Here is a 57671-nt window from a genome sequence, read left to right as displayed (position 1 = left end):
GGTGGGCTGTGGAACAGCGGTAGTTCTTCGACTGCTCGGCGATCGAACGATCCCGAGTGGGCACCTGGGTGCCGTCCACGATGAGCACAGTGTCCCTCGTGAACCGTTCACGCGGCTGAAGGGCGACCTTCGGGCCGAGATGGCCGATGATCCGGTCGGCCGCCGACGTGGAGACGCCGAACAGCGGGGCGAGCCGGCACATCGCTGGATTCGTGCGCCAGTAGACCGCGACCAGGAGGACGCGCTCCTCCAGCGGCAGACCTCAGGGCCGTCCACTCCACGGCTCGCCTGCGATCTTGCGGCGCGCCGTGACCATGAGCGTGCCGAAGCTGGGGGCAGCGCGGTGAACGAGGCTGTCCAGGAAGGCTCCGGCGCCGTGACTGCACCAGCCACTCCACGATCATGTCGGGGTCGTGCACTGGGCTCCGTGTCCGCGCTACGTTCACGGGATGCAGCAGCCTCAGGAACAGGTCCCCGCACTCCTTGACGGCCCGGCCGTCGACGTCTCCGACGCCCATGAACTGCTCCTCGGCTACCTGGGGTGGTACAGAGAGGCCCTGATGCGAAAGCTCGCCGAACTCTCCGACGACCAGCTCCGAACGCCCGTCGAACCGCTCGGTTGGTCGCCAATCGGGCTGGTCCAGCATCTCGGCTGGGTCGAACGACGATGGCTGCGGTGGGGATTCGGCGCAGAGGACGTCCTCGCCTATCCACCCGGTGGAGACGCCGAGGAGTGGACGGTCGCCGCCGATGCCTCCACCGCACAGGTCATCGCTACCTACCAAGCGGAGGTAACCATCGCGAACACCCACACAAAAACTGCCGTGTTGAGTGACAAGGCATGCCTCGGGGGCCGCTTCAAGACACCCGACCAAGCACCCTCGTTGGGGCGGATCCTCTTCCACCTGCTTCAGGAGTACGCCCGCCATGTCGGGCACCTCGATGTCGCGCGTGAACTCATCGACGGCGTGACCGGCGAGTGAAGCGGCCGGTTCAGCCTCCGAGGCGGTGTGCGAGGTGGAGAAGATCTGCTAGGTGCAGTACCCGTCCGTCGAAGCCTGGGAGGGGGACATGAAGTGGCTGGGTCCAGCGGGCGGGGATTGTGTCCAGCCCGTAGTACGCCCCTGCGAGGCCCCCGGTGACCGCAGCGACGGTGTCCGTATCCCCGCCGAGGTCGATCGCCGCGCGTATGGCGTCTTCGAAGCTGGTGGTGGTGCGCAGGGCCCAGACGGCGGAGCCCAGGCAGGGCCAGACGGCACCGTTGAACTCGGTTGCCTGATCAGGGTGCCAGTCGGGCGAGAGGACGGTGGCGTACCGGCTGCGGTGGTCGGGGTGGACATGAGCCAGGATGTCCGGGAGCGCGGTGAGGGGGTCGGTGTCCTCGAACGTGACGCGGATGAGTTCGTGGAAGATCGCGGCCCCTTCCCAGGCTGCGCGGTCACCGTGGGTGAGAGCAGAGATGCGGCGCGCGGCGTCCATGGTGGCTTCTCGGCCGGCGGCCGCGAAGTGGACTGCGGAGGTCGATGCACGCATCAAGGAGCCGTTTCCGGCCGCTCGTTGGTTGACTTGGAAATGGATCGCGGCGGCGAGGTCCCAGGGCATGCCGTTGGTCAGGACGTCTTCGGTCTGCAGGCCGATGTCCTTGGGGTCTGAGGCTGCCCACCGCCGGAACCGGTCGAAGATGTCCGGAAGATCCAGTCCGCCCCGCTCCAGCAGCGACTCCGCGACCAGCACGGCCATCTGCGTGTCGTCAGTGGCCTCGCCGGGGTCCCAGCCACCGCCTCCGCGCATCTCGCCACCGGCACCAGGTGCGGGAAACCGTGCGGAGAACGCTCCCTGGGGACCAAACTCGAAGGGGCCGCCCAAGGCGTCACCCACCGCTGAGCCGACGACCACGCCAGCGGCCTGCTGAATCCGCTTCATTCACGCAGGTTATCTGTGCCGCGCTGACGGCCGCACGGCCCTGTTCCTTCTTTGGTTCCCTGAGCCATCGGCGGCGAGCGCCTCTCGTCTGCAGAGGTGCGCCACCTGAGACACACGCACACGTCACATAACGCCGTCGAGGACCGGGCCGTGCGGCGAGTTGGTCTCTTCGCCGGCCACCACCGTAGGCGCATGAGCGCGGAGCGTATTTCTACTCCAGCAGCTTTTCCCCGGTGCAGTAACTTGCCAACGCCCCCTGGAAAAAGACCAGCTGCTGCAGATCAAGGCAACCGGAGGATCATCCATGCCCCGAGAGGCGCCGTACCTCGCAGTAGCCGACGTGGTGCGCGCGCGGATTCTCTCCGGAGAGTGGGAGATCGGGGAGCGCCTGCCGTCCCGAGCGCGGCTCGCCGTGGAGTACGGGGTCGGACGCAACGTCGTACAAAGGGTCATGGACCGTTTGATCATCGAGGGTCTCCTCGAAGGCCGTGCCGGCTCGGGCACCTACGTGCGCAGGCCGCGAGAGCGCCTCCGGCTGGTCCGCTCGCGGCACCGCGAACGCCGGGAGGGCTCTCTTCGTTGGCAGGACAGGAGGGAGCGGGGCAGGGCCGACTCCTGGGATTCGCACAGTCGGGTGCGAGTCCCAGCTCCCGAGCCAATCGCCGAGCGGCTCACCATCAGTCCGGGGGACCTCTGTGTCTGTACACATTACGAGTTCCTCGCCGACGGGCAGCCTGTCCAGCTGTCCGAATCCTGGGAGCCGATGGCTATCACGGATGGAACGCCGATCGTGCTGCCCGAGATGGGTCCCCTGGCGGGTAAGGGTGTGGTCGAGCGCATGCGTTCCATTGGCGTGGTCATCTCGACTGTGGTCGAGGTGCCGCGCCCGGCTCGTGCCACCCAGGTGCAGGCGAACCTCTTGGGGATCAGCATGGGAGACCTCGTGCTGCAGATCGAGCGGACCATTATCGACACGGACGGACGTCCGGTGGAAACGGCCGACATGGTCATTCCGGACATGTGCCGGGAAGTGGTCTACGAGTTCGGAGTCGACCATCCGTAGTCGTCGAATCCATGAGAGAGACATCGAAAATTCGACGGCAGGGTATTCCATGGAAAAATTCTCCAGGCTTGGCCTCTTGCATGATCGGGACTTCGGTCGATTGTTTGCCGCCACTGCGCTGGGTCAGTCAGGTGACCGCGTCGTCTTTCTGGCCCTGCCTCTGGTTGCCATCGTGGCATTGCATGCCGACGAGTTCCAGGTGGGCTTACTGACCGCGATGACTGCGGCAGGATCGCTTCTGGTCGGGTTGCCGGCGGGTGCATGGGTGGATCGCATGCGGAAGCGATCGGTGATGATCGGCACCGATCTCGCTCGCGCGCTGTTCCTTTTGACGGTTCCGGTGGCATGGTGGGCGGGCCTTCTCGCCATCTGGTGGCTGTATGCGGTCGCCTTGGTTCATGGAGTGTTGACTGTCTTCTTCGATGTTGCGTACGTCAGCTATCTCCCACACTTGGTGGGACGGGGAAATCTCGTGGAAGGGAACTCGAAACTGTCGGCCGTACGCTCAGTGGCCAGTATCGGCGGACCGGCGGTGGCGGGGCCGCTGGTCGGCCTGGTTGGAGCACCTGCAACGCTTTTGGTGAGTTCGGCTGGGATGGCTATGTCGGGGCTGCTCGCGATTACCATCAGGAAACGCGAAGAGAAGCCCGAGCCGGGCGAACATCCTCAATTGGCTGGCGAGATCAAGGAGGGGCTCAAGTTCGTCGTCAATTACCCCACCCTCCGTGCAATCATGCTGGGTGATGCGGTTTTCAACCTCTTCCTGGTCATGTATCAGACCATGTTGCTGGTCTTTTTGGAGCGGGAGATCGGTCTCCAGCCCTTTGGTATCGGCCTCATTCTCTCAGGGATGGGTTGCGGTGCCTTGTTGGGTGCACTCTTGGCAACGAGGGTCTCCACGCGGGTCGGGCAAGGGCGGATCATCTGGCTGGCGTCGGTGGTGACGTGTCCGTTGACCGCGCTCATGCCGGTGGCCCGAGCGGGTTGGAGCGTGTACGTGGCTGCGATAGGACTCGCGGCTCTGTCATTGGGGGGAGTCGTCCGTGTGGTGGCCCAGTCAAGCTTCCAGCAGGCCCTGACGCCGGATCGGCTTCTGGGTCGGGTGAGCGCAACAGCTCGGTTTGTTTCCTGGGGTGGCATTCCTCTCGGTGGGCTCATGGGTGGAGCCTCGGGCTCTGTGTTCGGAGCGGTGGGCACTTTGTGGATTGGTGCGGCGGGTATGACACTGAGTTTCCTTCCGAACTTCCTGTCACCGCTTCGGACCATGCGCACGACGCCCACGGAGAACGCCCCCGGATTCGCGCATTGAGGTGTCGCTGATGGCTGACAAACAGGTACGTACGACCTGTAGGGCCAAGCGTCTTCACTCAGAAAGGAAGTGGGTGCCGGGGAGCTCCCGGATCTGATCGAGGCGGTGACGGAGTCCCTCAATCCTGAGGAGTGCGACCGGATGAGCCCGTACGGGGTGGTGATCGACGGCACGGCCGGAATCGACAGGGGGCGAAGAGCGTGCCGGCGATCGTTCCAAGCGTGTGGTCCTTGCTGGACCATGCCATCGCCTGATGCGGCGGGCGCGGGTGTCCTGCGGGCGACGTCGGCCTGTCCCGTCGAACCGTCGCAGTGCCGTCCGGTTGGAAGGAAGGATGAGGGCCTATGCAGACTGACTCCGCGATGCACGAATGGCGGATCGAACCTCGGGAGTACGCCAGGCAGGAGGCCAGGCGCGGCAGGAGGCACGCCTACTCAAGCCTTGACCCGGCGTGCACCGCGCTGATCGTGATCGACATGGTGCCGTTCTTCGTCGAGGCGAGCCCGTACGTGCGCGGCATCGTGCCGAACATCGGCCGCCTCGCCGACGCGCTGCGCACCGCCGGTGGGCTGGTCGCCTGGGTACTGCCGGCGAACGTGGCGCCGCTCGGGAGAGTGAGCGGCGAGTTCTACGGACCGGTCGTCAGCCAGACGTTCGCGGCGACCGGCGGTGAGGGGCCTCCACGTTCGCGTGTGTGGCACGCCTTCGACGTCCGCCCGGATGACCTGGTGGCGGAAAAGACCGCGTACAGCGCCTTCTTCCCCGGCCGATGCGTGCTGCCGGAGCTGCTGGCGGAGCGCGAGATCGACACCGTCGTCATCACCGGCGCGCTCACGAACGTCTGCTGCGAGTCCTCGGCCCGCGACGCGGCCACCACTGGCCTGCGCGTGCTGATGGTGGCCGACGCCAATGCGGCCCGGCGCGACCAGGACCACAACGCCACCCTGCACACGATCTACCGGTCGTTCGGCGACGTCCGGACCACGAACGAGGTCCTGAACCTGCTCGGCCGGCCGAGCGTCCTCGACAGCGGCGACGCCGCACACGGTGTGTGCGAAACGAGCACCTGACGGTCGCTGTACGGGGGTGGTTTGTGACGAGTGGGCTGCAGCCTCCCTCGTCAAACGTTACCGCCGTCGCTGCGCATCAACTCGCCGTTCCACATGTGAAGGTGGTTAACCGTTATGCCGCGGTGGTGCGAGGAGACAGCGAATGATGCCGGGGTCCGGAAGTACCCGTGCCGGTCCTGCGGTCAGCGGCTGACCTGAGCCGTCAGCTTGCGGTTGGCCGCCCGTTGGCAACGGAGTGACGGCCTGGTCCATCCCTCGACCGCGTTCACGTGACGCGCAGGCCGCGGTCCCAACTGCGCGCCCTTCAGGGACGCGGACGGCGAGCAGAACATCCTCGACTACGACCTCGGTGACGGCAAGGTCGACAAGTTGGTGCCACTGCGCGGCGACGTGGCGTACGCCAAGGCTGTGGACGTCAACGGTGACGGCAAGAAGGACGTCGTCATGGGCGGCGAGTCGCGCGGTCTGTGGGCCTACGACGGCCTGTCGTGGACGGCTGGCCGGCCGAAGCTGCTGTGGCAGGCGACCCTGCCCGGCGGCGTGCACGGCATCGAACTCACCGACGCCGACGGCGACGGCAAGTCCGAGATCCTGGTGGCGGCCGACACGGCCGCGGTGCTCGTCGACCGCACCACCGGCAAGATCCGCACCACGATCGACGCCGACGGCCAGTACGTGCACACCGTCACCGGCGCCGACCTCGACGGCGACGGCAAGTCCGAGATCATCGTGCCGACCGACCAGGTCCGCGCCTACACCGCCGACGGCACACCGACGTGGTCGTACGCCGCCCCCGAAGCGGACGTCGTCTTTTCGGACGCCGTGGTCAGCGACGGCCGCGTGCACGTGGAGTACAACACCCGGAACTCGATCAACGTCACGGCCCCGGCGATCGACGGTGTCGCGCTGAACGCGGCCACCGGCGAACTGCTGTGGCAGGCCCACCCGAAGAGCCCGGTCGACGGCGTGCCGCTCCGCGCGGCGGTGCTGCGGGGCGGCATCTTCGCCTCGCCGGAGAGTCCGTACGCCGACGGCCACGCGGTCGTCTACTCCTGGGTCGGCCGCGACACCACCAAGCCGGCCGCCACCTGGCCGCTGTTCACGGAGATCCGCGACGCCCGCACCGGCGAGGTGCTGCACTCAAGCGAGGGCGGCACCTTCCTGCTGCACGGCAACTACTTCACCGACGAGGGCGCCCTGTACTCCGTGGGCTACTCGGCGCTGCACTCCTGGACGGCCGCCGGTGACGGCAAGATGTACATGAACGCGGTCGTCAAGAGCGGCGCGATGGCCACCGGTCCCGTCGGACGTCCGCTGTTCGTGGCGGGCTCGCAGACCGGCAACTTCCTGTACGACGGGTCTGTCCTCACGGCCGGCACGAACTACCCCTCCTCGCTGGCGGCCTTCGCCCCGCTGGGCGCCCAGCGCAACGTGGCGGCCGACCTGGACGGCGACGGCGTCGACGAGCTGATCGGCCTCAACGAGGACGAGCACGGCTACGACCGGGTGGCGCACCTCTCCGGGGGAGGCCTGTACCTGCCGAACGACCTCATCCACTACACCGCGGTGGGGAAGCTGAGCGCCTCCTGATCCTCGGGGCCCCCTGTTCGGGCCCCTGCGGGAACCGATGACGATGCCCGGCACCTCGCTCAGGTGCCGGGCATCCGGCGAGGCTGCCGCGGGTCCGGATCGCCGCGGCCGGGGCGTCAGTCACGAGGTCCATGCGCATGTGGTCGGCGATCACCCAGCCGGCCAGACGTCGCGATGCGAGGCCGACGGCGGTCGCCGGGTAGCAGAACTTCCCGCCCTCAATGAGCAGATAGTCGACGTCGCCGATGTACTTCGTGTCCGGAGCCGTGCCAGTGAAGTCGCGTTCAGGCCCGGGGCTTTGGCCGCGGCCGGGTCGGCGACGAGGCGCCGACCCGGGCACTCCCTCGCACGCCGGGGCCGCCCGCCTGCGGCGCGTATCAGTCCTGTCGCAACGCGGCGAGGCCCTTCTGCATGTCCTCGGTGTTCATGACCGGCTGGATCTCGATCTCCGCACCCAAACCCTCGAAGAGGGGCTCGCCGATGGAGGGAAGGAGCGAACTGTCCTCCATGTCGAAGACGAACGTACAGGCCCGCTTTCCCTCGCTGGGACCGAAGTAGGCCGCCTCCGGCTTCAGCCGTTCCATGAGCGACTGCATAATCTTCGGCAGGCTGCCGTTCTTGACCGCTTCGTTCGCGAGCTGGGTGTCCAGCTGGGCTCGCAGCATGACTCTCATGGATCGGCTCCCTCTGTCACGCCAGGGCCGGCGCGGGTCCGTCCGCGCTCGCTGGTGCCGGCGGCGTCCCGCTCAGCGTCACCGGCAGTGGTCGAGCCAGCCAACATCTCGTGCACCATCCGGGTTGCCGCAGCGTCCCCGTCCCCGAGGGCGTCGCTGACCTCCTCGTCCGCCTGCGGGAGGGCCTGGACGTCCTGGCCGACGACGCACCCCTGGCCGCCCGCATTGCCGCCGCATGGCGTGCACGAGCACCGGGGTCGGCGCGGTCGCCGCGCCCACGGCCTAGGCCGACGACCAGCCGGTGCGCTCTTCCGCTTCGGCGTCATCGCCGGACCGAATCGCACCGATCGGAAGGGCGTCGAGGCCGGACCTCGATCTCTGGAGTCAGTTAGCGCTCACATCGGCGGCTCGCAAGGAGCTGAAGTCCTCTCCCGCATCGCTACACAGCCCGTGAGCGCAGAGAAGGGGAGCGAACGTGCGAGGCGCACGCAAGGGGCCCGAACTCCTCCTGGTCTGACGCCGGCTCATCATGCGCGCGAGCACTGTCGTCGTACGACGCCCTCCGTCGCCGTACGACCTTTGGCGGCGGACTTCTGTCTGTCGCCAGTGTGTGGGCACCGGCACCTGTCTGCGATCGGAGCACCTGCATGAAGTTCCTCCGTGGAGTGCGCCCCGTATGTGACTGTCGATCAACCCGGCCCCCGCACGACCAGGGGCCCGAGCCGTTGGGACTGCCCGCGCGGGTTCCGGTATCGCGCTCACCCGGGGGCCCTGCTTTTCGCCGAATGTTTGAGAGAAGTGCACTCAGGTCTTGTCCATGAAGGTTGTGAGCGTTAACAATCAGGAGGTCGCCCACGCCCTCCGCGCAGGACAGAGAGACCGCATCGTGACGCCTCACGCCTCTTCCGGCCCCGTCGAACGGCACCATCCCGACGCCTGCACGGTCGGTGTGGATTTCGGCACTCTTTCCGGGCGCGCCGTTGTGGTCAGGGTCCGCGACGGCGCCGGACTCGGCTCGGCGGTCCACGACTACCGCCACGCCGTCATCGAGGACCGCCTCCCGCTCACCGGTGTTCCACTGCCCCCGACTGGGTGTTGCAGTACCCCGAGGACTGGCGCGACGTGCTGCGCACCGCCCTCCCGGCGGCGGTCGAGTCCGCCGGGGTCAACCCGCCCCACCGTGGACCGTTCATTCGGGGCACCGAGGCCGCCAAGCCACCGGAGCACGCCGTCATCTGCGAGGCGGTCGCGGAGACGGCCCCGCACACCATCGCCCTGAGCGCGGTGGAACCCCCGCGACACCTGCTGGACCGCCACTTCACCCGCAAACACGGCCCAGACGCCTACTACGGCGCCCGGCATCCGTCTGACCGCCGCGGTGGGCGGCCCGCAGCGCCCACCGCCGCAAGGGCCCACGGGAGCCCGAGCGCTGACGACCCGAGAGGCCACGCGTACTGCCCCGCCCACCGAGAGCACGACGCCCCAGCACCGTCCACCTCAAGGAGAGCCGCCTTGCGCCCCCGCAACACCACCAGAAAGCCCGGTGTCATCACCGGCGGCCTGCTCGCCACTTCATTGGCAGCCGGCCTTCTCACCCAGACCCCGGCGGCGGCGGACCCCGCCGTCACTGACTACACCCTCTCCGTCGACGCCGCCGGCACGGGCCCGGCGATCGACCCCACCATGTACGGCGTCTTCTTCGAGGACATCAACAACGCGGCCGACGGCGGTCTCTACGCCGAGCTCGTACAGAACCGTTCGTTCGAGTTCAGCCCGGTCGACAACAGTGCCTACACCCCGCTGACCGCCTGGCAGCAGGTCGCGTCGGGCGGCGCCACCGGATCAGTCACGGTCGTCGACGACGCCGAGCGGCTGAACGAGCGCAACCGCAACTACCTGCGGGTCGACCTCGCCGGCACGGGCGGCAGCACCGGCCGATTCGGAGTGGTCAACAGCGGCTACGGCGCGGGCATGGCCCTGGAGAAGGGGAAGCGGTACGACTTCTCCGTCTGGGCGCGCACGGACAACGAGGCCGGCACCCGCCTCGCAGCCGAGCTGCGCACCGCCGACGGCGCTGTCCTGACCGCGCCGCTCGGCATCACCGTGCGCGGCGACCGGTGGACCAAGTACACCGGCACGCTCGTCCCCAGGACGACCACCACCGCGGGCCGGCTCGCGGTGACGGCCGCCGGTGCCGGGACCCTCCGTCTCGACATGGCCTCGCTCTTCCCTCACGACACGTACAAGGGCCGCCCGAACGGGCTGCGCAAGGACCTCGCCGAGAAGATCGCCGCGCTGAACCCCGGTTTCCTCCGCTTCCCGGGCGGCTGCCTGGTCAACACCGGCAGTCACAACGCCTACGAGGCCCCGAACTGGGAACGCCGCCGCTCCTACCAGTGGAAGGACACGATCGGTCCGGTCGAGCAGCGGGCCGTGAACGCCAACTTCTGGGGCTATCACCAGAGCTATGGTCTCGGCTACTACGAGTACTTCCAGTTCGCCGAGGACATCGGTGCGATGCCGCTGCCCGTCGTACCCGCCCTGGTCACCGGCTGCGGGCAGAACCAGTCCACTGACGACCCGGCCCTGCTCAAGCGGCACATCCAGGACACCCTGGACCTGATCGAGTTCGCCAACGGCCCCATCACCTCCACCTGGGGCCGCAAGCGCGCCGAGATGGGCCACCCGAAGCCCTTCGGCCTGACCCACCTGGGCATCGGCAACGAGGAGAACCTGCCCGACGCCTTCTTCGCCCACTTCACCGAATTCCGTAAGGCGATCGCGGCCGAGTACCCCGAGATCACGCTCGTCTCCAACTCCGGCCCCGCCTCCTCGGGCGCCACCTTCGACCGGCTGTGGGACCTCAACCGCAAGTCGGGCGTCGGCATGGTCGACGAGCACTACTACAACTCCCCGCAGTGGTTCCTGGAGAACAACGACCGCTACGACTCCTACGACCGCAGCGGCCCCAAGGTCTTCCTCGGCGAGTACGCCTCCCTCGACAACCGCTTCGCCAACTCCTTGTCCGAGGCGGCGTTCATGACAGGCCTGGAGCGCAACGCCGACGTCGTCAAGCTCGCCTCGTACGCTCCGCTGCTGGCCGATGTGAACAAGAACCAGTGGCGGCCCGACATGATCTGGTTCGACAACAACCGCTCCTGGGGCTCCACCAGTTACGAGGTCCAGAAGCTCTTCATGAACAACACCGGCGACCGGGTCGTGCCGAGCCGCGCCTCCGCCACCCCGTCCGTCTCCGGCCCGATCACCGGCGCGGTCGGCCTGTCGACCTGGGCCACCAGCGCCGCCTACGACGACGTCGAGGTCACGGCGGCGGACGGCACCACCCTCCTCAAGGACGACTTCGCCGCCGGCGCTTCCGGGTGGACGCCGGCAGCCGGGCGCGGCACCTGGGCCGTCCAGGACGGGGCCTACGTCCAGACCGACGAGGCCGCCGAGGACACCCTGGTCACCGCGGGTGACCCGGGCTGGCAGGATTACGACCTGAAGGTCAAGGCCACGAAGAAGTCAGGCAAGGAAGGGTTCCTGGTCGCCTTCGGCGTACGTGACACCGGGAATTACTACTGGTGGAATCTCGGCGGCTGGGGCAACACCCGCTCCGCCGTCGAAAAGGCCGTCGACGGGGGTAAGCAGACCCTGTTGGACAAACCCGCCACCATCGAGACGGGCCGTACCTACGACCTCCGCGTCCAGGTACGGGGCCGGCAGGTCACCCTCTACCTCGATGGCAAGGAGTGGGGTTCGTTCACCGACGACAAGACGGCCGAGCCCTTCCGCCAGGTGGTGACCAGGGACAGGGATGATCTGATCGTCAAGGTCGTCAACGCCCAGGCGACCGCGGCTCGTACGAGCATCGACCTCGGCACCTCCAAGGTCGCATCGACGGCCCGGGTGACCACCTTGGAAGGCGCGCCGAGCGCGGTGAACAGCGCCGACGACCAACCGATCCGGCCACGGAAGTCGACGCTGAAGGGCATCGGACGAACCTTCACCTACACCTTCCCCGCCCACTCGGTCACCTTCCTGCGCGTCAGGAGCAGCTAGAAGCAACCGGCGGCGTGGCGCACTGCCGCCGCCCCTACGTCCCTGCCGTGGAGGACGACCGCCCTCCACGGCAGGGATCCCCACCCACCGCCACGGGCGGCGCGGTCGGTCGGCCGTGTGACGCCTCGAAGAAGCCCTGCCCGCTGGCCCTTTCGGCGCACCCTTCCGCCGGGTCACAGAAGGAGCATTTCCATGAAAGTCGGACGCACCGTCCGCCACCGAACCGCGGCACTCGTGGCCGCCGGTGCCGCGGCCCTCGCCTGTCTGGTCCCCACGGCCTCGGCCGCTCCGGTGGCCGTCTACCCCGATCCGCTGCCCGTCATCGGGGACGTCGTCGTCCACGATCCCTCGGCGATCCGACTCAAGGACGGAACGTACGTGGTCTACTCCACGCACGGTGGTCTCGAAGCGCGTACCTCACGGGACGGACGCCACTGGGAGCGGTCGAGGTCCGCCTTCACCACGCTTCCCGCCTGGTGGCGTTCCTACTCCGCCGAGAGCGACCCCTGGGCCCCCGAGATCGTCTACCGCAAGGGCCGCTACTGGCTCTACTACGCAGTCTCCTCCTTCGGCTCGAACCACTCCGCCATCGGGCTCGCCACCTCCTCCAGCGGCCGGCCCGGCACATGGACCGACCAGGGAGAGATCTTCGCGAGCGGTACGGCGGACCCCTACAACGCCATCGACCCGGGGATCGTCGAAGGCGAAGGCAGGCTCTGGATGTCCTTCGGTTCCTACTGGTCCGGCATCCGCATGGTCGAGCTTGACGAGCGCACCGGGCGCCCCCTTCCCGCGGCCCCTGTCCACCACCTGGCCACCCGGCCCGACGCCCCCTACGCCGTCGAGGCCCCGTACGTGGTGCACCGGGGCGGCTACTACTACCTCTTCGTCTCGTACGACCGTTGCTGTGCGGGCACCGAGTCGACGTACAACATCCGCGTCGGCCGCTCCACCTCGCCGACCGGCCCCTACGCCGGACGCGACGGCAGGCTGATGACGCAGGGCGGCGCCGACCTGCTGCTGGCCGCCCACGGCAGGTACCTCGGACCCGGCGGGCAGTCGGTGCTCCGTGACCGCGGCCGGGACGTCCTCGTCCACCACTACTACGACGCCGAGGACCAGGGCACTCCCAAGCTCGGCCTCACCCCGCTCTCCTGGAGTGCCGACGGATGGCCGGTGCTCGCCCGTTGACGGCGACCGCCCGGCTCCTGGCACCCCTGCCCCACGAAAGGAAGACATGACCACCGCCCCTGACCACGTCGCCCGATTCACCCTCGATCCGGCGTTCACTGTCGGCGAGGTGAACCCCCGTCTCTTCGGTTCGTTCGTCGAGCACCTGGGCCGTTGCGTCTACACCGGCGTCTTCGAGCCCGGCCACCCCTCGGCGGACGAGGCGGGCCTGCGCGCCGATGTCCTCGACCTCGTCCGCGAGCTCGGTGTCACGACCATCCGCTATCCGGGAGGCAACTTCGTCTCCGGATACCGGTGGGAGGACTCCGTCGGCCCCGTCGAGGACCGGCCCCGCCGTCTCGACCTCGCCTGGCGTTCCACCGAGACCAACCGCTTCGGGCTCAGCGAGTTCATGGCGTTCCTGGAGAAGATCGGCCCCGAGGCCGAGCCCATGATGGCCGTGAACCTCGGTACCCGGGGCGTGGCCGAAGCCCTCGAACTGCAGGAGTACGCCAACCACCCCGGCGGGACCGCTCTCTCCGATCTGCGGGCCGCCCACGGCGACAAGGAACCGTTCGGCATACGGCTGTGGTGCCTCGGCAACGAGATGGACGGACCGTGGCAGACCGGCCACAAGACAGCACAGGAGTACGGCCGGCTGGCGGCCGAGACGGCGCGCGCCATGCGCCAGATGGAGCCGGACCTCCAACTCGTCGCATGCGGCTCGTCGAGCCAGGCCATGCCCACCTTCGCGTCCTGGGAGGCGAAGGTCCTGGAGGAGACGTACGACTTCGTCGACTACATCTCCCTGCACGCCTACTACGAGGAGAAGGACGGCGACCGCGGCTCCTTCCTCGCCTCCGCCGTGGACATGGAGTCGTTCATCGAGAACGTGGTCGCCACCTGCGACCACATCGGCGCCCGGCTGAAGTCCAAGAAGAAGATCAACCTCTCCTTCGACGAGTGGAACGTCTGGTACCAGAGCCGCTTCGAGGCGGAGGCCGCCGAGAACCCGCTCGACTGGCCGGAGGCTCCCCGCCTCCTGGAAGACAGCTACTCGGTCACCGACGCCGTCGTCTTCGGCTCGCTGGTCATCGCCCTGCTGCGGCACGCCGACCGTGTCACGGTCGCCTGTCTCGCCCAACTGGTCAACGTCATCGCCCCGATCATGACCGAACCCGGCGGCCCGGCCTGGCGACAGACCACCTTCTACCCCTTCGCCCACGCCGCTCGCCACGGCCGCGGCGAGGTCCTCGACGTACGCGCCGACTCGCCCACGTACCCCACCGCCGTCCACGGCGACGTGCCGCTGCTGCAGGCCACCGCGGTACGGGACCCGCAGACCGGAGCGGTCACCGTCTTCGCCGTCAACCGCTCGCAGGACCGCCCCCTGCCGCTGCGCGTCGCGCTGGGCGGCATGGACCTCGGCCGGATCGTCGAGCACACCGTCCTCGCCGACGGGGACCCGGACGCCCGCAACACCCTTGAGGAGCCGGACCGCGTCACGCCCCATCCGGGCGAGGGAGCCATCCTGGCCGGCTCCGCGCTGAGCGTCACCCTCGAACCGCTGTCCTGGACCATGATCCGCCTGGCCTGACGGGCCGCCCCGCAGGAAAGCCGCCTTCGGGCGGTTCCCCCTGGAGGGCGGCCGACAGGTGCCCTCCGCCGTACCCCGGAAAGACGAGCCGCGATGCAATCACCCCATCCCAGCCGGCGCCGTGTCCTGGCCGGCTCCCTGAGTACCCTCGCCGCGGTCGGCGCCCTCGCGTCCACCGCGAGCTGCGCCGCGCCCTCGGCCGCCGCGTCCGGCCGCACCGGGCTCAGATTCTGGCACCTCTTCGGCGGCGGCGACGGCGTCAACATGCAGACGATGCTGGACGCCTTCCGCACTGCCCATCCGGACATCGACCTGGAAGCCACCACGCTCCAGTGGGGCGCCCCCTACTACACCAAGCTCGGTATGGCGGGCGCCGGAGGCCGCGCGCCGGAGGTCGCCGCGCTCCACATGGCCCGGCTGGCCGGGTTCGGCCCCGGACGGCTCATCGACCCGTTCGACCTCGACCTCCTGGCCGAGGCGGGCATCCGCCCGGAGGACTTCCCCGAGGACCTGTGGCGACGCGGGCACATCGGCGGCCGCCAGTACGCCGTCCCTCTCGACACCCACCCCGTCGTGCTTTACTACCAGACCGACATCTGCCGCAAGGCCGGCCTGATGGACGGGAAGCGTCTCAAGCCCATCAGGGGAGCGGCGGAGTTCACCGAGGCCCTACGCGCCGCCAAGAAGGTGACCGGCACGGCCCCCCTCGTCACCGAGACCCTCGGCCCGGACTGCATCACCCCCTGGCGCCTGTTCTCCACCTTCTACTCCCAGACCGGCGGCACCGTCCTCACCCCCGACGGCAAGGGCCTGGCCCTCGACGACGCCAAGGCCCTGCGGGTACTCGAGTACATGGCCGCACTCGTGGACGAAGGGCTGTGGCGGCGCCGCGCCGACTACGGGGCTGCCGTGGGCATCTTCAACCAGGGGCGGACCGCGTTCCAGCTCAACGGCGACTGGGAGGTCACCACTTTCCGAACGGGAGGGATACCGTTCTCGATGGCGCGCGTCCCCGCGCTGTTCGGACAGCGGGCGACGACGCAGGCCGACTCCCACGCCTTCGTCCTGCCCCACCAGCGCGGGCGCGACTTGGAGACGGACCGGGCCGCCTGCGCCTTCGTCGCCTGGATGCTGAAGAACTCCGTCGAGTGGGCGGCGGGCGGCCACGTACCTGCGTACCGGCCCATCCTCACTGATCCCGCCTACCTCGCGCTCGATCCGCAGTCGGCCTACCGCGACGTGATCGACGACGTCGTGCTCGACGAACCGGCCTGGTTCGCCGGCTCCGCCTCCCGGATGTGGATCGAACTCGGCGAGGTCTTCTCGACGCTGCTCACCGGGTCGCGCTCCCCCCGGGAGGCGCTGTCCGAGGCGAAGCACCGGCTCGGACTTCTCCTCGACACCCGCAACCCCCTTCCCGGAGTCGCGTCATGACCACGCTCACCCCCTCCGCTCCGGCCCCCTCGGCCTCAGGCGCGGGCCACGACGCCGTCACGGCACGGTCCCAGGCCATCCGCAGGAAGTGGACCGAGCACGGACTCGTCTTCGTGGCCCCCTTCCTGATCGTCTACGGTCTCTTTCTCGTCTGGCCCCTGATCAGCGGCCTCGGGATGAGCCTGACCAGCGAGAACATCACCGGCACCGAGGCGGAGTTCATCGGCCTGGACAACTACGCGGAGGCGCTGGCCGACCCGCAGATGTGGTCCTCGCTGTGGAACACCGTCTGGTTCACCGTGCTCTCCACCATCCCCCTCGTGCTGGTCGGACTCGTGCTCGCCCTGCTCGCCCACCAGCTGCGGGTCGTGCAGTGGCTCTGGCGGATCAGCTGGTTCGCGCCCTTCCTGCTGCCCTCCGGCGTCGTCTGCATGCTGTTCGCGCAGATGATCTTCCCGCCGGGATTCGGGCTCGCGGACCAGCTTCTCGCCTCCGCCGGACTGGAACCCGGCATCGGCTGGCTGAGCGACGAACGCTACGCGATGCTCTCCATCATCCTGACCACCGTGTGGTGGACGGTCGGGTTCAACTTCCTGCTCTACCTCGCGGCGCTCCAGGCCGTGCCTCAGCACCTGTACGAGGCGGCCGAGCTCGACGGCGCCGGCGCGTGGCGACAACTGCTCCACATCACCCTGCCGCTCCTGCGGCGCACCACCGGTCTCGTACTCGTCCTCCAGGTGCTCGCCTCGCTCAAGATCTTCGATCAGGTCTACCTGATGACAGGCGGAGGACCCGACGACTCCACCCGGCCCATCCTGCAGTACGTCTACCAACAGGGCTTCACCGGCTACCGGATCGGCTACGCGTCCGCCGTCTCCTACATCTTCTTCGCCCTCATCCTGATCGTCTCCCTGGCCCAGCCCGTACTGGCCCGGCGCAAAGAGGAGGCCGGCAAATGAGCCTCGCCACCGTCCGTGACCGCACCACCCGATCGACCCGCCCCCAGAGCCGCCGGCCCCGCTGGACCGCGGGCAGGATCTCGCTGCTCGCCGTGGCGCTCGTTCTGGCCGCCGCCTGGCTGCTGCCCCTGCTCTGGGCCGTCGCCACCTCGCTCAAACCGGAAGGGGAGACGACCAGAACACCGCTGGAGTGGATCGGCTCGCGGATCACCTTCGAGGCGTACGCCAAGGTGTGGGAGTCGGGCGACCTGCTGCGCTGGACGGTGAACTCCGTCATCGTCTCCGGCCTCACCACCCTGCTCACCGTCCTCCTGTGCGCCATGGCCGCCTACGGCTTCACCCGGACCACGTTCCGGGGACGCAAGCTCCTGTACGGCCTCGTCCTCGCCGGGATCATGGTGCCGCCCCAGGTCCTCATCGCACCGCTGTTCACCCAGATGGTCCGCATGGGGCTCGTGGACACCTATTGGGGAGTGATCCTTCCCCAGGTCGCCGTGCCCGCCATGGTGTTCATCCTGGTGAAGTTCTTCGAGGGGGTGCCCAGAGAACTGGAGGAGGCCGCCTTCGTCGACGGCGCCGGGCGCTGGCGGGTCTTCTGGACGATCGTCATGCCGCTGTCCCGGCCGGTCCTCGCGGCGGTCGCGATCTTCACGTTCATCTCCACGTGGAACAACTTCCTGTGGCCGTTCCTCGTGACCACGGACCCCCAGGCCATGACCCTCCCGGTCGGACTGGTCACCGTCCAGTCCGGCTTCGGAGTCCGGTACGCCCAGATCATGGCTTCCGTGGTGATCGCGGGCCTACCCCTGCTGCTCGTCTTCGCCCTGTTCCAGCGGCAGATCGTGCGGGGCATCGCCCACACAGGTCTGGCCGGCCAGTGAGCCCGCCGTGGTGCTCGGGCGGCAGTCCGGCGGGCACCACGGCAATGCCCCGGCCGGCTCCGCGGTCTGGGGCCGGCGCCCCCTTTTCCCGCACACAGCGAACGGCCGGGCCCGCCGCTATGAAAGCCCGGCCGCCGCGAGACGGGCTCGGGTCGCCAGGATCAGGCCGCAGCGGGCGCGCGGAGACGGTACGGACGCAGCCGGGAGTCGCGCGACTTCTAAGATCGAGGGCATGCTGCCGTACTCGAACAGGCCGTCTGCCGAAGCGATAGTCCAGACCGTGCCCGGTCTCGCGCCCTACGGGCGGCCTGCGGTGCTGCTCCACCCGACCCCCGGGGTTCCCGGCCTGTACGACAGCTCGGTTGCCGGGCCGTTGCTCTGGCCGGCGGACGAACCTTGGCCGCACTGTTCCCTACCGGACGAACATGCCTCATCCGGACAGCCTCCCGTCGCGATGCTGCCCGTGGTACAGGTGTTCCGGCGGGACGCACCGGGGGAGTGGTGGCCCGAGGGCGCCGACGTCTTCCAGTTGCTGTGGTGCCCGAACACGCACTGGGATCCACCGGCCCCTCAGGCCGATGGGAGCCCGGTCGTCGAGATCCGCTGGCGGCAAGCTGCGACCCTGCCGCCCGAGCCCTCCCAGCCTCCGCCACCCGTGCGCCACGAGGACGACGACTACGGATTCACTCCGCGTCCATGCCTGCTGACACCGGTAGCACTGACGGACTTCCCCTATCCGCAGGAACTCCCGCCCGGCCTCCAGGACGAGGTGCACCAACTCGTCGAGGAGACCGGCAGCGACGATGAGGGAGGCGACATCATCACGCGTGTCGCGGGGAGCAAGTTCGGCGGGTGGCCGACCTGGCACCTGACCGAGCCACGCACCATGCTCTGCCGGGAGTGCGGTGCGGTGATGGACCTTCTGTTCACGGTGGCCAGCGACGCCACCACAGGCATTACGGTCGGCAGATGGGGGGACCTGCGGGTCTTCAGCTGCCCCGCCGACATCCAGCACGACTACGAGTTCGACGTGCACTGAGCGCTCCGCTGCCCGCGAGCGATGTCAGGCGGTGCGGTTCACATGACGGGCCGGGATGAGTGGCTCGATCTCCAGTGCTCGTAGGCCGTCCTCCGCTCTTCCGATTGGCACGCCGAGGTGTCCGTCTGCGAGGACTGCCGGCGTGGGGCCCGGGGCCACGCAGGCGTACGGGGTCATCTGGTCTTCGCGCGCAGCGAGCGCCCGCTGCTGGGAGCCCCTGTTCGAGGTACGGACGCGTCGGCGGGTTCGCCCTGATAGAGCCGTACGGGCCGCGCATAGCCGAAGGCCGGCAGCGATCGAAGTTCTGGCGCACTGCGCAGATACCTACCGTCTACTCGGTGCCGGTCCCGGGTGCGGTTGGCGACCCGGGCCGCACGGCGCCGGCGTCTCAGCGGCGGCGCTCATGATGGCCCAGTCGGTGCGCGCTGCGATGACGGCATGGGCCGGAACGACGATGCGGCCATCACGCCCACCGCATCCCGATGCCAGAGAGCAGATCGACCCGCTCCGGGGACAGCGTCGCGGCCCTGCTGCGCTGGTTGCTGACCCACGCTCCAAGCCGGAATTCCCGCTCCTCGTGGTCCACGCCGACGGTCCGCTCAATGTGCTTTCGTGGGACGTGGAGGTGTCCTTCGCGTTCGTAGAACTGCTTGGCTGCCTGGTAGTTCATCGCCCACTTGTCAGCCTGCGTACGCGGAGGGGGCGGCATCTCGTCTTCGGCCGCGGGCTGGATCCCGAGGACCTGCTCGCACAGCCATTGCTGCACGGTCGTCAGGCTGTCCCACCCGAGCCTCACCGACTGCACCCACCGTCCGAGGTCGTCGCCCTGGTGTACGACGTCGCCCGGCTTGGTGGGCAGCGGGTGGCCGGCTTCCAGGTGGAGCCGGACGAGGTGGAAGGAGCGTTGCCATTCGACGGGCCAGGCCGGGCACCAGGCCGGGTCGATGTCCTCCAGTTGTTCGCGTCGCTCGTCCGACAGGGCCCCGGCCGACGACTGAACCGGCAACCCTGCGGCGCGCTGCCGTTCGTTCTCGGCGGCTCTGCGGGCAGCGGCGCGGGCGTTCTTCAGCCAGATCCCGACCCGGTAGCCCTGGAAAACGGCGTCGGTCGGCGCCAGGAGGTGCCCCGCCTCCGCTGCCCACCCGCGCGCCGCCGCGAGGCCCGCGTCCCAGGCGACGTCGTGGTGGGACCAGACCATGCCGAGCTTCTCCAGCTGCGCGATGCGGTCCTTGTCCATGTCGCCGCGGGCGTGGAAGCGCCGGGCGTCGGCCGTCCACTGCCCAAGGGGAAAGCCGGCGAGCGAGGCCGGCCAGACCTCGACCTCGCCGCCCTGTCCCTCCTCGACCTTGCTGCCCTCGTTGGTGTCGCTGGTGGGTGCGCGGTAGGTGAAGGGCACTTTGAGGTCGCCGTGGAGCCGGTGGTAGATGCCGGCGGCCTCGATGCCGCGGCGCCAGTGTTCGTTTTCGGGGTTGAGGACTCGGAGATTGATGAACGCGGCGAGTTGCGCCGGATCGCGCGGGACGGAGAACTTCAGCAGCTCTCGCGCCGGCATCGACGGACCGTTCGCCTCGCCCTTCTCGGCCTCGTCCTCCTGGCCCTGTGCGGGTTTGTGGGTGCTGGGTGCCTGTGGCTCGGCGAGATGTTCCACTACTCGGGCGTCGTGTGCCCTGAGGGCTTCCAGGAGCTTGGCGAGCCCGCCGTATGCCCGGGACGTGAGCATGTTGTCGGCGGTCTCGCCCGGCCCGAGGAGTACCGGTACGACGAGTGAGGCGATCTTGCCCTCGCCGGGCCGCATCCGCAGGGCCCGGCCGACGGCCTGGACGAGATCGGGCATGGAGCCGCGTACGTCCGCGAAGTACACGGAGTCGCAGTCGCGGGTGTCGACGCCCTCACCCAGGACCTTCACCGAGCCCAGGAAGCTCTTCTCCACGACGGTCCCCTCAGTGGCGATCCCGGCCGCGAACTCGTCAAGCACGCGCCGCCGGTGGAGGGGCTTGTGCTCTCCGCACAGCCAGTTGGCCCAGATCGTCTTCGGGTACAGCTCCGGATCCGCGTCGTGCAGTTTCGCCGCGACGCCGGGGAGGCCGGCGGCGAACGCTTCGGCTTCTTTCACCATGTGGTGGAAGACGAGCGTGCGGCGGAAGCCTTCCTCCGAGGACGCCTTCACCAGGGCCGTCTGCAGGGCAGCGAGCCGGGCTCCCCGGACCTCGTCCGACCGGCCCTCGGCCCCCAGGAGCTGCGCGGCCTGGAGCTGGGTGTCGGTGATGTCCGAACACACCACCTGATACGGGGCACAGATGCCCCTGTCCACCGCCTCGGAAAGGGTGAGGGTGTACGCCCTGCTGCCGAACGGCCCGTCGGGGTCGTCTTCCATGCTGGCCACCAACTCCGGGGGCCTTCCGCGGCCGGCCTGCTCGTCCACCTCCCACAGGCGCGGTGTGGCGGTCATGTAGAGGCGGCGCAGCGCGGGGATGCGGGTGTTGTCGTGGACGACGGCCCACGGCTTCCCGATCCGGCCCGAAACCCGGTGGGCTTCGTCCACGACGATCAGCGACCACCCCGGTAGGCCCGAGGCGTGCGCCCGTTCCAGCGTGCCGAGGCCGAGGGAGGCGTACGTGGCGAACACGGTGACCTTGTCGAACGGCCGCACCCACTCGACGAGCTCCTCCACGTCCGTGGTGTTCGGAAACGAAGCGTCCTCGCCCCGCAGGGACGACACCCCGATCATCGGGCCCGTACGGCCGGCCTCCCGCCACGCGGCCTCGGTCTGGACGAGCAGGTCCAGCGAGGGAACGAGCACGAGCACGCGGTCGGCACGGAGCTTATTCGCGCTACGGGCCGCAACCCTGGTCTTCCCGGACCCCGTCGCCATCACCACCTGAGTCCGCAGCCCTCTCTCCGGCACAAGCGACCGGGCAGACAATTCGAGGGCACGGACAACCGCCTCGACAGCCTCCCGCTGCGCGGCCTCACGCGGATCAATGCGGCCTGTGCTCGACATATTCGCCTGTCTTCTCCTGATGACGTGGTGCCCTGGTCGATTCGAGCGGCGGGGAAACGGGGGTACCTGCGCCGCAGACCGCCCACCGCACGAACACGTCCTGCATGTGCTTCTCTCCCGCCGTACGCCCCAGCCACGGCCGGGGTGCGGGAGTCCCTCCCCATTTCACCGCTCCGCGAAGGTCCCGAGAGCCTATCGCCGCACCTCGTCCGGCCACGACGAGCGGGAGGTGCTGCCCCCGCGGCGTGGTGGAGGATGCTCTTGCGTTCCCAATCGCGGGGCCGCCGGAGGAGTACCGGATGGTTTCCTCCGGTGCGAGCACCGCGACGGCGCGGACCGGCCGGAGACAACAGCCAGGTGGCTTTGTCCACGACTACGGGTTCTGGCTCAGCTTCCGTGCAACGGCGACCCGCAGCCGCTGAGCAATTGCGCGATCCTCGATAAGGTCCGTCTGCTACTCCAACAGTGGCGGACGCCCGCCGAGAACGCCGGCCACTCGGTGCGAGACCGCCTGCGGTTGCTGGAGATCTTCGAGTGCGTGTTTCTGCCCCTCAAGGGGCTGCGCCGCCGCGAGGAGGCTCCGTACCCCGCAGGCCTTCGAGGAGCACCGGGCTCGGGCGGCCGAGGAAGGCGCCGAGAAGCGGCGGCATTTTCTGCGCATCCGCGTCGGAGGTTGGGAAGAGGAGCTGGTCGTCACGGTCTTTGTACGTACCACACGCGGGGCCGCATGCTCATGCTGGAGATCGCCCCGCACGTGCTGTTGCCGGTGCGCGCGGACTTCAAGGACGCCGACCGCACGGCCCACCGGTCCCGCAACAACAACCTCTTCGGCAAGACGGCAGAGGTCGTCGCCCTCGTACCTGGTTCCACGGGCCGCCCCCTGGCCACCCTCGGCCGGGCCGCGGTGTACGGGTGGCGCCGCTGACCGGCGGCTATGCGGGCGCGCTGCCCGACGCACCCGCTCTGCCGGCGCGCGAGCGTCGCTCGCCGAAGCCGGCCACGTCCTGGGACCTGATGTCCTCGCGACCTTGCCGGTCCGTCTCGGCTGCGACTCCTGACGTCGGCTGCGTACGCGCCACAGCCGCCGGATGATGCCCGCCGCCGCTGGACGGCGACCTTGACCAGAGGGTGAAGCTGGGCTTGTGCTTGTGCTCCGCCGCAGGCTCGAAGGCGGTAGCGTCCTCGGCATGCTGGACGGTCCTGATATCTCCGTGGCACTGCGTGGCGGGGTGCGCACTCGCACGCAAGCCTGGGACTTCGTGCGCTGGTTCGCCGACGCGTGGATGCGCCGCCCGCTGGAGCCGGCGGACGGCTACAGCGAGAGCGAGTTGGCGGCCGTCGAAGCCGAGCTGGGCTTCGAACTCCCGGTTGCCCTGCGCGAGGGGTACGCACTGTTCGGGCGCCGCGAAGACCTGACCCGGCAGCAGGACCCCCTGGTCCCGGCGCCGGGGCTCTACGTCACCGACGATTTGGGTGGCAACCTGGTCTTCCGCCGTGAGAATCAGGACTGCGCCTCCTGGGCCATCCCCCTCGCCGAGATCGAACCGGACGACCCGCCGGTGATGGTGGAGTCATGCGACGGCTGGATCCCGCTCCTCGATCGGATGTCCCTCGCATGGGTCGAACTCGTACTGAGTGAGTCCCTCGGCGGAGCGGACGACCTCGGCCTCTACGACGCCTGCGAGCTGCCCGACTCACTGCTGCCGAACCTCCACGAGCGCTATGACCGAGTGGACCTGCCTGACCACCCCATGTGGGCCGGCAAGGACGACTCGCCCGTGCGCTGGTACGCGGCACCCGGCCGGCTGCTACGCAGAGACGGCATCCAGGACCAGTCCTGGATCCATGCACGCGGACGCACGACGGATGATCTCGAGACCGTGCGCAAGGACCTGCCCGGACTCTGGGTCCGCTGAAGTCGCCTCACCCGCGAAGTCGCCGGACAGGCAAAACACCCGGTTCGGTTAGGGCTGCCCGGCGTGGGAAGAGCCCGGAGCCAAGGCCTTCGTCGGCAGGGCTCGGCGCCCCCTTGGCAAATGGGCCGGTCGCGTCGTGCGATCGGCTCGGTGAATGTGCGGGCGATAAAGGGGGATCTGGCGGGTCCGAATCCTGTTGATCGCGGCAAGAAGGGCTCAGCGCGCCGCGGCAAAGGGAGCCCGTCTTCGATGAGCAGGGGCTCCCTTGGCCACGAAGCACTTACCTTCCCGACTCACACGAGGTGTACACCCCCACGGGTAGGGACCTGTGTGCACCAGAACACGATGACCAACACCACCCGCTCGCGAGCCGGCCGCCTTACGGTGCGCATCGTACGAGCCGGCTGCCCGGTGCTCCGGCGGTCCAGGCCCAGCAGCTTCCTGTGGCGGCCCCTTGGAGTCCCCCCTTTGGTGTCCGACGGCCGAAACTCTGAAATGTCGCTGGTCAGCGCGGAACGGAGGGATGTCACACCGCTTCTTCTCTCCTCCTGAGGGAGGAGAGTATTGGGTGCCAGCCCCGGACACCGGGGCGAAGCCCAACCAGCGGCGGCCAGCTGGACACGGAACATGGGACAGGGGCACTGATGGCGGTGAGAAAGTCGAACGTGGCTGGTCGACGAACACGGCGCGTGCGGATGTGCTGCGCGTGCTCGGGGCACTGAAGGTCGCCACCACGGATCAGATCGAGCGGATCAGCCTCCCGCGCCTGAACCACCGCCACACCGACAAGCCGGCTCCGTCGAAGCGGAAAACGGCCCGCACCCGACCCGTACCGCCGCCCGGGCCGCGCTGCGGATAGAGGTCCAAGTGCGGTCGGGGCAACGTGTTCTACGGTTTTGCGGACGAATCAGCCCACCCGAACGGTTCGAACAGTGGTCACTACTGTGAGGCGGATGACAGACGCGAGCTCGGATCCGGGGACCCCGGACCACCGCAGCGCCCCTCGGTACCTGTGGTGGCTGGTCAACAGTCAGCGCCGCCGGATCGCCGCCGGTGCGTTGTTCGGCAGTGCCTGGATGCTCTGCCTGGCACTGCCGCCCTACCTCCTGTCGCGCGCCATCGACGACGGGCTCGAACCGGGGCGTTGGACCGCGCTCGTCGGCTGGGTCGCCGCGCTGATGGGCGTCGGGGTGCTGAACGCGTGGCTGGCCATCATGCGGCACCGGACGATGACCAGGGTGCGGATCGACGCCTCGTTCCGTTCCGTACAGGTGGTGGTCAGGCACGCGACCAGGCTGGGTGGGGCGCTGCCGCGCAAGGTCACCGCCGGGGAGGTCGTGACGATCGGGTTCGGCGACGTCGGTGTGATTGCCCAGACGCTGACCGTCACGGGGCCGGGCGTCGGGGCGGTCCTCGTCTATGTCGCCGTGGCCGCGTTGCTGCTGGCCGTTTCACCGTTGCTCGCCGTGGTGGTGCTGCTCGGCGTTCCGCTGCTCGCGGTGCTGGTCGGCCCGCTGCTGGGTCGGTTGCAGGGCATCGAAGCGGCCTACCGGGAGCAGCAGGGCTCACTTGCCGCGCGCTTCGGGGACATCGTCGGCGGGCTGCGCGTGCTCAATGGCATCGGTGGCAAGGAGGTGTACGCCGACCGGTACCGGCGCGGCTCGCAGGCGCTGCTTGCGGAGGGATACCGCGTCGGTACGGTGACCAGCTGGATCCAGGCTTTGGGCGTCGGCCTGCCCACCCTGTTCCTCGGGGCGGTGACCTGGCTGGCGGCCCGGATGGCCACCCAAGGGGACATCACCGTGGGCGAGTTGGTTGCCGTGTATGGGTACACCGCGGTGCTGGTGGTGCCGGTCTCGTTCTTCATAGAGGGTGGCTACGACCTCACGCGCGGGCTGGTCGCCGCACGTCGGGTCGTACGGTTCCTGGCCCTGCAACCCGATGCCCCGGACAAGGAGCCCACCTCCAGGGGGCCCGAGGTCCCGGCCGTGCTCCGTGATCCGGAGACCAGGGTCGAGGTGGTTCCCGGCAGGATGACTGCGCTGGTCAGCGCCCGTCCCGCAGAGAGCGCGGCGGTCATCGACCGGCTCGGCCGGTTCGCTGGGTCGGTCGCGACCTGGGGCGAGATACGGCTGGACGAGATCGACCTGGCGCAGGTGCGCCGGCGGATCCTGGTCGCGGACAATGCGGCGGACCTGTTCGCCGGTCCGCTGCGCGAAGTGATCTGCGGTGACCGCGAGGTGGACGAGGACACCATCGCACGGGGCGTCCACGCGGCCGTGGCGCAGGACATCGTCCGCGGTCTGCCGCGCGGACTGGACTCGCCCGTCGAGGCGCAGGGCCGCAACCTCTCCGGAGGCCAGCGGCAGCGCGTCCGGCTGGTCCGGGCGCTGCTGGCCGACCCCGAGGTGCTCCTGGCGGTCGAACCGACATCGGCCCTGGACGCACACACCGAGGCGGCCGTCGCCACCCGTCTGCGTACCGCACGCTCCGGCCGCACCACGGTCGTCACCAGTACCTCGCCGCTCCTGCTGGACCAGGCGGACACCGTGCACTACCTGGTCGACGGAGCAGTCGCCGCCGTCGGCACCCACCGCGAACTCCTGGACCGCCGGCCCGACTACCGCCGCCTGGTCTCCCGGGGCACGGAAGACGAGGGCCCCGGCCGTACGAACGCCGAAACCACCGGGGGAACCCCGTCCCCCCAGGAGGCCGCACCATGACCACCCTCTCCTCCCTCCCCGTCGCCGAGCCGTCCCGGATACGATGCGCTGCCCTCCGGGAGGTCCGGCTCGACGTGCGGACCTTCGCCGTCATGCTCGGACTCAACGCCCTCGCGGCCGCCGCCGGACTTGTCGGCCCGTGGCTGCTCGGCCGCATCATCGACGAAGTCAGGGCCGGAGCCCCGGTGGCCTCCGTGGACCGCCTCGCACTCGCCATCCTCGTCTTCGCGCTGGTGCAGCTCGTCCTGGTGCGTTACGCGAGTTACGTCGGCCACCGCTTCGGCGAGCGGGCCCTGGCCCGCATCCGCGAACAGTTCACCGACCGGGCGCTCGCCCTGCCTGCCGCTGTGATCGAACGGGCCGGCACCGGCGACCTGATGACACGCGGCACCACCGATGTCGCTGCGGTCGGCCACACGCTGCGCAGCGCCGGGCCGGAGATCCTCGTCGCCGGGGTCCAGGCGCTGTTCATCCTCGGCGCGGTCCTCCTGGTGGACCCGCTGCTCGGAGCGTGCGGGGTGGTGGGCCTGTTCGGCATCTGGTTCGCCTCCCGCTGGTACCTGCGCCGGGCCCTCACCGCGTACCTCGCCGAGGGAGCCGCCCACTCGGCGCTCGCCGAACAGCTCGCGGCCACCGCGACCGGCACTCGCACCATCGAAGCCCTCGGCCTCCAGCAGCAGCGCATCGCCGCATGCCAGGAACAGATCGAGGCGTGCCGGGCCACCCGGAAGCGGACCCTGTTCCTGCGCAGTGTGCTCTTCCCGGCGATCGACATCTCCTACGTCGTTCCCGTCGCCGGTGTCCTGCTCGTCGGCGGCCTGCTGCACAGCCACGGCGCGATGAGCCTGGGCGCCGTGGTCGCCTCGGCCCTGTACCTGCGTCAGATCGCCCAGCCCTTGGACGTCATCCTCCAGCAGATGGAACAACTGCAGAGCAGCAGCGCCTCCTTCGCTAGGGTCGAGGGCCTCGGCCTGGCCCCGCAGACACTGGCGGCCCCTTCCCGCAATCCGTCCGACGACCGGATCGAGGTGACCGGGGCGCACTACGCGTACGACGGCGGGAGCGACGTTCTGCACGGCGTCGACCTGACCATCCGGCCCGGCGAACGCCTGGTGGTCGTCGGACCCTCTGGTGCGGGCAAGACCACCCTGGGCAGGCTGTTGGCGGGTGTGGAAGCGCCCCGCTCGGGCTCGGTGACGGTGGGCGGCGTACCGGTCGCCGACCTGGGTCCCGCTCAGCTGCGCAAGCACGTTGTCCTCGTCACTCAGGAGCACCACGTCTTCCTGGGCACGGTCCGCGACAACCTGCAGATCGCCTCCGCCCACGCCACTGACGCCGAACTGTACGCGGCACTCTCCGCTGTCGGCGCCGACTGGGCGCGTGAACTCCCCGACGGCCTCGACACCGACCTGGGTCCGGACGGCCACCGCCCGGATGGCGCGCAGGCTCAGCAACTCGCCCTGGCACGCGTGGTGCTGGCCGACCCGCACACCCTGATACTCGACGAGGCCACTGCCCTCCTGGATCCGCAGACCGCCCGCCACACGGAACGGGCCCTGGCCGCCGTCCTGCAAGGCCGGACTGTCATCGCCATCGCCCACCGCCTGCAGACGGCCCACGACGCCGACCGGGTCGCCGTGATGGAGGCCGGCCGCCTCACCGAACTCGGCACCCACGACGACCTGATCGCGGCCGACGGCGCCTATGCCGCCCTCTGGCACTCCTGGCACGGCGAGCGGCCTTCCACTCGGTGAGATGGCCCCCTGCCAACCTGCTCAGGAGCGCAGGGTCGGTCCGGATCTGGTAGAGCGTGTCCTTTCCGTCGCGGGTCGGGGCGAGCGACGGGCACTCCCCGTAATGATCCTCTTTCCGGGGCCAAACCTCTTGGGTGTCCTGGACGGCTTCGAGGTATTCGGCCCAGCTGTATTGAGCGTACTGAGCCCAGGCGTAGGCGGTGTTGGCGTGGACGCCGAAGAGGTCGCTGACCACGATCGGAGGGAGGTCGGTGATCGCTTCCATCATGGCCGTGTTGCGGGCGTCGATGCCCGGCAGGCTGTGCAGCTTCATGTAGTGGTTGACGGTCTGAGGGCTGCGGGGGCGGCTTGGGGGCCGGACTGGGAAGAGGAAGCCAGGTGTCCCGGTGTGTGACTGCTGGAGCACGGAGGTGCGGCAGGCGGGGCTCGTGATCTGTCGTTCGATGAGGACCGCGAGCCGGGATGGGAGGAGGACGGGGTGCTAGCTGATTGTCAGGGTTGCCGCAGCGGGGGCAGGTGTCGTCGATGTCGGTGCCGGAGCATGGACCGCAGATGTTCTGTCCGTCTTCGGTTCGTCCGACGAGCGCGCGGAGGGCTCCGCATTGAGCGCATGGGGCAGGCTGACGCTTTCGGCGCGTGTGGCCCGTGGTGCAGAGCGGGCCGATGGGCCAGCGGACCTTCACCAGCCTGGTCTCGCCGCAGTCGGCGCAAGGCAGCCACGGTCGCTCGCGGCAGGAGGTGCAGTAGAAATTTCCCTCGCGGCGGGTGAAGCCGTGCCGGACCTGGCCGCACTGGACGCAGGTCCGCTTCGGCCCGCGGTAGCAGTCTCCGCAGATCACAGGCTCGCCCTCGGACTTGCGGGAGATCCTGATCGGCCGGACCACATGGACCGGGCAGTGTGCGAGGGCTCGGTGAGGGCGTTCGGGTGCTCGGCGAAGTAGCCGTCCAGGGTTCGTGCCGTGCTGGCGCTCCATGCCTTGGCCTTCTCCAGGGCCGTCTGGGCATCCTCGGCTGTCAGCGACGGTCCGGCCACCCTCTCTCATGGCTGGTCATCCGCTCGATCGAGGTCATCCCTAGATGATCGCAGCGGCTTCTTGACCCACCGCGCACCCAGCCGGGCCCACGGGCTCGCCGCGACGGAGCTATTCGCTGCCGTGCCGCAGGACACGGCACCGGTCATTCGCGGCCGCACCGGCCGGGCGAAGTACCCCGGCCACCGTGAAACGGACGACGCGGACAGCCCGTTCTTCACTTGGGAGCAGCTGAGCGACTTCACCCTCGACGTCCTGAACGCGGCGGCCGGCGAGCACGATTTTCGGGCACGCCAGATGACCCGCCTCCACAGGCCCGCGAGGAGCTGGAGGCGGCACGGGCTAGGAGGACGGCCTCGCGCAAGCCGTGGCACCTGTATGCCGATCGGGGCCACGACTTCGACGAATTCCGCCGCCTGTTGTGGAAGCGCGGCATCAAGCCGATGATCGCCCGACGCGTCGTCGTCCATGGCTGAGGGCTCGGCGAAGTCCGTTGGGTGGTGGAACGGGCCTTCGCCTGGCTGCACCAGTACAAACGACTCCGGATTCGCTACGAACGACGCGCCGACCTTCATCAGGGTTGGCTCGAACCGGCATGCAGCACCATGTGCCTCCGCCCCCTGCGGGCCACACGATGAGGGGTCAGTTGAGGATGATCGGATTGGTGAGTGCGGCGACTTGCCCGCTGTGATGGCGGACCTCGATGCGGACGAACACTGACTGCTCCGCTGTCGTGTCCCACTGCACCGCTCCCGGTCCGTCATCGGGGAGGGAGGCTCGGTGGACCTTTCCTCGATCGGTGTGGAAGCTGACGGTCCCCGTCGGCACACCCCGTACTGCCGCATGCACTTCCACCTGTCCACCGTGAGTCGTAAGCCGCTCGCCCACCCCGGCCACGCGGCCGGCCGCATGGGCGGTGAACGACACGTCCACATCCGCCGACTCGGCGATCCAGCTGCGGCCGGCGCAGATCCCGGCCAGCACTGCCTCTGTGCTCAGTTCCTCAGCGAAGACCACGGTGTGGGGGATCCCGATCTGCCCTTCCAAGTGGGTATCGCTGTTGCCCATCGCCGGCCGCCACGAGCCCGTGCGAAGGTCCGCTGCGAGGCTCCGCCCCCATTCGGCCAGGGCCGCCTCGTTGTCGGCATTCCAGGGCCGGTCCGAAGTCCACAGTCCGTTCCATACCTCCACCACGTCGAAGCCATGGAAGGGGAACATGAAGTCGCCCGAGGGGTAGGGCGCGTGCGGGTGTGCGGCCACGCACAGGCCCCCTAAGCGGTGGACCTGGTCCAGGCACTTGTCCACCAACCCGTCCCTGACTTGGTGATTCCAGTCGACGACCTCGCCGGGATCGAGGCCGAGGGCGAGCCAGTGCCCGGTCTTCGTGGTCACCTCCTCGCCGAGAAGGATCAAGAAGTCATCGGCGGCCAGATGCCCCCACACCCCCGGGGCCGCGGCAGAGTTGTGCTCCGTCGTCGCGATGAAGTCGAGCCTGGCCGCCCGCGCCCGGACGGCCAACTCTTCGGGGGAGAGTTCCCCGTCCGAGTGGAGGGAGTGGACATGGCAGTCCCCGCGGTACCAGGCTGCCCCGCGTCCGTCCGCCCGCGCCGGCGGGAAGCTCAAACTAGACAAGGTTCTCCTTCCAGAGTCCTGTCGAACCAACGCGCCAACTGGGGCAACCCGTTCCAGCGCCTGCTGAGTGCGATCTCGGTCGAGACGTCAGACCAAGATCTCATTCTGAAACGACGGCTGTGGCCGGAAGACCGGCAGGTCGGTCTGTTGGCCGGAGGCCGGGTTCGCGGGGCCAGCTGATGGTTCGGCGGTTCCGGCCAGGGTCGGACAAAAGTACATTCAGCGCCGGACGTGACAGGGAGAATCTGCCTATGGCTTCCTCTTCCTTCGGCACACTGCCCGACCCGCTGCAGCACCGCTCCATCGCCCAGAGGAGGAGCGAGTGTCCCCATCCCGAGTGCGCAGCCGGTGTTGCGATGTCGTCGCGTGACCGGCGCCGAGTGCATCAGACCGCTTCGACCAACCAGGTCGTGACGACGGACGATTTGGTCGTCTACGAGGAGCTGTGGACGTGCGACCTGTGTCATCGAGCCACCGTCGAGCTGGTCGGTTTTCTGGGTCAAGCCGGAACAGTCGTGGGTCGGACCGGAGCGAGTGGAAATGGAACGAGCCGCGACGGGGGCAGCATGGTGGCAGTGGCCGATTGATATTCCTCACCGGCGGCCAGATGGCGGGCGGCTCTCTAGGCCCCGAGTACCACGCAGAGTGCGGGGCTCCTATGCGGTCCGGGTGAGATCCATGATCCAGTTGGTTCGCCAGGTCGCTCCGCCGTCGTAGGAGAATGCCTGCTCCCAGCGCGGGGCGTCCGCCTCGTGGGTGGTCCACTGGAAGCGGACCTTGACTTCGTGCCCGCCCAGGACGTCATCGCAGAAGAACTGGCCGGCACCGTCGGTGAAGGAGCCCTCGACGTACGGGTCCAGGTGGCCAGGCCGGCCGCTGGAGGCCCACCAGATCCGCCACACCCTGGCTTCCGGGTCGAACTGCCGCAGCGTGAACCCTTCGAAGGTATCGGTCCAGATCCGGTCGACATGTCCCAGGCCGCCGAGGATCGGCTCCGCGGAGGCCGTCGCGTCGAACTCGATCCACTCCTCGCAGGCAGGATCGGTGACGTCGGCGAGCTTGCGGTTGCGCACTTTCCAGTTGCCGAAGATGAAGTCGAAGTCAGAGCGCCCATCGACGGGCACGGCAGAACTCACAGCGATAACTCCAGAGATGGTGCACTGCCGTCGTGGTGCGGCCAGTGGCGGGGTCGAAACAATACGTTCTGCCACCAGCCGCAGAGGCCACAGCTTGATCAAGAAGTTGTCACGGAATGTGACACTTCAGCTGGTCGTACATAGCCGCCCAGAGCATGGCGCTCGAGAGCGCCGAAGCAGAGGCAAGGATGAGGGGGGATTTCCACCGCTTGCGAGCCGATCTCCACGACCGGCCCCGACGACATCCTGCGCTACGAGGCCGCAGGTCCCATCACCCTCGGCTGGGTACCGCCGGAGAGAGCTTCCACAGCGGCGCCTCACGGTCCCGCCGCAGCCGCCCCGTGCAGGTGTTCCTTCGCGCATCCATCGATCATGCGGCGCGACCGTGCCACGGGCACCCCACGCACTCAAGGCCGCTTGGCCGCGCCTTCGGTCAGTACGGGGCCTCGACCATGTCACCGATTACCCGCAACCCGACCTGCTCCGCCAGCCAGGGGGCCCGTTCGGCCTCTCTCTGCTTGAAGTGGACGTAGACCATGTGGTCGGCTGCGGGCTGCTCCAGTTCGAGGTCGTGAACGTTCATGCACAGCGTCACGAAAGCTCCCCTCGCTCCTCCGACACCGAGTCCGATCGCCGGCGCGGGCGGCCAGCCCATGAAGTCCCACCGCACCGTCGCCGGGGTGCCGTTCAACGCCGCGAGGAACTCTGGCACGGATTCCGGCGGTTCCGCCAAGGCTCGCAGGCGGATGGGGAGGTGCGACAGCACGCTGTCCCGGACCTGTGATGCCGCGACCTCGCCCTCTCGGGAGTACAACCTCGCGTACGGCAGCAGCCGCACCACCGCATCCAGCGTGTCGGGGGAGGAGACCGACGCTTCATAGTCGATTTCGAGATCTCTGAGATCAGCGATCCCGAGTAACCCGTCGACAGCCCGAAGCGCTTCCGAGAGATCGGCCGTTATCAGGATGGACAGCGCATACGAGTTGGACATGCCAGTCATCCTGCTACCGCCGGCAGAAGCACATGCCGCACCAGTACGGGGAGAAGGGGCATTGCCTGTACGCACGGTGCCCCTTCCTTCATTTCGCCTACCGTCCAAACTCAGGGCGAGCCCTTCCGACGACGCCATCACCCCCCCGCTGTCCTGCCCTCACGTCAGTGACTGGCCAGCACGATCACTTCGTCATCCGCACTCCGGCGTCGTACCTCGTCCTGAGGTTGCCCCGCACTGCCGTGGCCGCCCTCCACTCGGGCACGGCCACGGCAGCGGTACCCGAGGGCGCACTCGCCGCGCCGTGATGCGGACTCGACGACCGTGGCGAAGGATGTCCGCTGACCCGCCCGGACGTAGTCCCCGAGCGGCTTCAGGTAAATCGCATTGCTCTGCGGGGCCAGGAGTTCCGCGAACAGGCGAGCAAGATGCCAGTTCTACGCGATCTGAGCTATCAGGAGGCTGACCAGTTTCCCGCTCACGATGAAGTCGGCACCGACGGTGACAGGGGCACGGACCCTGTTATGGTCGTCGGTCGTCTCGGTAGCCACCCGCACCAGCGCCCCCGAACTGCACTGATGGTCATGCAGGAGCAGCAGCGTGACTAGCGTCCGGTCGTCCGGTGAGTCAGGTCCGGGGCTCTGGTCGGAACCGAGCACGATGACGCCGTCGTATTTTGAGAGCCGCAAGTCGTTCACCGCCCCCGGAAGGGTCGGGTCGCCCGGACCGAAGGTGACGGTCAGAGTGGGAGCGGCTTGTGTGGCAGCCTCTCGTACCTTGGTTGCCAAGCTTCCGCCGCTGTGTGCCACGACGTGGACGACGAAACCGCTCACGGCATGGGCAGAGAGGTGACGGATGATGTGCCGGGCACGGCCCCGGTTCCATCCCAGCCGGAGCACCCGTTCGGGGCGCGCCGGGGGGTTCGGATGGAGGGCCCCGTCCGCTCGTACGACCCCAACCACGCTCGACGCGGGGCACGACCTCAGTACCTCGCCGGAGACACGGCCCGTCTGGTCCGGAACGTCGACGACATAGAACTCGTCAGCTCCGCCATACCGCCGCCTTCGCCCATGCCGTGTCCGGGGCGTGGTAGTGGGTTGGAGACTCGTTTCCCCACTGACGTGAAAGACATCGCGAGGGTGTGACTCACGCCACAACCTGCAGCCCTCGCGTCGTCAACGCTTCGTTCTGTTGCGGTCCGTTCGTCGGGTCAACGAGGTGTGCAATACCGGCGCGCGGCACGGGTCCGGCGCGTTCCTCGAACCGCCGGGCCGGGGGCCGCCGCATCCTCCCCTGGGCGCGAGCCGTACGGGGACGTGGCCGCCGCATGACTCTGACCGGACGGCGCGGTGAATGTCGTGCGCATGCCTTGACTGGTGTGCCCTGGGCCCCGCACGGTTGCTTCGCCCGTATGCGCCAAGGTCATGTCCAGGGGGTCTCGTGAACAGCAGACTGCTCGGTGCCGCAGCCGTCCTCACAGTGCTCACCACGCTGGGCTCCGCGCCCATTCCGGCCGCGTCGCAGCCGGGAGAACGCCGGACGGCAGCCGGGCCGACGTGGGGGAAAGGGCTGCCGCTCGGTGCGCCCGGGCTGACCGAGACCCGCACCACTCGCACCCTCCAGCCCGGCGTGACCCTCACCCGGATCGTGCGCGGCGCCGACACGGCCGCGCTCCCGTGGACCGTCGAAGTCTCCATCCCCGGCGGCGCCGCCTCTCCGGACCCCGACGCGCCCCCGGCCGTCATCAGGGACACCGCCAGTGCCCGCGAACTGACGGCCACGTTGCGCGCCGAGGGCTTCGACGCCCGCACGGAGCAGGTCCGCGCACCCGCCGTCGCCGACCACCTCGGCGGCACCCTCGGCAGCCGTGTCCGCGTCGGCACGTACGACACCGAGGCCGCCGCGAACGCCGCACGCACCCGCCTGCGGGCTGCCGGACACACCGGCTCCGCCGTCTACACCGGCTGGGACGGCGCCGGCACCGATAAGGGGCGATGGCGGATCGACGTCCTGACCATCGACCCACGGACCTTCGACGGCTCCCTGACTGCCTCCTACGGGCCGGATCTGGAGCGCCGCGAGACGACCAGCGCACTCGCCGCCGCCCAAGGCGCGAGTGCTGCCGTCAACGCCGGGTTCTTCGTCCTCGATCCGCGCTCCGGCGCCCCGGGCGACCCCGCAGGCGTCGGCGTCTACGACGGCCGCCTGCTGAGCGAGGCCGTCAACGGCCGCCCTGCACTCGTCGTCCGCGACGACGGCAGCGGTAGTCACGTCACCCGTCTCAGCTGGAAGGGCACCGTCACCGGCCACGGCACCATGCGCCCCCTCGATGGCGTCAACCGCGTCCCCGGCCTGATCCGCAACTGCGGCGGCACCGCTGACGACCGGCCCACCGACCGCCCCCTGCACGACACCACGTGCACCGACGCGGCCGAACTCATCGCCTTCACACCGCAGTTCGGCGCTTCGACCCCGCACGGCGAGGGCCTCGAAGCGATTCTGGACCACACCGGACGGGTACGGGAGCTGCGCTCACCGCGCGGCGGCGCCCTGCCCAAGGGTGGCAGTTCCGTTCAGGCCACGGGCGATGCCGTCACCGGCCTCACGGCTGTGGCCCGTGTCGGCGAACCGCTCCACATACGCGGCACACTCCGGGACGGCGACGGGCGGCCGTATGCTCCCTCGCGGCGCACCGACGTCGTCAACGGCGGGCCCGAACTCGTCCGTGACGGCCGCGTCCACATCACCGCCGCCACCGACGGCATGGTCCAGCCAGGCAACCCGAGCTTCGACTACGGCTGGGTCCTCAAGCGCAACCCGCGTACCCTCGCGGGCGTCGACGCCGCCGGACGTACCGTCCTCGTCACCGCCGACGGCCGCAGCACCGAATCCCTCGGCCTGAGCATTTCCGAGAGCGCCGCAGTCGCCCGCGCCCTGGGCCTGCGCGAGGCCGTCAACCTCGACGGCGGTGGCTCCACGACCATGGTCGTGGACGGTCAGGTCGTCAATCGTCCCTCCGACGCGAGCGGCGAACGCCCGGTCGGAGACGCCCTGCTGGTCCTGCCCAAGTGATAGGAGGCGGTCGCGGCCCATATTGAATCCGTGTCCTGTGTGGCGAGTCGGGCGAGTCGTTTGTAGCAGCAGTGTGCTGCGGCGAGGCCGAGTAAGGCCAGGTAGTTGCGGGGTTGGCGTTCGTATCGGTGGTTGAGTCTGCGGTAGCCGGTGCGCCAGGACATGGTGTGTTCTATGACCCATCGGCGGCGCCCTAAGCGTTCGCTGGACTCGAATCCCTTGCGGGCGATACGGAGGGGCCTCCCACCCGATGACGGTCAACGCAGCTGCGCCCGCGCTGCTGCGTCCGAAGCCGGTGTTCTTCGATCTGGGCAGCGGCATGCAGCGACTGGTAGGGCTACGACGGCCACACCCGCAACGCCCCCGGGCGGCCGCGCTGCGCGGAGGGTGCTCGTGCGGCTGGTGCGGCACCGCCCTGCACCCCGTTGAGTGGCAGCAGGGAGCCGCCGCCCGCACGGCGCGAGACGCGCTGCTGCACGGCGGCGAACGCGCCTAGCTGGGCCCTCCTCGCCAAATCGGACCGCAGGATCGAGGCGAACGGTGCGGACGACGGGGCGGGCCCGGTGAGCAAAACCCACGTGCCGGCGCTGCTGAGCATGAGCGATGATCCACTGATGCTGAGCGCCACCGACGCGGACGATGCCGCGAGCACGTCCCTGTTGCTGACCTCGATGCGTCGGCTGCACAAGCAGTGCGAAAACGAGTGTGCTCTGCGGCTTGAGGGCACGTACGCTGCCTCGGGCCATGCATCGTCCAGCGGCCAAGGACACCGCACTCGGGTTCACCCCGAGGCGGAAACCCCGGTTCGAATCCGGGTGCTGGCCACCCCTCTGTACACGAGCTCTGGAGGGCTGGTCCGAGACTGGAAGGGGAGCGCGTGTGAGGGTGGAGATCAACGGCGCGGAGATCAGGTCGCAAGCGGATCTGCACAGAGCTCTGGCCGGACCGTTGGACTTCGGCTTGTACTACGGGGCCAACCTCGCCGCGTTGTGGGACCGGCTGACTGTGGATGTGGAACGCCCCGTCGAGATCATCTGGCGTCATGCCAGTGCCAGCCGGGCGCTGATGGGCGAGGCGCACTTCATCCAGGTCCGTGACCTGCTTGAGGCTGTCGCGGAGCAGGACCGGTCGGACGGGTGGGCTGACCGGCTGACGATTGCGTTCGAGTAGCGAGTGCGAATACGGCACGAGCACCGGAAGGCGGCCTGGTGGGCAAATGCGAGCTTGTCCGTTCGCATGGCCGTGGTTCGGCGACTGGTTCACGGTCGGCGACACCGCCAGCCTGTACGAGCCGACGCACCGCGACCCGGTGACCGGCGTCGGCCTGGCGGAAATCCGGGTCACCATCCCGTGCAGCTGGTGGTAGCCCGTACCGCCGGGCGGTGACGTAAGACCCCGGGCTCTGTCGGCGGTCCAGGGGTCTCGTAGTGGTGGGGGCGAGGTCAGAAGTCGTCCCCCGGAGCCCTCCCGCTCGGAGGGCGGCCGAACCGCTCGATGGACCAGCCCGAGCAGTTCGCCCCTCGGACAGCCCCTCGTCGCACTCCTCGTGATGGTCGCGTACCTCCTGCTTCGCCGCGGCTGCCGGCGGCGTGGGTTGAGCGGCGGGCGGCTCCGTGGGCGGTCCCAGCCCGGCAGCCGGGGCTGGGACCGCCCACACCATGTCCAGCGCGGCGAGGGCGGCCCGCTGCTTCACGGTGAGCTTGTGTCGTCTTGCCTTGGTGTTGGAATGCCATACGCCCAGTCGCACAGGCACCGTCTCGCCGTCGACCACGACGTCCACCACCGCCCCGCGTGGGACGGGCGGGCCGGTACCTTCGCGCTCCACCCACTGGGTAGCGGTCGACGAGGGGTGCCCAGCCGTGGTTCACCTGGCCGGTCAACGCCCGGCGCGAGGCAAATCGGCTACCGCCGTCTGGCGACCGCATCTCCGCCGTCAACTTTCCAGACCGGATGAACAGGGCGAAGGCGAAGGAGGGAATCACCTCGTTCGAGGCCGATCTGCGCGGGACCTTCGAGGTTCTGCCCGTGGCCCCGAGGACGCGGTCACCGTTCTGGAGATGAAGGCCGGTCAGCGCCCGCCCCGCGTCGATCCGTCGTGAATGCTGTACCCCTCGGCCGCGGATCCCGCGGTCGCGCAGGAGTGGCTGTACGAGTGGACGAGGTGCCCGGGGCGAAGGTGTCGTGGTCAAGAGTTTGACGGGCCGCTACCGGCCGGGCGTGCGCGGCTGGTCCAAGGTTCGCCGCAGGAATTCCGCCGAAGCACTCATCGGCGGCCTCGCCGGCTTCCTGCATCGGCCCCAAGTCCTGCTCCTGGGCCGCTGCGACACCACCGGACGCCTATGGCTCGTGGGCAGGACCGTCCGCACGCTCGGCCCTGGCGCCGGGACCTCGCCGACCACGTCACCGCAGCTGGCCTCGAACACCCCTGGGTCGGCGTCCGCTTCACCGCGTCCAGGACAAGCCGTACATTCCTGGAGTCAGCCTTGGTCGACCCCGTGCTCGTCGCGGAGATCGGCGCCGGTGTGTGACAGGACCACGGAGTGTGGCGCTACCCATTGCGATGCGAACGCCTCCGCCCGGGCTCCGATGCAGCTGATGTGCCAGCGTTCGGCGAGACGCGGTGACTGCGCAGGAGGACCCCGTGGAGCAGACACATGCAGACGGCCTCGCGTGCGCAGCCGTCTCGACCGCGCTGTGCAGACTGGCGAAGTCTCGGGGTTCGTCCAGGCATAGCCGGCCAGATGCGAAGCAAGCCTTCATCGAACGCACAGGAGCCGAGACGCCCCACACGACCTGCTGCTCAGGTTCGAAGTAGCGTCGCAGGCAACGCTCCTGAATGCAGAGCGTGCTCACCTCGCACGACTGGGTTCGCTGTCAAACGACTGCATTGGATGTCAAAGGTCAGCGAACTCGTCCCTTGTCATCTGTGGGATCTCAAACCTCGTGGCTGGATCTCACGGCCAAGCGCCAGTCGCTGGCCGATCGGCCACGGATCCGAGACCAACACCGACGTAGAGGCGAACGCGCGGGCCGGTGACTGACAACAGCGCAGGCAGAGGAGTGGGAACCCCGGCGGCAGAACACTGTGGAGGTCCGTTTCGCTGACCGTGCAAGAAGGGGCGCCGCAATGTAGGCCAGGAGGAGAAGGCCACCGGCCCGAGGCTCGCACAGTGTCTTGGCTGCCCGGTAGGGGTCGCTACCTCGGCGGAGTCCAGTCGGCGGTGCAGGTGGTCCAGATGCGGCAGTTGGCAGGAACGCCGAGTGTCACCGTCATTGCTTAATTGGGTTTACGACTGTGCGTTGGGGTCCTGGGTGAGGAGTGAGGCTCACCCCCGCACGCGCGGGGAGCGCACTCGGCGACCTGCCTACATTCGGAACGGCAAGAAGCGCGGACCACCCCCGCGCGTGCGGGGAGCGCGCTACAGTGCTTGGGGTGGCGACACATATGACTTGACGTATGCCTAGGCACTGAATGGGAGGCGCCGGGTTCATAATTTGTCGCCAGTGAAAGAGCGGGGCCACGCCCGGCAAGACGTGACCCCGCAAGGACGGGTTCGTGAGACCCGGCCAACTGACCGCATATGCGGTCAGCGAAGGGTGACCAGGGACCAGCTATAGGCCATGGCGCCTCCTCCAGTCGCTGAACCAGTCGGCAACAGCTCGACCAGCCAGCGCTGACAGGAAGGTGATCAAGACCTTTGCTGGTCCCTTCTTTTTGTCGCGAGACTCCCCGTCGTCCATGTGTGCCTCCAATGCGCCAATGGGAGTGGTATGACCACGAACTCATGTGCTGGTGCTTGGAGTTGCACGCTTCGGACGGAACCGACATCGCAGAGACGACGATATGTCGTGCCGCAAAGCCGGAAGCCACCTTCCCGAGAAGTCCGAAATCCCACCCCTTCCCCCATGTGTAGCCAAAAGGTCCGTTGGATTGCGCGCCTGGCGCGCCACAACGCGCACTCGAGAGCCGAGGGCAGCCTCCAGTCCGGAAAACTTCACAAGCGGATGAACCGCATCCCCCTTCTTTCGGATGTGCGCCCAGAAGAAGAGTGCGTGATGGTCCGCCTGTAGTGCACATGGGTCAGTTGAGGATCAGACTGAAGAAATGGCCGCGCCCCGGCGATAGGGGGCGCGGCCATCTGAGGCCGCGTGCTCACCCGATAAACCTAGACTCGTGGTGCGGAATCCGGGAAATCGGACACCTCCTGCGCCCGCGGTCGTGGTGCGAGCGCCGCCCGGGCCCCCGGGGGGTGCCCCTATGTCTTCGGTCAAGCTGTGTGGCTCACAATGCGGGCATGGTTGACCAGGGTGGGGTCGCGGTATCGGTGTGGCGGGTGGAGGGGCCGGTTCTCGTGGCGGGCTTTATAGCTCCTGTTGTCGTCGGCGTGAAGGCGATCATGGGCTGGGGTGTCTGGGTTTCGTCTCCTGAGGGCTGTCCCGCAATCCCCGGCGGGCGCACGACGACAGCTACGGCACCTCGCCGCGTTGTCGGAGCGCCCGAATGCACCCAGTATGCGGACGCCCCTCCGCCTTGCGATGCACCGCATCTGACGCCGCGCGCTGATCCACCAGGGATTACGGGACAGCCCTTGGCATGGCGGCAGCGCGGCTGGCTGGGCTGTGGACGGGGCTGGCGGTCGGCTGTGCCTTGTTCTTCTGGTGGATGATTCTCAGGGTCCGGCTTGAGGTTGGTCCTTGTGGCATCGTGGCGGTGAATCCGTGGGGGACTCAACGCCTGGGTCTGGAGCAGGTGGCCTTCGTGCGACTGGGGGCGTGGGGTGCGGAGTTCCATCACATGGATGGCTTCAAGACCACGGCCTATGCGCTGGGCGGGATGGCCGGGGGCCCGCGCAGGACCGGTGCTTCGCGGAGCTTATGGCTGTTCTGGGGCACGAGCCCGATTTCCCGGTGCGGTGAGGCTGGCATGGGTGGCGGTCACGGGTTGGTCGGCCGAGGTTCGTAGAAGGTTCCGTCGCGGAGTGCGGCGAAGAGGACGTCGGCCCGGCGTCGGGCGAGGCAGAGCAGAGCCTGGGTGTGGTGCTTGCCCTGGCTGACCTTCTTGTCGTCGTGGGACCGGGAGGCAGGGTCGCTGAGGGCTGCGAACGCGGAGAGGCAGAGGGCTAGTTGAGCTGCTTGTTTCCTCGCCGGGATGGGTGTTCGCCTCGGATCGAGGAGTCCGAATTGCGGGCTGCCGGGGCGAGTCCTGCGTAGGCGGCGAGGTGGGCGGCTGACGGGAAGCTGCTGCCGTCGCCGACCTCGATGAGGACCCTGGCTCCGGTCCTGATCCCGACGCCGGCATCGAGATCAGGACCTGGGAAAGAAGGTGGGCCTTCAGCGGTTCTCGATCCGCCCGCCCAGCAGCTTGCGCTGGTCAAGGACGGTGGCGAGCGAGCCGGCCAGGCTCGGGACGATCAGGGCGGCCGCTTCGGTGGCGGGAACCACCACGGTCTGCTCGTCCATCGCGGTGAGTATCTCCTCGACCAGGCGCTCGGCCACGCGTGGTGCCTTCGGCCGCAGCAGTGTGACCAGCCGCCGGCGGCCTGCTTTGCGGATCTGGGCCGGTGATGCGAACCGCTCCAGCAGGGCGAGGACAGCGGGGTGTTGCAACCGCGGCCCCAGGATCCGTTCCAGGGACGGGTGGATCTGATGATCAGGCCGTGGAGCCGGTTTGAGACCCGGGTGGCCTCACCGGCCAGGTCGTCATCGAAGCCGACGATCATCTCCAGCTCGGCGATCGTCTCGTCTTCGAGGTCGACCGAGCGCAGGGTGTGTGGCATCGCGCGGGCGGTATCGGCGATGATGAACGTGTCCCTCGCGTCGGTTTTGGCCTCGCCGGGATAGAGATCGGATATTCGCCGCATCGTCAGGCCGGGCAGGTAGGCGACGGGGCAGCCCCATGTCCCTCGCGACCGTCAGCGGCAGGGCTCCGATCGGGGCCGGCTGGTTGACCACGATCAGTACCTTTCCGTGCTTGGCCTGGATTTTCGCGAACAGTTCGCGGAGCTTGGGCTCGGTGTTGGGCAGCCGTTTGTCGAACGCCTTCTTCCCGGCCGGAGTGACGGCGGCGGCGTGGTGTGCGCCCTTGCCGACGTCCAGGCTGAGATAGACGTCGATGTCGTCGGTGTCGATCACGTGCATCCTCCGGTCGTGCTTCCACCCGGCCTCGTCCACGGCACCGATCGCCACATCCACGTTACGAAGAGCCTCCCGACCTGCGAAGAGTCGGTGGTCATGCCCCTGATCAGCGGTCAGTCAGTGCCTCCGGGCTCGGTGACACCATCCCCGGATCATGGTTACAAAGGGGAAGTCATGCCGGGCCCGGAGGCCGGCAGCCCCGTTGCGAGGCCACCAAAAAGGTAGTGGGGGAATGGTTCCGCCCTGGAGCGGTCTGAGACGAAGGCGCCGCCCGGCTTCTCCATCGACATCGAGACAGCGAACCGACCCCGGGCTTTTGCCCGAGGTCGGTGCCTACCGCATGCCCTGTCAGTGCCGGCCGTTGCCGTATCCGTGTCCGTCGTCCTCACGGCAGTAGCAGTCGTCATCCGTGGGGTGAGGGGAGGGCGACGGGCCCGGGCTGTGTTCCTTGTTGGTCAGGGTGCAGGTGACACTGGCGCCCGCGGCAAGGGTGACCTGGTCGTTCGTGACCGGTAGAACTTCGCCTTCGGAGGTCTCGCACTCCCAGCCGGCCGGCCGGTAGCCCTCGGGGCCGCCGTTCTCGCCGAGGGTGTAGCTGCCGGGGGGCACCGTCACGTCGGTGACGGCCTCGCTGCCGCTGGTGCCGGAGAGGTTCTCCGGGCCGTTGGCGGTCAGGGTCCAGTCGCCGGGTTCCGCGGTCCCGCCGTGCTGGTTGACGACGCGTTTTACCAAGGTCAGCCGGGACTCGTCCTCGTCTTCGCAGCTCACGGTGTTGCGTACGGTGAACGTGTTCTCCGTCTGGGTGAGCTGGGCCTCGTAGGGCAGGGGTTCGTCGGCCATGCTGCCGTTGGCCGAGACGATCCGGCTGCTGTCCAGGGTGCAGGTGTCGGGGACAGCGACGGTCTCGGCGATCGTCGCGGTGTCCCCGAGGGTGTAGCCGTCGCGCTCCTCGCCCCACTCCTGGGAGGTGGGGGCGCCGGTGCCAGGGCCTGTCAGGGTGAGATCCGCGTCGTAGCCGTCCGGGCGGCCGGCCTGGGTGTACGTCCTACCGTCGATGAGCCATTCCTTCTCGACGGTGATCCCGGCTTTCGCGTCCTGCTGAGGCCGGTTGTACATGGTGCAGCTGACCGCCGAGAGGCGGGGGACATCCACGCCGAAGCCCGGGTTTGCGGCCGTTCCGGTGTTGGTGACCTGGACCGGCTCCCCGGTGTCGAGGTCGGTGCAGACGGCGTTGAGTCCGCCCTGGGTGACCAGGTCGTAGCCCGGCCGTTGAGCCTCGGTCACGGCGATGTCTGCGGAGTCGGTGCCGGCCGGGTAGGTGGGATCGAAGGAAACGGCGCCGGTGCGGTCGGCGGCGGTCTCCTGGGTGTCGGGCAGGCCGCCGATGCCGGGCGTCGTGGTGGTCGCCGTGAACTCCCAGCCCTCACCCGCGGGGGTGGCTCCGGTGATGTCTTCACCGGTGGTGTCCTCGGGAACGATCTGCTTGACGACCGAGAGCGTTCCGGCGCAGTTGCTGAGTGCGAGTTCGGTCAGGGCCGCTCCGGCCCCGGCGAAGTCGGCGGTCTGGTAGTAGTCGGCGGTGAGCGGGTTGGTCCCGTCGAACGCTTCCGGGCCCGAGATGGCCCGGAGGTTCAGTCCGGACACTCCCTCAACGCCTCGGCCGACGCCCACGGCGACGACGCGAGAGCCCTTGGCCTTGACCGCGTTGGCGGAGAAGATCCCGCCCTCGACGTCGGCGAAGTGGGTGTGAGAGCCGTCGCCCTGGCGTGGGTTGTTCCAGTAGGTGGGGTTGCCGTCGGTGAGGACGACGACCGCGTCGTAGCGCGGTTCGGCCTTGGCCACCGCGTACAGCCCCTGGTCCCAGTTGGTGCCCGAACCCAGCGTCCAGTCGGCGTACAGGTTCTTGAAGGCGTCGGCGCCGGACTGCGTGGAGACCGGCATCAACTCGGGGTGGTTGGCCGTGCCGGTGCTGGGGGAGCCGCGGTCGAAGGAGAAGAGCGCCATCCGGGAAGGGGTCTGGGCCAGCGCGTCGGTGAAGCCGTTCGCCGCCGCCTTCAGGTTGGGCAGCGCGCTTCCCACGGATGCGGAGAGATCCAGGACCAGGGCGACGTCCAGACCACATTGCTCGGGGAGTTCCGGATTGGCCCGGGACTGCTGCCAGATGCCGCCGGAGGCGACGTACGGACTGGACGCATAGTCGGTGCTGAACATGAAGTCGCTGGAGGAGGAGTAGGTCTGCCCCTCTTCCAGAGCCGGCGTCAGGAACCGATACGGCGAACGCACCGAGCCGGACCCGCTCCCCGCCCCGGTCCTGAGGGCAGTGTTGGTGTACCAACCCGCGGGGACACCGTCCTCGGGCTGACCGACGTAGTAGCGGGCGCCCTCGTTCGCACCGCCGTCCTCCGTGTCCGGCACGATGAAGCTGCAGTCGCCGTCGGCATCGGACGTGCACCGGGCCCATGCCGCAGCGATCGGTGCGACGGCATCCTCCGAGGCGTACAGGGCCAGCCTCACACCGGCCAACGGGCCGACCGCCGAGTCCCCGGTCCGGTCACCGCCCGTCTTCACCGTAATGACGGAACTGCCGGGCGCCGGTGGCGGGACCGTCGCAGGGGCCGCCCCCAGCGACGCGGCGAGAGCGACCGCACCCGCCAGCACGCGGCCGACGGACCGGCGTCTCCCCGCACTGCGGCCCGGCATGGCCAGGCCCTTCCTAGTCACACGCATGAGTTCCCCTTCGCGGCGATCCCGACTACAGGCGAAATCTCATGTAAACAGGAACTAAAGGACTTACGAGGTGATTGACCCATTCGTAGGCGGCGTGCGGTCCGCCGTCGGATTGAGACCACCGTCCTGCTGAGCCGCTGACGCTGCTGGCGATTCCTGAGTGGCCCGGGCCTCCGAGACCGGTCCTGCCTAGGGCATGGACGGCGGGGCCTAGGCAGGACTGCCTCTCGTCCGGGTTGAGACGATCCAGCTGATCGGCCTACTGCACCTCCCGGACGCAGCACGCGTCCGGCATTCCGACCCGATTGGCGGCGTGAGTGAGGCCGGGCAACGCGACGGAATGGCACTGGCCCCAGGCGATCGAGAGCCGTTACGTGGCGCCGAAGGTCTCCGGGCCTGCAAGGCTCCTCAGCGGGCGACATCCTGTCCTGGGCACTGCCCTGACAGCCACGACACATGGGCTCGTAGGGGTGCCTCGCCAGACGGAGGTCGCGTTCCGGAGTCCCCCGGGCTGGCCCAGACGTCCCTCGGGGCGGAGGTCCTCCCCATCGAAGGAGTTCCTACGACACCTCATGCGGAAGGCTCGCGCGCTGGCCATGCCGGGGAAGCGTTGACGAGGAGCACCGGCATCCTCGCCTTCCTCGGCGCCTGCTTCGCGACGAGCCTGTGGCTGTGCCCGTAGAGCTGGTGTGTGACCCCGGTTTCGCCCTCGACCGGCTGTCGTCAGCATGGTCGTCCTCGATAACGCTGGGTTGGCCTTCGGACCGTTGTGCCTTCTCCTGCTTCTGCCGGATCCGCACCCCGTGTATGCCTGCCCGGGTGGGCTGTATCGGGGCTGTTCGGAGCGATGCGGAGGCGTCGGGATGCGGAACGCCCTCGCGTGTGAAGGATGGGAGGGAGGGGCTTTGTATGCCGCAATTCGCCCAGCGGCTCCAGCGGGGCTGGAACAGCTGGAACAGCCCCTGGAACAGCCCATCATCCACGCGGGTCACACAGTGGCGGGGCGCCGCGCGAGTACGAGGGAGTTCGCATGCCGGTCTGTACAACCCGTGACGGTGTCGACATCTTCTACAAGGACTGGGGCCGGGGGCGCCCCGTGGTCTTCATCCACGGCTGGCCGCTCAACGGTGACGCCTGGCAGGACCAGCTGAAGGCCGTGGCCGACGCGGGCTTCCGGGGAATCGCCCACGACCGCCGGGGCCACGGCCGCTCGACTCCGGTGTACGACGGATACGACTTCGATACGTTCGCCGACGACCTGCACGATCTGATCACCCAGCTCGACCTGCGGGACGTCACGCTGGTCGCGCATTCGATGGGCGGCGGCGAGCTGGCCCGCTACATCGGCCGGCACGGCACGGACCGCATCAAGTCCGCTGTCCTGCTCTCCGCGGTTCCGCCGCTGATGCTGCAGGGCCCGGACAACCCCGAGGGCGTTCCCCAGTCGGTGTTCGACAGCATCAAGGACGGCATCCTGGCGGAACGGTCCCAGTTCTGGAAGGACACCGCTGTCGGGTTCTTCGGTGCGAACCGGGACGGCAACAAGGTCACGCAGGGCAACAAGGACGCGTTCTGGTACATGGCGATGGCCCAGACCATCGAGGGCGGCGTGGACTGCGTGGACGCCTTCGCCTCCACCGACTTCCACGAGGACCTCAAGAAGTTCGACGTGCCGACTCTGGTCGTGCACGGCGACGACGACCAGGTCGTGCCCATCGACGCGACGGGCCGCAAGTCCGCGAAAATCATCCCCAACGCCACGCTCAAGGTGTACGAAGGCGGCTCCCACGGCATCGCCCTCGTCCCTGGGGACAAGGAGAAGTTCAACAAGGACCTTCTCGACTTCCTCAAGAGCTGACGCGGCCGTCTCCTGCGGCCGCCGGTCGCCCGCCCGGGCGACCGGCGGCCGGACTCCCAAGATCCTCATCGACGCCGCGCTTGACCTGTCGCGGCCTGGCACCGACATCGAGGACGGACACGCAGGTATGGGCAACTTCTCTCCGGGCTTCCACGGCCGTACGCACCGGTTCGACGGCAGGCTGCCGCCGGGGCAGTACCCCACCGAGTCATTCCCGGTGCTCTCAGCCGGGCCGACGCCCCATGTCCGGACACAGGACTGGTCCTTCACCCTGACCACGGAGTCGGGGCAGACCCGACGCTGGGACTGGGAAGAGATGATGTCGCTTCCCCAGGAGGACGTGACCGTCGACATCCACTGCGTCACCCGGTGGTCGAAGTTCGACACCGTCTGGCGTGGGGTGTCCCTCGACACCTTTCTCGCCGAGGCCGAAACGACGGCGGACTTCGCCGTCGCACACGGTGAAGGCGGCTACACCACCAATGTTCCCCTGGAAGACCTCCAGGAGGGCAAGGCGTGGCTCGTCCACACCTACGACGGATTCGCGCTGTCGCCGGAACACGGCGGGCCTGTCCGGTTGCTCGTCCCTCACCTGTACTTCTGGAAGTCAGCGAAGTGGGTCACCGGACTCACCCTCACTCTTCGGAACGAACCCGGCTTCTGGGAGTCGGTGGGTTACCACGACTACGGTGACCCATGGCGCGAGCAGCGGGCCTGGAGCGACTGAACCATGAGTGCGTGGCTCAGCAGCCGACTCGTCGGACGCCAGGAACAGTCCTCGACGGGACGCACCCTCCTGTTCGACGTCCCCGGATGGCCCGGGCACCTGGCCGGGCAGCACGTGGACATACGGCTGAGCGGGGACGATGGGTATCAGGCCGTCCGCAGCTACTCCCTGGCTTCACCGGCCCGGGGAATCCGTATCGAGCTGGGCGTACAGGCTGTTCCCGACGGTGAGGTCTCCCCCTACCTGGTCCGTGACCTCCCAGTGGGCGCGGAGGTCGAGGTTAGGGGCCCGTTGGGCGGTTGGTTCGTCTGGCGGCCGGAGCAGACCGATCCGGTCCTGCTGGTGGCCGGAGGCTGCGGGATCGTTCCCCTGATGGCCATGATCCGGGCCAACCGGGTTGAGGGGTCCGCCGCCCAGATGCGGCTGGTCTACTCGGTGCGTGACCCCGGTCAGGTCTGGTACCGGGACGAGTTGACGACCGGCAACGGGCCAGCGACGAGCACCCGGATCATCCACACCCGCCAGGCACCGGCCGGCTCGTCCCGGCCCGCCGGACGCATCACCGCCGACGACCTGCCGCAGGGAGGAACGGACGAACGGCCCGTCCTGTGTTTCGTGTGCGGACCCACCGGCTTCGTGGAACACGCGGCGGATCTCCTGATCCGTGTCGGGCACTCTCCCGACCGCATCCGCACCGAACGCTTCGGCTGACCACTGCCCCGCAGCTGCCGCGCGCAGCCCACTCGCTGGAGAACACACGTGACCTTCTCCCCTCGTGACGGTAACGCTCTTGCCGGCCCCCTGTCGCAGATCTTCGCCGTGGAGCCGACCACCGCCTGGCGGCGGTGTCCGCAGTGCGGGCTCACCGGATCCCTCGCCCAACTGCGCGTCTACGGGCCGGACCCCGGCCTCACCGGCCGTTGCCCCGGCTGCGAGGCACTGGCGCTGCGCCTGGTCGAACACTCTGAACACCTCTGGCTGCAACTGGGCGGAGGGCAGGGGGCCTTCCGCTTTCCCCGTCTCTGACTCCCACGGAGGCGATGCGGCCTTCGCCGGTCAAGCAGAAATGCGGACGAGCCCTGTCCTGGGCCGACGTGATGGTGCTCTCGGGAAACGTCGCCCTGGAGTCGATGGGCCTGGAAACCGTCGGCTACGGCGGGGGCCGCGAAGAGGTCTGGGGGCGCCGGCGCGTGATGTTGCGAAGAAACGCCATCTTGCCCTCAGGGGCGGACGACCACCGCAGCCTCGGCGAAGTCGGCCGAGAAACGGTCCGTCACAGGAGCCGAGGCGGAGTCCAAGGAACGCCACGTTCACTGTTCAACCGGCGTGTGCTGACGCACCTCGCGGGCGGAACCGAGGCGGCGCTCGGAACGAGACGGTGAGCGTGCGCGGGTGCGCACACGGTCGCCGCTGGTCGCGGTGTCGGCCGTCTCCAGCCGTAACCGCAGCCCTCACCACCGTCGCTGGTGAGGGGCCCAACCGCGAGAGAGATGGTGATTCGAGCGGACTCGTGCCGAAGGAAATGCTGTTGGCCCGTGCCAGGGGCGGAGGTGCAGAACGGCGTCGGCACGGCTTCCGGTCGGTCGCCTCATCACGTCCTCAGGCCCGATCGCAGGCCAGCGGGTGGATGCTTCTCGATCCCCCAGATGTGCTGCCGCGCGGAGTAAGGCCCCGCCGGGCAGCGGCTGGCCGGGCGGCCCTATGCAGGTTTTGTCAGCGGCCGTCCTTCGCATCGGCATAGGTGTTGGTGAGTCTGTCGACCGCGATGTCGATCGTCTCGGGCGGGAGGGTGAAGGGGAGGCGCAGGTAGTGGTCCAGGGCGCCGTCCGGGGAAAAGCGGAAGCCCGGGGTGAGGGCCAGGCTGTGCCTGGCGGCTAGGTCGGCCAGGCGCCGGGTGTCGGTGTCGGGGAGTTCGAGCCACAGAGACAGTCCGCCTTGGGGCACCTGGAAGCGGCACCACGGCAGGGTCGACAGCCGCGTGATCAAGTGGTCTCGCTGGTAGACCAGTTGTGCGCGCCGCCGGTCGAGGATCGTTTGTCTGCGTTCCAGGAGTCGGGCGGCGACGAGCTGGTCGAATGGGGAGGGGGCGAGTGCGGCGGCGAGTGGGAGCGCCGCCAGCCGGCGGACGACGTCTGGGTGGCCGCGGATCCAGCCGACGCGCAGGCCCGGCCACAGGGACTTGCTCAGGGAGCCCACGTAGACGATGCGCCGGTCACCGGCGCGTGCAGCGAGGCGCGGAGGCGGCGCCGTGGCCTTGCGCAGGTCGAGGTCCCGTAGGGTCTCGTCGAAGACGGCCAGGGTGTCGTGGGAGTGCAGTCGCCGACGGAGTTGGGTGCGGTCGTCCTCATCCATCAGCAGGCCGGTGGGGTTGTGGAAATCCGTGATCAGGTAGGTCAGGGACGGCCGGGCCGAGGTGAGCGTGCGGTCCAGAGCGGGCAGGTCCCAGCCGGTGGGGGTGAGGGGCTGGGAGATCAGCCTGGCGCCCGTGCTCCGGAAGAGGGCGAGCGCGCCCGGGTAGGTGGGAGAGTCCAGGACGACCCTGCTGCGGGGCTGTAGGTATGCCGCGCTGAGCAGACACAGCGCGGCGTCGGCGCCGCTGGTCAGCAGGAGGTGCCCGACATCGGTGGCGAGCCCTTCGGCGTTGTAGAGGTCGGCGACGCCCGTGTGCAGGGCCGATCGGCGGCCATACGAGGAGGAGTCACCCAACAGCTCGGCGGGCAGTGCGTCGGCCGCTTCCCCCACAGCTTGAAGCAGTTCCGGGAAGGGGGCGGCGGGCTCCGCGACAGTGAGATCCAGCGGCGCCCCGTTCCTGCCAGCCTTGCCCCGGTCGCTGACCCACGGTGAGAGGCGGTCGTGCAGCCGGGGCGGCAGGGAGACAGTGCTGCCGGAGCCGGTCCGGGTGACGATCAACCGTTCTGCGCGCAGAATCTGGTAGCTCGCCGCCACGGTTCCTCGCGCGAGGCCGAACTCGTTGGCGAGCAGGCGCTCGGCCGGAAGCTGCGGGCCGATCGGGAGCCGGCCGTCGTAGACGGCCTTCTCCAAGGCGTCAGCCAGCCTGCGCGCCAGTGTGCCCTCGCCTGCGCGCCAGTCACCGAGCATCTGGGGAAACCTCGACGCCGGGATGCGTCGCACCAGTCGATCCACATGGGCCACTTTACGTGGATTGGACCACGACAGCGCGGTCGGTGCCCCCTAGCGTCGAGACGTAGAGTCCGCTCTCGCACCACCTGGAAACCTCATGCCCCTGCACTACCGTCATGTCGACGTGTTCGCCGGCAAGGCGTACACAGGCAACTCCCTGGCAGTCTTCCCCGACGACCCAGGCCTGCCCGCCGAGCAGATGCTCACAATCACCCAGGAACTCCGTCACTTCGAGTCGATCTTTCTGAGCCGCACTGAGGGAACCCAACACGTCACCGCCCGGGTCTTCGACCTCTTCGAGGAGCTCGATTTCGCTGGACACCCGGTCCTGGGCGCGGCCGCCGTCCTGCACGAGCGCGCCGGGACCCCTGGCCCCCGACGCTGGACGTTCCACCTCTGCGGCAGGACCGTCGAGGTGTCCACCCGGCACACCGCAAACGGCTATCACGCGGAACTCGACCAGGGAGCGCCGGAGTTTCTCGCGCACGTGCCGACGGCGGAGAGGGCGGAGGTCGCAGCGGCCCTGAACCTGCCCGTTTCCGCACTGGCCGACCTGCCCCTGTGCGTCGTCTCCACCGGCCTGCGTTACCTGATCGTGCCGGTGGTGGCGGGTCTTGCCGAGGCGAGGATCGTCCGCGGCGATTTCGCAGAGTTGGTCGGGCGGTACGGTGCGCAGTTCGCGTACGTGCTCGACGTCGAGGTGTTGGAAGGCCGGCACTGGAACAACGACGGCGTCCTGGAGGATGTGGCGACCGGCAGTGCGGCCGGCTGTGTTGGGGCCTATCTGGCCCAGCAGCGCGTCGTGCCCGTCGAGAAGGAGTTCGTCCTGCGGCAGGGGCGCTTCACCGGCCGTCCGAGCCGGCTCACCGTCCTGCCACAAGGACGCCCGGAGGTGCTGCACAACATACGGGTCGGCGGCGAGGTGAGCCTGGTGGCCCAAGGAACCCTCGACACCCTGCCCGAGTGAGGACCACCATGCCCGGCATTCCCCACTACACGGCCGACCGTATTCGCGCGGCAGTGGACCTCACCGACCTGGTGGAGCCGGTCACCGACGCCTTTACCGCGTTCAGTACCGCCGAAGGCGCCCAGGCGCCCGTCATGGTGCTGCCCGTCACCGACGGCGGTGACTCACACGTCAAGGCCGCCCACCTGCCGGGGGGCCGCCACTTCCTCGTCAAGGTCGCCAACTGGTTCCCGGGAAACCGCGCACACGGCCTGCCCGAAGGCGGCGGATTCGTCGCGCTCTTCGATGCCTCGACCGGCGCCATCACCGCCATACTGGAGGACGAGCACCACCTCTCCGACCTCCGTACGGCCGCCGCCGGTGCCGTCTGCGCCCGCGCACTTTCGCGTCCGGACGCGTCCCGCGCGACCGTCCTCGGCACCGGCAGACAGGCCGAACTCCAGGCCCGCGCCCTCACCCTCGTACGGCCGGTCCGTAGGCTCCACGTCTGGGGTCGCGACCACCGCCGGGCGCTCGCCCTCGCTGGCCGCCTCGGCCAAGACCTGCCGCACGTCGACGTCACCGCTGTCGCCGATCCGGAGCGGGCCGCGCGACACTCCGACATCATCGTCACCGCGACCGCCAGCGCCACCCCGGTCCTCTTCGGCTCCTGGCTCCGCCCGGGCCAGCACATCACCGCCCTCGGCGCCGACGACCCGGCCAAGCGGGAACTCGACGGCGCCTGCTTGCACCGCGCCACTCGGGTCATCGTCGACAGCCGGGACCTCGCCCTGCGTTACGGCGACATTCATGCCGCCCTCGCCCGGGGAGAGGTCACGCCGGACCGCGTCGACGGCGAGATCGGCGAGGTCTTGGCCGGCCGGGTCCCTGGACGGCGGACACCGGACGACATCACGGTCGCCAAGCTCATCGGCATCGGCCCCCAGGACCTCGCCGCGGCCGAAACTGCCCTCGCCCTCTTGGAGGGGGGCAGCGGATGACCTCCATGCTTCCTCCGTTCGCGTGCACGTCGCGTCGGGAGCGGGGGTCGGCCATTCCCGACACCGAACGGCGCACCGACCAGGCAGCGGCCATGTGGCGGCTGTACGCGACGTCGGCACCGCGCCATCACTGGCTGCTCGTCAGCGAGGGCGCGGCAACCGCAGCCATCTGGATCGCCGGGCGAGGAGGAATTGATCCCCGAAGAAGCGGGTCATCTCGCGGCCCTTCTGCGTCGGACCGCAGGATGTGAGGCGGCCCAGGTCATCCTGACGACGGGCGACCAGTTCGCGGCAGGGCGGCCACGGCAGCCGCACTTGTGTCTCACACTCCTCGGCGTCCACGACCAGCATTGGGTGAGGGGGGATCGGCCTGGCCCCCTGCTGGCCGAGAGCCTCTCCCGTATAACCGCGCTCGGCTTACCCGCCCCCTGGAGTCGTCCAAAGTCTGCCAGTGTCCAGCGGTACGAGAGCGTCGCCACCGGTCACGCCGGCACCACCATGTAGCACCCCGGGGCAGCCCCCGGCCGCCCGGGGACCGGCACCGGAACAGCCCCCTGCGGGTCTCCGAGCACGGCGGGAAGCGGCAGGAGGAGACGTCCACCGACATGATTGCCGCAGCCGGAATCATCCTCGGTCAGCGGGGCCGCGGAGCCCCCGTCGCCGTCCTGCGGGGCATCGGCTGCACCCCGGCGGACGGAGGGGTGACGACAAGGCTCCACCACAGCCCCGCTGGGTAGCGCTACGAACGGACTGATATCCAGACGGCCGCAGTCACTCGTCGAGAGCCCCGCGACCAGACGACCGTGTGCCTGCCCGAAGCCGGCGCATGATGGTCTGGAGAGACGGCGCCCCTCCGACGTCGTCACACGGGACCCCACCGTCATCCGCCTCGGTCGGACGAGGACGGTGTCATCCGCCCTGCGGAGTCCGGACTGGAGCGGACGGCATCTCGGTCGCGCGCCGCGCTGCTGAGTGCCCGAGACGGCCGCGCCGCCCGGTCGAGTGCTGCCGTAGCCAGCCGCACGCTGCGCAAGGTCCACGGGGGACACGCCGGATCCGTTTCCAGAGCGTCCAGCCGCTCCCACCGGATGTCCGCGACTTCCTGGGGCGACGCGATCACCGGCGCAGCGCCTTCGGGGAGCCTCCCGGCGAGAACCACGTTGATGACCGGGCTGCGGGTGTCCGTGACGAAGAACGTTTCGTCCGCGTAGGCAAGGTCCACTCCGTCGAGGTTTACGCCGATCTCCTCCAGGACCTCCCGGCGGCCGGTGGCGGTGGTCACGTCCCCGCCGGGCGAGCACTGGTCGACCGTCCCACCGACCAGGGACAAGGTTCCCGCCGCATGTTCCTCACCCGGTCCGCGCACGATCAGCAGCCACGTCTCATCTCGATGCAGTGCCACGTCCACGTTGATCGAATACCTCACGGCTCCTCCTCCGACCAGCCAGTTTCCGAGCGCGACGACCGTGTCACCGCAGTGCGCGAGGCCCAGCGCATCGTATGGCCGGGCGGACTGCTCGCCGCTGCCGTCATCAGCCGCTACGCACTGCTCCAGGACGCCGGCACGGTGACCAGCCTGACCGACACGGACGTCAGCCGACGCCTCGGAACTCGCCTGGCCACGGGATACCACCCCGAGCCCGACACCGACCCAACCGGTCTCTTCATCGCGGCCTACTTCCACACCAGCGGCGAACTGCGAGCCGAAGCCACCGCCGCATGAATGACCGATGCCAGTCTGTACGGCGTCGAAGGTCCGGCCTGGCCCATCCTCAAAGGCATCGAAGGGCACACCGGCACTCCCCTCACTGACTTCAACGCCGCACTCGAAGCCGCCCACCTCGCCGACCCGCACCCCGGCACCGTACGGCGGCCCCATTGAGGTACGCGACGAAAGGAATGCAATAACGGAGCGTCGATCGACCGGAATGGAATCGTATCCATCCGCCAGTACTGACTGCCCTGCGCCCAGAGGCATGCTCAAGCTGGTCCTGTAAGATTTCTGTATGGCTCGGGGAGTGAAGGCGGGCCTTGGGGGCACACAGTGTCTCGGAGGTTGATAATCATGGTTCCCATTCTTCTCGTTCTTCTGCTCGCTCTGATTCTTTTCGGTGCGGGTTTCGCACTGAAGGCACTGTGGTGGATCGCCATCATCGTGCTGGTGGTCTGGCTGCTTGGGTTCGTGATCCGGCCGACAGCAAACGGAAAGCGGGGCCGCTGGTACCGATGGTGACAACCGCCGGTTGAACAAACCCCTCCTGACGTGGGGGGGGGGGGGGGCGCCGGGGGGGGGGGGGGGCCCCCCCCCCCCCCCCCCGCCCCCCCCCCCCCACACCCCCCCCCCCCCCCCCCCCCCACGTCACGAGGGCCCGCCGCCCAAAATAGGCGAGAGGACGGACATGGGAAACATATTGCAGGGCACCCGGAGAACTTGATCGGGGATTCCATCAAGAACCGCGACCTCCAGTGATGGGATCCCCGATCTCCGCCTGCACTTTGCTGACGAGGTCGTGGTAATTCTCTCGCTGTCTTCCGGGCGGCACTGTCACCGGTCCTGGCCGGCTCCTTCCAGAACCGAAGAAGAGCTGTGGGCGGCCAGAAGGGCTCCATGTCGGAACGCCGATCCGCCGGAACCATCGGCGGTCATGAGCCCGCAGAGCCAATGCCCCGCAGGATGACGCCGCCAGCCGTGCCGGTGCTCATGGCGTCTGCCGCACGACTGCGGCGAGCGAAGGCAGCGCCCAAGCCAGGGCCGTTAAGGCCCGCGCCGAAGCTGCTGACGTCTGGGGCCCGGCGGTGTCGCGGAGGTCGACTCGGTACTGCTGGGGTCCGGCCTGCTCCCAGCGCGCGTGCACATCTTGGAGCTCGGCCCAGAGGTCACGCGGTCCATGGACACGGACGCCGCCGTCGGCCGGGCCGGCCACGGCCCACGAGTCGTCCTCGGGCGCGACGACGGTCATCGTCTCGGCCTGGAAATCCCGCACTGTGCCGGGCGCCAGGTATGCGGCGGCAAGCCAGAATCCGTAGGCGTGGTCCGGTGGCGGCACGAGGCGGGTTCGTCGCGCCCGGCCGGGTTCGGCCTTGATGCGAGCACGGTGCTCCAGAGCGCTGAGCCACCGGTAGCCGTGCGCGGGCCGGTACCCGCGCGGCCGGCGTCGCAGGACCGCCTCGACGGCGCCTTCCGGGGAGCGGGTGACGAGGAGATGTCCGGGCCAGCTGGGTGTGTGGGTCACGAGCGTCGTGAGCAGCCGGCCGCCCGGCGCGAGCTGATCCACCCACGGGCGTGGGACGCACGGGACACCGATGCCGGAGTGAATTCGCCCGTACGGCGCCCGCCGTTCGTGTCCTTCGAGCGCGTCACTTTCGGCAACGGCCGCGCCAACCCCAAGGCGGTCCAGATTTCGCTGCGCGAAGGTCGTCATGTACCTGTCCCTCTCCACACCGGTGGCGAGTACGCGACCAGTGATGGCGGCGGCGAGCGCCAGGGAGACGCCGAGGCCCGGACCGATCTCCAGATTCCGCTGTCCGGGGCCGAGTTCCAGGGCCTGGAGGGCTTCGACGGTGGCGGGGGTGTAGGTGGACATGGACGTCATGTGCCCGTGGTCACCGGCCCACCGGCAAGGGCGTGTGTGTGGGGGGAGGGGGAACCGTCGTGCTGGAGCAGGATCGACTCGTCGCTGTGGATCAGATCGAGCCACTCCTGACGGTCGCCCGGGTGGTGGCCGTGAAGCGGGCGCCAGTCGATTGGGTCCGCGCCCGGGCCGCTGACTCTGACGTAGGCGTGCGGGAGCAGGACTTCACGCGGCAGACGCAGCAGCGCGTCGCGCAGCAGCGAGTCGGTCAGAACGCCGCACGTTGTGAGCCGGTTGACCATAAGGGCACGCAGATGGGGCGTTGCTTCGTGGAGGTCAAGGGTCATGGGCGAAGTCGTGCCCACGAACCGAGGGATCCGCCGACTCGTCCTTCAAGCCCCAGCCCCTGTCATCGCGAAGGCGCTCGGCTACCACGACAAGACAGCCACCCGCCTGGTGACCGAGGCTGGCGGAACCTGGAGCCGGTATGCCCCGGGCGACCATAGGCGCTGACCCGGCCGGACCTTGATCCTGAGAGCAGAAGGAAGGTTCAATCGCCGGATGGCTGAGACTGACATTGACCTGGGAGTCGTGACGGCGCCGTCGGGAGTCCTCGTGTTGGGGATGGCGTCGTGGATCGACTACTGGCCGCAGCTGGGCCGGCCGCTGTCCGAGCGCGCAAGCGCCGCGGCCTCGATCGGCGGCGGACAGTCCAGGACTGGACGTGTGAGATGGCCGCAGTTCGCGCCGCCGGTGACAGGCCGTTGATGGTGAGGGCCAGCACGGCGGCATCGCCCTTCGACGGAGGACCGACCATCGCGGTGCTTGAGATCGATCTCGGTCTGCCATGGGCCGGCACGGCAGGGGACGAGCCGATCATCCTTGGCGAGCTACCGGTCGACCGTTGCGGCATGGTGCTCGGCGATGCGCTTGCCTTGGACTCCTGGACGGGAGATGGCCATCCGTCAACCGACGGCCTTGCCGATGTCGCCTACTGGGGAGCCTACGCGGAGGCCGCCCATCGTCAGTTCGGCGGAGACCTGATCTTGCGACACTCCAGTCAAGTGCGAGGGTGGCTCGATCTCCCGCTCGATGAAGCCAAGAAACTTGGCAAAGCCCTCAACAACTGGGAAGGCGACGAACAGGGCCGGGGCGTCATGGTCGCAGTCGATGAGCACTCCGACTTTCACCGCTTCAACCGCGCGAGTTGGACCCACCCACTGCGGATCGGCGCCATCGAGGTCGCTGGCTGCCCCGTTCTGGGGATCAACTGGGACGGCGGCGACCACTCGATGCGCCATCGCGGCGAACGAACCTTCGGACAGGTCTATCCCGTGACTCTCCAGCCTGGTCCTACGGGCCAGACAACGATGCGCTGGACGATCCCGCCCTACGAGCCCACCACCGACCACGCAGGGTGACCAAACTGGAAACCTCCGGAGGATACGCGACACCTCAACATGTGGGCCTACCGGTCCCCGGGCCGGAATGGGCGCGTGAGGAGTTCATGCGCTTCCCCCGGCGTCCCCACTGCACC

At 68.7% G+C, this 57671-nt stretch carries 41 protein-coding genes, 1 tRNA gene and 6 pseudogenes (2 of these 48 only partly in view); 33 read left to right on the top strand and 15 right to left on the bottom strand.

What is annotated here, in order from left to right; translation table 11 throughout:
* Positions 1-393, bottom strand: a pseudogene (locus ACZ6C6_RS12965) (transposase family protein); its annotated part reaches 359 nt to the left of the window's first position; the annotation flags it as partial.
* Between the two features lie 56 nt (positions 394-449).
* Between ACZ6C6_RS12965 and ACZ6C6_RS12960 the strand changes: the two are divergent.
* Positions 450-983, top strand: a complete 534-nt coding sequence (locus tag ACZ6C6_RS12960) for a DinB family protein (RefSeq protein ID WP_469202026.1) — start codon at positions 450-452, stop codon at positions 981-983.
* Positions 984-993: 10 nt separating this feature from the next.
* On the opposite strand, the gene ACZ6C6_RS12955 is transcribed toward ACZ6C6_RS12960, so the two are convergent.
* Positions 994-1923: an ADP-ribosylglycohydrolase family protein gene (locus ACZ6C6_RS12955; protein WP_469202024.1), complete on the bottom strand. Its 930-nt coding sequence runs from the start codon at positions 1921-1923 to the stop codon at positions 994-996.
* Between the two features lie 304 nt (positions 1924-2227).
* Here ACZ6C6_RS12955 and ACZ6C6_RS12950 point away from each other — a divergent pair, with 304 nt between their 5' ends.
* From ACZ6C6_RS12950 to ACZ6C6_RS12935, 4 genes are all read left to right on the top strand, one after another.
* Positions 2228-2986, top strand: coding sequence for a GntR family transcriptional regulator (locus tag ACZ6C6_RS12950; protein WP_469202022.1), 759 nt, complete (start codon positions 2228-2230; stop codon positions 2984-2986).
* A 49-nt stretch (positions 2987-3035) separates the two neighbouring features.
* Positions 3036-4295, top strand: a complete 1260-nt coding sequence (locus tag ACZ6C6_RS12945; RefSeq protein ID WP_469202020.1) for an MFS transporter — start codon at positions 3036-3038, stop codon at positions 4293-4295.
* A gap of 344 nt (positions 4296-4639) precedes the next feature.
* Positions 4640-5365, top strand: coding sequence for an isochorismatase family protein (locus ACZ6C6_RS12940; protein ID WP_469202018.1), 726 nt, complete (start codon positions 4640-4642; stop codon positions 5363-5365).
* Between the two features lie 372 nt (positions 5366-5737).
* Positions 5738-6955: an FG-GAP repeat domain-containing protein gene (locus ACZ6C6_RS12935; RefSeq protein WP_469202682.1), complete on the top strand. Its 1218-nt coding sequence runs from the start codon at positions 5738-5740 to the stop codon at positions 6953-6955.
* Positions 6956-7332: 377 nt separating this feature from the next.
* Here the strand turns inward: ACZ6C6_RS12935 and ACZ6C6_RS12930 are convergent, their stop codons facing one another.
* Positions 7333-7629, bottom strand: a complete 297-nt coding sequence (locus tag ACZ6C6_RS12930) for a hypothetical protein (RefSeq protein WP_469202016.1) — start codon at positions 7627-7629, stop codon at positions 7333-7335.
* Between the two features lie 886 nt (positions 7630-8515).
* Here ACZ6C6_RS12930 and ACZ6C6_RS12925 point away from each other — a divergent pair.
* The 8 genes and pseudogenes from ACZ6C6_RS12925 to ACZ6C6_RS12890 all read left to right on the top strand — a co-directional run.
* A pseudogene (locus tag ACZ6C6_RS12925) lies at positions 8516-8802 on the top strand (ribulokinase); the annotation flags it as partial.
* A gap of 339 nt (positions 8803-9141) precedes the next feature.
* Positions 9142-11691 (top strand): alpha-L-arabinofuranosidase C-terminal domain-containing protein, encoded by a 2550-nt coding sequence (locus ACZ6C6_RS12920; protein WP_469202680.1) that lies wholly within the window; start codon positions 9142-9144, stop codon positions 11689-11691.
* Between the two features lie 192 nt (positions 11692-11883).
* Positions 11884-12882, top strand: coding sequence for an arabinan endo-1,5-alpha-L-arabinosidase (locus ACZ6C6_RS12915; RefSeq protein ID WP_469202014.1), 999 nt, complete (start codon positions 11884-11886; stop codon positions 12880-12882).
* A gap of 46 nt (positions 12883-12928) precedes the next feature.
* Positions 12929-14458 carry an arabinosylfuranosidase ArfA gene (gene arfA / locus ACZ6C6_RS12910; RefSeq protein ID WP_469202012.1) on the top strand — a complete coding sequence of 510 codons (1530 nt, stop codon included), beginning with the start codon at positions 12929-12931 and terminating at the stop codon, positions 14456-14458.
* A gap of 93 nt (positions 14459-14551) precedes the next feature.
* Positions 14552-15892 carry an extracellular solute-binding protein gene (locus tag ACZ6C6_RS12905; RefSeq protein ID WP_469202010.1) on the top strand — a complete coding sequence of 447 codons (1341 nt, stop codon included), beginning with the start codon at positions 14552-14554 and terminating at the stop codon, positions 15890-15892.
* Positions 15889-16851: a carbohydrate ABC transporter permease gene (locus ACZ6C6_RS12900; protein WP_469202008.1), complete on the top strand. Its 963-nt coding sequence runs from the start codon at positions 15889-15891 to the stop codon at positions 16849-16851. The genes ACZ6C6_RS12905 and ACZ6C6_RS12900 overlap by 4 nt, the downstream gene beginning before the upstream one ends.
* A complete protein-coding gene (locus tag ACZ6C6_RS12895) occupies positions 16848-17732 on the top strand; it encodes a carbohydrate ABC transporter permease (protein WP_469202006.1) in 885 nt (294 codons plus the stop codon). The genes ACZ6C6_RS12900 and ACZ6C6_RS12895 overlap by 4 nt, the downstream gene beginning before the upstream one ends.
* A 454-nt stretch (positions 17733-18186) precedes the next feature.
* Positions 18187-18771, top strand: a complete 585-nt coding sequence (locus ACZ6C6_RS12890; protein ID WP_469202004.1) for a hypothetical protein — start codon at positions 18187-18189, stop codon at positions 18769-18771.
* 463 nt (positions 18772-19234) lie between these two features.
* Here ACZ6C6_RS12890 and ACZ6C6_RS12885 read toward each other — a convergent pair whose 3' ends face one another.
* Positions 19235-21772 (bottom strand): helicase associated domain-containing protein, encoded by a 2538-nt coding sequence (locus ACZ6C6_RS12885; RefSeq protein ID WP_469202002.1) that lies wholly within the window; start codon positions 21770-21772, stop codon positions 19235-19237.
* Positions 21773-22184: 412 nt separating this feature from the next.
* Between ACZ6C6_RS12885 and ACZ6C6_RS12880 the strand changes: the two are divergent.
* From ACZ6C6_RS12880 to ACZ6C6_RS12860, 5 genes and pseudogenes are all read left to right on the top strand, one after another.
* Positions 22185-22813: pseudogene (locus ACZ6C6_RS12880) on the top strand (hypothetical protein); the annotation flags it as partial.
* A 101-nt stretch (positions 22814-22914) separates the two neighbouring features.
* Complete coding sequence (locus tag ACZ6C6_RS12875; RefSeq protein WP_469202000.1) at positions 22915-23688, top strand: SMI1/KNR4 family protein; 774 nt, start codon at positions 22915-22917, stop codon at positions 23686-23688.
* A 953-nt stretch (positions 23689-24641) separates the two neighbouring features.
* Positions 24642-26411: an ABC transporter transmembrane domain-containing protein gene (locus ACZ6C6_RS12870; protein WP_469201998.1), complete on the top strand. Its 1770-nt coding sequence runs from the start codon at positions 24642-24644 to the stop codon at positions 26409-26411.
* Positions 26408-28165 (top strand): ABC transporter ATP-binding protein, encoded by a 1758-nt coding sequence (locus tag ACZ6C6_RS12865; RefSeq protein ID WP_469201997.1) that lies wholly within the window; start codon positions 26408-26410, stop codon positions 28163-28165. The genes ACZ6C6_RS12870 and ACZ6C6_RS12865 overlap by 4 nt, the downstream gene beginning before the upstream one ends.
* A 1390-nt stretch (positions 28166-29555) precedes the next feature.
* Positions 29556-29834 (top strand): annotated as a pseudogene (locus ACZ6C6_RS12860) (transposase); the annotation flags it as partial.
* 4 nt (positions 29835-29838) lie between these two features.
* On the opposite strand, the gene ACZ6C6_RS12855 reads toward ACZ6C6_RS12860, so the two are convergent.
* From ACZ6C6_RS12855 to ACZ6C6_RS12840, 4 genes are all read right to left on the bottom strand, one after another.
* Positions 29839-30819 carry a CehA/McbA family metallohydrolase gene (locus ACZ6C6_RS12855; protein WP_469201995.1) on the bottom strand — a complete coding sequence of 327 codons (981 nt, stop codon included), beginning with the start codon at positions 30817-30819 and terminating at the stop codon, positions 29839-29841.
* Between the two features lie 665 nt (positions 30820-31484).
* Positions 31485-31964 (bottom strand): hypothetical protein, encoded by a 480-nt coding sequence (locus tag ACZ6C6_RS12850; protein WP_469201993.1) that lies wholly within the window; start codon positions 31962-31964, stop codon positions 31485-31487.
* A gap of 433 nt (positions 31965-32397) precedes the next feature.
* The gene (locus tag ACZ6C6_RS12845; RefSeq protein WP_469201992.1) at positions 32398-32955 is read right to left on the bottom strand and encodes a hypothetical protein; all 558 of its coding nucleotides are present in this window, start codon (positions 32953-32955) and stop codon (positions 32398-32400) included.
* 437 nt (positions 32956-33392) lie between these two features.
* Positions 33393-33788: a hypothetical protein gene (locus ACZ6C6_RS12840; protein ID WP_469201990.1), complete on the bottom strand. Its 396-nt coding sequence runs from the start codon at positions 33786-33788 to the stop codon at positions 33393-33395.
* Between the two features lie 607 nt (positions 33789-34395).
* On the opposite strand from ACZ6C6_RS12840, the gene ACZ6C6_RS12835 reads away from it, so the two are divergent.
* Positions 34396-36027, top strand: coding sequence for a phosphodiester glycosidase family protein (locus ACZ6C6_RS12835; protein WP_469201988.1), 1632 nt, complete (start codon positions 34396-34398; stop codon positions 36025-36027).
* Between the two features lie 38 nt (positions 36028-36065).
* Here ACZ6C6_RS12835 and ACZ6C6_RS12830 read toward each other — a convergent pair.
* Positions 36066-36263, bottom strand: a pseudogene (locus tag ACZ6C6_RS12830) (transposase); the annotation flags it as partial.
* 504 nt (positions 36264-36767) lie between these two features.
* Between ACZ6C6_RS12830 and ACZ6C6_RS12825 the strand changes: the two are divergent.
* The 3 genes from ACZ6C6_RS12825 to ACZ6C6_RS12815 all read left to right on the top strand — a co-directional run bounded on the left by ACZ6C6_RS12825 (position 36768) and on the right by ACZ6C6_RS12815 (position 37393).
* Positions 36768-36852: transfer RNA gene (locus ACZ6C6_RS12825), tRNA-OTHER, on the top strand.
* A 60-nt stretch (positions 36853-36912) separates the two neighbouring features.
* Complete coding sequence (locus tag ACZ6C6_RS12820) at positions 36913-37197, top strand: barstar family protein (RefSeq protein WP_469201987.1); 285 nt, start codon at positions 36913-36915, stop codon at positions 37195-37197.
* Between the two features lie 46 nt (positions 37198-37243).
* Complete coding sequence (locus tag ACZ6C6_RS12815) at positions 37244-37393, top strand: hypothetical protein (protein ID WP_469201985.1); 150 nt, start codon at positions 37244-37246, stop codon at positions 37391-37393.
* Between the two features lie 3569 nt (positions 37394-40962).
* On the opposite strand, the pseudogene ACZ6C6_RS12810 reads toward ACZ6C6_RS12815, so the two are convergent.
* Positions 40963-42165, bottom strand: a pseudogene (locus ACZ6C6_RS12810) (IS110 family RNA-guided transposase).
* Between the two features lie 345 nt (positions 42166-42510).
* Entirely contained in the window at positions 42511-44889 is a 2379-nt protein-coding gene (locus tag ACZ6C6_RS12805) for a hypothetical protein (protein ID WP_469201984.1), read from the bottom strand.
* Between the two features lie 1030 nt (positions 44890-45919).
* Here ACZ6C6_RS12805 and ACZ6C6_RS12800 point away from each other — a divergent pair.
* From ACZ6C6_RS12800 to ACZ6C6_RS12785, 4 genes are all read left to right on the top strand, one after another.
* Entirely contained in the window at positions 45920-46747 is an 828-nt protein-coding gene (locus ACZ6C6_RS12800) for an alpha/beta fold hydrolase (RefSeq protein ID WP_469201982.1), read from the top strand.
* A 127-nt stretch (positions 46748-46874) separates the two neighbouring features.
* Positions 46875-47474, top strand: coding sequence for a molybdopterin-dependent oxidoreductase (locus ACZ6C6_RS12795; protein WP_469201980.1), 600 nt, complete (start codon positions 46875-46877; stop codon positions 47472-47474).
* A 3-nt stretch (positions 47475-47477) separates the two neighbouring features.
* On the top strand, positions 47478-48185 hold the full coding sequence (locus tag ACZ6C6_RS12790; protein WP_469201978.1) for a ferredoxin reductase: 708 nt from the start codon (positions 47478-47480) through the stop codon (positions 48183-48185).
* A 48-nt stretch (positions 48186-48233) separates the two neighbouring features.
* Positions 48234-48500 carry a DUF6510 family protein gene (locus ACZ6C6_RS12785; protein WP_469201976.1) on the top strand — a complete coding sequence of 89 codons (267 nt, stop codon included), beginning with the start codon at positions 48234-48236 and terminating at the stop codon, positions 48498-48500.
* A gap of 687 nt (positions 48501-49187) precedes the next feature.
* Here ACZ6C6_RS12785 and ACZ6C6_RS12780 read toward each other — a convergent pair.
* A complete protein-coding gene (locus tag ACZ6C6_RS12780; protein WP_469201974.1) occupies positions 49188-50618 on the bottom strand; it encodes an aminotransferase-like domain-containing protein in 1431 nt (476 codons plus the stop codon).
* 94 nt (positions 50619-50712) lie between these two features.
* Here ACZ6C6_RS12780 and ACZ6C6_RS12775 point away from each other — a divergent pair, with 94 nt between their 5' ends.
* A complete protein-coding gene (locus ACZ6C6_RS12775) occupies positions 50713-51582 on the top strand; it encodes a PhzF family phenazine biosynthesis protein (RefSeq protein ID WP_469201972.1) in 870 nt (289 codons plus the stop codon).
* Positions 51579-52562, top strand: a complete 984-nt coding sequence (locus ACZ6C6_RS12770) for an ornithine cyclodeaminase family protein (RefSeq protein ID WP_469201970.1) — start codon at positions 51579-51581, stop codon at positions 52560-52562. Before ACZ6C6_RS12775 ends, ACZ6C6_RS12770 begins: the two co-directional genes overlap by 4 nt.
* Positions 52563-53442: 880 nt before the next feature.
* Here ACZ6C6_RS12770 and ACZ6C6_RS12765 read toward each other — a convergent pair.
* Positions 53443-53988 (bottom strand): NUDIX hydrolase, encoded by a 546-nt coding sequence (locus tag ACZ6C6_RS12765; RefSeq protein WP_469201968.1) that lies wholly within the window; start codon positions 53986-53988, stop codon positions 53443-53445.
* Positions 53989-54039: 51 nt separating this feature from the next.
* Here ACZ6C6_RS12765 and ACZ6C6_RS12760 point away from each other — a divergent pair, with 51 nt between their 5' ends.
* The 3 genes from ACZ6C6_RS12760 (at position 54040) to ACZ6C6_RS12750 (ending at position 54795) form a co-directional block, all read left to right on the top strand.
* Complete coding sequence (locus ACZ6C6_RS12760) at positions 54040-54285, top strand: hypothetical protein (protein ID WP_469201966.1); 246 nt, start codon at positions 54040-54042, stop codon at positions 54283-54285.
* Positions 54286-54444 (top strand): hypothetical protein, encoded by a 159-nt coding sequence (locus ACZ6C6_RS12755; protein ID WP_469201964.1) that lies wholly within the window; start codon positions 54286-54288, stop codon positions 54442-54444. It begins immediately after the preceding gene.
* Positions 54445-54627: 183 nt separating this feature from the next.
* Entirely contained in the window at positions 54628-54795 is a 168-nt protein-coding gene (locus ACZ6C6_RS12750; RefSeq protein ID WP_073969395.1) for a hydrophobic protein, read from the top strand.
* A 466-nt stretch (positions 54796-55261) separates the two neighbouring features.
* On the opposite strand, the gene ACZ6C6_RS12745 is transcribed toward ACZ6C6_RS12750, so the two are convergent.
* Both ACZ6C6_RS12745 and ACZ6C6_RS12740 read right to left on the bottom strand, forming a co-directional pair.
* A complete protein-coding gene (locus ACZ6C6_RS12745; RefSeq protein WP_469201962.1) occupies positions 55262-56155 on the bottom strand; it encodes a methyltransferase domain-containing protein in 894 nt (297 codons plus the stop codon).
* On the bottom strand, positions 56152-56481 hold the full coding sequence (locus ACZ6C6_RS12740; RefSeq protein ID WP_469201960.1) for a hypothetical protein: 330 nt from the start codon (positions 56479-56481) through the stop codon (positions 56152-56154). The genes ACZ6C6_RS12745 and ACZ6C6_RS12740 overlap by 4 nt, the downstream gene beginning before the upstream one ends.
* A gap of 384 nt (positions 56482-56865) precedes the next feature.
* On the opposite strand from ACZ6C6_RS12740, the gene ACZ6C6_RS12735 reads away from it, so the two are divergent.
* Complete coding sequence (locus ACZ6C6_RS12735) at positions 56866-57555, top strand: hypothetical protein (RefSeq protein ID WP_469201958.1); 690 nt, start codon at positions 56866-56868, stop codon at positions 57553-57555.
* 86 nt (positions 57556-57641) lie between these two features.
* Positions 57642-57671 carry the 5' portion of a hypothetical protein gene (locus ACZ6C6_RS12730; protein ID WP_469201956.1) on the top strand. The gene runs 213 nt beyond the window's last position, so only the first 30 of its 243 coding nucleotides appear in the window; it begins with the start codon at positions 57642-57644; its stop codon lies off the right edge, out of view.

It is taken from the genome of Streptomyces sp. NPDC041814 (assembly GCF_055590565.1).
This window is presented reverse-complemented; position numbering and strand designations above follow the sequence as displayed.

What these genes read in the sequence shown, in the direction of transcription:
- ACZ6C6_RS12930 (WP_469202016.1), bottom strand. Translation starts at nt 7,629, where the DNA reads ATGAGAGTCATGCTGCGAGCCCAGCTGGACACCCAGCTCGCGAACGAA.
- ACZ6C6_RS12750 (WP_073969395.1), top strand. Translation starts at nt 54,628, where the DNA reads ATGGTTCCCATTCTTCTCGTTCTTCTGCTCGCTCTGATTCTTTTCGGT.
- ACZ6C6_RS12815 (WP_469201985.1), top strand. Translation starts at nt 37,244, where the DNA reads ATGCGAGCTTGTCCGTTCGCATGGCCGTGGTTCGGCGACTGGTTCACG.
- ACZ6C6_RS12900 (WP_469202008.1), top strand. Translation starts at nt 15,889, where the DNA reads ATGACCACGCTCACCCCCTCCGCTCCGGCCCCCTCGGCCTCAGGCGCG.
- ACZ6C6_RS12895 (WP_469202006.1), top strand. Translation starts at nt 16,848, where the DNA reads ATGAGCCTCGCCACCGTCCGTGACCGCACCACCCGATCGACCCGCCCC.
- ACZ6C6_RS12870 (WP_469201998.1), top strand. Translation starts at nt 24,642, where the DNA reads ATGACAGACGCGAGCTCGGATCCGGGGACCCCGGACCACCGCAGCGCC.
- ACZ6C6_RS12805 (WP_469201984.1), bottom strand. Translation starts at nt 44,889, where the DNA reads ATGCGTGTGACTAGGAAGGGCCTGGCCATGCCGGGCCGCAGTGCGGGG.
- ACZ6C6_RS12755 (WP_469201964.1), top strand. Translation starts at nt 54,286, where the DNA reads ATGACCGATGCCAGTCTGTACGGCGTCGAAGGTCCGGCCTGGCCCATC.
- ACZ6C6_RS12735 (WP_469201958.1), top strand. Translation starts at nt 56,866, where the DNA reads ATGGCCGCAGTTCGCGCCGCCGGTGACAGGCCGTTGATGGTGAGGGCC.
- ACZ6C6_RS12745 (WP_469201962.1), bottom strand. Translation starts at nt 56,155, where the DNA reads ATGACGTCCATGTCCACCTACACCCCCGCCACCGTCGAAGCCCTCCAG.
- ACZ6C6_RS12800 (WP_469201982.1), top strand. Translation starts at nt 45,920, where the DNA reads ATGCCGGTCTGTACAACCCGTGACGGTGTCGACATCTTCTACAAGGAC.
- ACZ6C6_RS12845 (WP_469201992.1), bottom strand. Translation starts at nt 32,955, where the DNA reads ATGTCCAACTCGTATGCGCTGTCCATCCTGATAACGGCCGATCTCTCG.
- ACZ6C6_RS12955 (WP_469202024.1), bottom strand. Translation starts at nt 1,923, where the DNA reads ATGAAGCGGATTCAGCAGGCCGCTGGCGTGGTCGTCGGCTCAGCGGTG.
- ACZ6C6_RS12945 (WP_469202020.1), top strand. Translation starts at nt 3,036, where the DNA reads ATGGAAAAATTCTCCAGGCTTGGCCTCTTGCATGATCGGGACTTCGGT.
- arfA (WP_469202012.1), top strand. Translation starts at nt 12,929, where the DNA reads ATGACCACCGCCCCTGACCACGTCGCCCGATTCACCCTCGATCCGGCG.
- ACZ6C6_RS12940 (WP_469202018.1), top strand. Translation starts at nt 4,640, where the DNA reads ATGCAGACTGACTCCGCGATGCACGAATGGCGGATCGAACCTCGGGAG.
- ACZ6C6_RS12950 (WP_469202022.1), top strand. Translation starts at nt 2,228, where the DNA reads ATGCCCCGAGAGGCGCCGTACCTCGCAGTAGCCGACGTGGTGCGCGCG.
- ACZ6C6_RS12890 (WP_469202004.1), top strand. Translation starts at nt 18,187, where the DNA reads ATGCTGCCCGTGGTACAGGTGTTCCGGCGGGACGCACCGGGGGAGTGG.
- ACZ6C6_RS12960 (WP_469202026.1), top strand. Translation starts at nt 450, where the DNA reads ATGCAGCAGCCTCAGGAACAGGTCCCCGCACTCCTTGACGGCCCGGCC.
- ACZ6C6_RS12915 (WP_469202014.1), top strand. Translation starts at nt 11,884, where the DNA reads ATGAAAGTCGGACGCACCGTCCGCCACCGAACCGCGGCACTCGTGGCC.
- ACZ6C6_RS12740 (WP_469201960.1), bottom strand. Translation starts at nt 56,481, where the DNA reads ATGACCCTTGACCTCCACGAAGCAACGCCCCATCTGCGTGCCCTTATG.
- ACZ6C6_RS12905 (WP_469202010.1), top strand. Translation starts at nt 14,552, where the DNA reads ATGCAATCACCCCATCCCAGCCGGCGCCGTGTCCTGGCCGGCTCCCTG.
- ACZ6C6_RS12790 (WP_469201978.1), top strand. Translation starts at nt 47,478, where the DNA reads ATGAGTGCGTGGCTCAGCAGCCGACTCGTCGGACGCCAGGAACAGTCC.
- ACZ6C6_RS12775 (WP_469201972.1), top strand. Translation starts at nt 50,713, where the DNA reads ATGCCCCTGCACTACCGTCATGTCGACGTGTTCGCCGGCAAGGCGTAC.
- ACZ6C6_RS12865 (WP_469201997.1), top strand. Translation starts at nt 26,408, where the DNA reads ATGACCACCCTCTCCTCCCTCCCCGTCGCCGAGCCGTCCCGGATACGA.
- ACZ6C6_RS12885 (WP_469202002.1), bottom strand. Translation starts at nt 21,772, where the DNA reads ATGTCGAGCACAGGCCGCATTGATCCGCGTGAGGCCGCGCAGCGGGAG.
- ACZ6C6_RS12795 (WP_469201980.1), top strand. Translation starts at nt 46,875, where the DNA reads ATGGGCAACTTCTCTCCGGGCTTCCACGGCCGTACGCACCGGTTCGAC.